Below are 46206 nucleotides of genomic sequence, written 5' to 3'. Positions count from 1 at the left end.
GTAAGCCGGTGCATTAATCCGGTGGTTACAGAAGTATTCGGTGGAGCGGTAGTTCAGTCGGTTAGAATACCTGCCTGTCACGCAGGGGGTCGCGGGTTCGAGTCCCGTCCGTTCCGCCACTTATTAAAAGCCCTGAGCTAACGCTCAGGGCTTTTTTCTTATCTGTCATTTGATTGTTGCGAAATTAGCAAAAATCCTCTGCGTTTTACGATCTTTTTCGTCATAACAACTACAGCGATAATCTTCCTCAGTTTACGAACATAACGATTGAGGAATCATATGACTATCCCTGCACTGGGTCTGGGCACTTTTCGCCTGAAAGACGATGTTGTTATTGCATCTGTTAAAACCGCACTCGAGTTGGGCTATCGTGCTATTGATACGGCGCAGATTTATGATAACGAAGCTGCCGTAGGCCAGGCCATCGAAGAGAGTGGCGTACCGCGCGACGAACTTTTCGTCACCACTAAAATCTGGATTGAGAATCTCAGCAAACACAAGCTGATCCCAAGCCTGAAGGAAAGTCTGAAAAAGCTGCGTACTGACTATGTTGATCTGACGCTGATCCACTGGCCATCTCCTGATGATGCCGTCTCTGTGGAAGAGTTTATGCAGGCGCTGCTGGAAGCAAAAGAGCAAGGCTTAACGCGTGAAATTGGCATCTCTAACTTCACCATCCCGTTGATGGAAAGGGCCATCGCCGCAGTGGGTAAAGAGAATATTGCTACCAACCAAATTGAACTCTCTCCTTACCTGCAAAACCGCAAAGTCGTGGACTGGGCGAAACAGCATAGTATTCACATCACCTCGTACATGACGCTGGCATATGGTAAGGCGCTGAAAGATGAAGTGATTGCGCGCATCGCTGAGAAACACAATGCGACAGCCGCACAGGTGATCCTGGCATGGGCGATGGGTGAGGGCTATGCCGTGATCCCGTCTTCAACCAAACGTGAAAACCTGGCAAGTAACCTGTTAGCGCGGGATCTCCAGCTTGATGATGAAGATAAAAACGCGATCGCTGCACTGGAATGCAACGATCGTCTTGTCAGCCCGGAAGGGTTAGCACCAGACTGGGATTAATAAAAACCCTCCCTCTGTACCTTTAAACCCTCACACAGCTCCTCCGGGAGCTGTTTTTATATGTTCGCTAAGGAAGTCGATAAAAGCGCGTATGCGCGTACTTACCGCTCTGTCACTGTAATACACTGCGCTAAAAGGCATCTCTACAGGTAAGCGTTTGTCAGCCATCAGTTCTACAAGCTGACCCGCAGCTATTTCCTTATCAATCATATAGTCTGATAAACAGGCGATCCCATTTCCTTCAAGACAAAGCTGTTTCAGCGTTTCTCCGCTATTAGACGAAAGTCCGCAGGTGATCTCATGAAGTTGTCCGTCATGACAGGCTACGGGCCAGGTGTTCAGCGAGACAGGTTCCGTAAAGCCCAGGCACAGGTGCTGCTTCAGCTCCTCAACGGTCTCCGGTTTGCCATGCTCTGCAATATATTGCGGTGACGCGATAATTTTGCGATAGCTGGTGAACAGAGGGCGAGCGCGTAAACTTGAATCCGTCAGGGTTCCCGCGCGGATCGCCACATCAACTTTACGCTCAATCAGGTTAATAAACGTCTCGGAGGAGACCAGGGACAGAGTCATCTCCGGATAACGCTCCCGGAATGGCTTGATTAACGGCATCAGAAAATGAAGCACAACCGGCGTCGCCGCATCAATGCGCAGCAATCCGCGCGGGGTGCTGCGCGATTCCATTATTTCCGTTTCTGCCGCCGCCATCTCCTGCAAAACGGACTGCACGCGTCGAAAATAACGTTCACCTTCTTCCGTCAGGCTGAGCTGCCGCGTTGTCCTATTAAGCAGACTCACTCCGAGCTTCATCTCCAGCTTTTTCACCGAGCGGCTGATGGCGGAGTTCGCCTGCCCGAGCTGTTCGGCCGCACGGCTGAAGCTGCCGCTTTCAACAACGGCAACGAAGATAGTCAGTTCTTCCGATGTGGCTTTCATTATTGCATCATCCGCAAAATTCTATTGAGATTCTAACCATTTTTGTTATTTAAACACTGGCGCATACTGCCTGTCATCATAATCCTGAAGAGACGGAGTATTTATGCCACTGGCGCTTCTTGCCCTGACGATCAGTGCCTTCGCAATTGGCACGACCGAATTTGTTATTGTAGGACTTGTTCCCACCATTGCTGAACAACTCGCCATTTCGCTGCCTTCTGCCGGGCTGCTGGTATCTATTTACGCGTTAGGCGTCGCTGTTGGGGCGCCTGTGCTGACCGCATTGACTGGGCGCTTTGCGCGTAAAAAACTGTTAGTTGCCCTGATGGTGCTCTTCACCGCCGGCAATATTCTGGCGTGGCAGGCTCCGGACTACACCACGCTGGTCATTGCCCGTTTGCTGACTGGCCTCGCGCACGGTGTCTTTTTCTCCATCGGTTCCACGATTGCAACCAGCCTGGTGCCAAAAGAGAAAGCGGCGTCAGCCATTGCGATTTTGTTTGGCGGCTTAACCGTTGCGCTGGTCACCGGCGTGCCGTTAGGAACGTTTATTGGGCAACATTTTGGCTGGCGAGAAACCTTCCTCGCGGTATCGCTGTTGGGCGTGATTGCTCTGGTAGCCAGCCTGCTGCTGGTACCCTCCAGTATTCCGGGGCGCGCGAGCGCCAGCCTGAGCGATCAGGTTAAGGTTCTCACACACCCGCGCCTGCTGCTGATCTATGCCGTTACGGCTCTGGGTTATGGAGGTGTGTTCACTGCGTTCACCTTCCTTGCACCGATGATGCAGGAGCTGGCTGGTTTTTCTCCGGGCGCAGTGAGCTGGATTTTACTGGGCTACGGTATCTCCGTCGCAATCGGCAATATCTGGGGCGGCAAGCTTGCAGATAAGCATGGTGCGGTACCGGCGCTAAAATTCATTTTCGCCGCGCTGGTTGTCCTGCTGATGATTTTCCAGTTCACCGCGTCGATACAATACGCCGCGCTGGTAACCGTGTTGGTTATGGGAATATTCGCGTTTGGTAACGTACCGGGATTGCAGGTCTATGTTGTACAGAAAGCCGAACGCTATACGCCCAATGCGGTGGATGTCGCATCCGGCCTGAATATCGCCGCATTCAATATCGGCATCGCACTCGGATCGGTTATCGGCGGGCAGACGGTTGAACACGTTGGATTAACCCAAACGCCATGGATTGGTGCGGTAATTGTGCTTGTCGCTTTCCTCCTTATTGGTCTGAGTGGACGGCTTGATAAACCCGCTCGTGTCGCGCTTGGGTAAGTATCAGTAAGTGCTTGCTTACAAAACTGGAAAGCGGTTTCTCAGTAATTGCGTTGAAAGTGTGACCTAAAATCCCTATAACATTAGAACCAGTCCGTTTTCCGGGCTGGTTCATGTTACAGAGGCCGTTTCCAAAAGTGCGAAAAAATACCTATGCCATGCGTTATGTTGCCGGAATGCCCGCGGAGAGGATCTTGCCTCCGGGGTCGTTTGCGAGCCTGGGTCAGGCATTACCAGCGGGTACGCCATTAAGCAGTGACGAAAAAATTCGCGTACTGGTGTGGAACATCTTTAAACAACAGCGTGCGGAGTGGTTATCCGTACTTCAAAATTTTGGTAAAGATGCGCATCTGGTTCTGTTACAGGAGGCGCAAACCACGCCTGAGCTGGTCAGGTTTGCAACGACAAACTATCTTGCAGCCGATCAGGTGCCTGCCTTTGTTCTGCCACAGCATCCTTCTGGGGTGATGACCCTTTCAGCCGCACATCCGGTCTATTGCTGCCCGCTGCGTGAACGTGAGCCGATCCTGCGTCTGGCAAAATCGGCGCTGGTCACAGTCTATCCGTTGCCCGACACCCGTCTGCTGATGGTGGTAAACATTCATGCGGTGAACTTCAGCCTCGGTGTTGATGTGTACAGTAAGCAGTTACTTCCCATTGGCGATCAGATTGCTCATCACAGTGGGCCGATCATTATGGCAGGGGACTTCAATGCCTGGAGCCGTCCGCGTATGAACGCGTTGTACCGCTTCGCGCGTGAAATGTCGCTGCGTGAAGTTCGTTTTAACGATGACCAGCGCAAGAAAGCGTTTGGTCGTCCTCTCGATTTTGTCTTCTATCGGGGTTTAAGCGTGCACGACGCCTCCGTTCTGGTGACGCGCGCCTCCGATCATAATCCTCTACTAGTTGAATTCAGTCCCGGCAAACCTGATAAATAATGGTGCGTCAGGTCTGCCGTGGGGCAGGCCTGTGCGGGTGCTGCCCTTTATTTTTTAACCCATAAAAGGACAGCAACATGACAACAACACACTCCCATCATGACAACGTCGAAAAACAGTTTGGTTCGCAGGCAAGTGCCTACCTGAGCAGCGCCGTGCACGCCTCTGGCCGCGACCTGGTGCGTCTCGGCGAGCGGCTCGCCGCGTTTCCTGACGCGCACGTGCTGGACTTAGGCTGCGGGGCAGGGCATGCCAGTTTTACCGCCGCAGAGCAGGTTGCTCAGGTGACGGCGTATGACTTATCGAGCCAGATGCTCGATGTGGTCGCTGAAGCGGCGAAAGCGAAAGGACTGAATAACGTCACGACGCGCCAGGGCTACGCTGAATCATTACCCTTTGAGGATGCATCGTTTGAGGTTGTGATTAGCCGTTACTCTGCACACCACTGGCATGATGTGGGGCAGGCATTACGGGAAGTGAAACGCGTACTCAAACCGGGCGGAATCTTCATCATCATGGACGTGATGTCTCCCGGACATCCGGTACGAAATATCTGGCTCCAGACGGTTGAAGCGCTGCGTGATACCTCGCACGTGCAAAACTACTCCAGTGGAGAGTGGCTTACGTTTATCACCGAAGCCGGCTTGATTTCACGCTCATTGATAACCGACCGTTTGCCGCTGGAGTTTGCGTCATGGATTGCGCGGATGCGCACCCCCGAGGCATTAACTCAGGCGATCCGATTGTACCAGGAGAGCGCCTCTGCTGATGTGAAGGCGTACTTTGAGCTGCATGACGATGGTTCGTTTACTAGCGACACCATTATGGCTGAAGCGCAAAAAGCAGGATAAACAAAAAAGGCACCGAGGGGAATCGGTGCCTTTTTAACAAGCGAACGTACTATCAGGAATCTGGCGTAGCGCTGTTTTTCACAAACAACGTCAGCTGGTCGCCAGGTTGCAGGTTGTCAGTATCGTTGTTCCAGCGCATCACATCTTTGATGTTTACGCCGTGACGCTTAGCAATACTGGACAGCGAGTCGCCTTTACGTACGCGATAGGTAATGCTATCGCTGTTTTTAGCGAGACGCTGTGCGCTGCTACCTGCACCTACGTTCAGCGTTTGACCCACTTTCAGACCAGATCCGCGCAGATTATTCCACTGCTGGAGATCTTTCGCATTCACGCCAAGACGTGATGCAATACCTGAAAGCGTATCACCTGAACGCACCTTATAGCTGCGGCTGCTTACAGGCGACGTATCAGCGATCAGCGTGGACTGAACGGCTGCGATTTCACCCGAAGCTAAAGACTCTCGTAACTGTTCCGCATGTTTCTGCGGAACCATCACATAGCGTGGGCCACTAGCACCCAGCGTGGAGCCTTTAACACCTGCATTAAAGGTTTTAAGCTTACTTACCGACATACCCGTCATATCGGCAACCTGTTGAATATCAACCGGGCTGCTGAGGCGGACACGCGCCAGTGCACGACTTTCGTCTGGTGTTGGCAGTTGTACACCGTAACGTTTGCTGTTCTTGAGAATGTCACTCAGTGCCAGCATTTTCGGTACGTAAATCTTTGTTTCCTGTGGCAGTGAGAGCGACCAGAAGTCTGTGGATTTTCCACGCGCTTTATTCGCTTTCATTGCCTTCAGTACACGACCTTCACCACTGTTATACGCCGCGACAGTCAATAACCAGTCGCCGTCAAACATCTTGTTCAGACGTTGCATCATGTCGAGAGCGGCTGTCGTTGAAGCGACAACATCACGACGCGCATCGTAGTTGCGGGTCTGCTTTAAACCATAATTTCGCCCTGTGCTCGGAATGATCTGCCAGATGCCTGCTGCATTGGCGCCAGACGTCGCGTGCGGGTCAAAAGCGCTCTCCACTATGGGTAGTAGTACCAGTTCCATAGGCATGTTACGTTTCTTAACTTGCCCGGCTATCCAGTACATATACGGCTCTGCCCGTAATGTTACATCGTGGAGATAGCTCTTATTTCTCAAATACTTCTGTTTCTGTTCGCGAATCCGGCTGTTTTCCGGAATTCCCATCTTTAGCTCGTCGCCAATAGAGGCCCACAAGTCTTGTTCCTGCGCGAAGGATGTCCCATCGTCCAACCATCGCGCCTGACTCGTAAACTTCCCTGCTTCCCCTTGACCAGCCGCAGAAAGGCTCTGTGCGTGCTGTTGTACGTTGCTGCCGTTTTGTGACTGGCAACCTACAAGCAGGACAGAGGCGAGTAATATCGCTTTTGCCTTCATGTGTGTGTCAATAGTTGCTTAAAAGACGAGCGATGATAACGGCGAAATTTTGAAAAGGCAACCCGCAATTATCTGAAGTTATCTTTCTTTGACCTTAACCATGCAAATCGCGCTTCAGGTTGTAACAAATTTGTTTCTTGATTAATTTTATTAATTAAATCAACATCATCAGTTCTTAAAAATAAATTAATTTGTCGTTCATTTTTCAGAATTACGGGGAGTGTTTTTTGGTTTTTTGCACGTAACTCCTTCACTTTCAGGTAATAATCCTGAATCGCCCGATCCTCAGGCAGCATGCTTGCAGCAAACTTCATATTCCCTAATGTATACTCATGTGCGCAACAAATTACGGTGTCGGCTGGAAGCGCATTAATTTTTTGTAAAGATTGATACATCTGTTCTGGCGTGCCTTCAAACAGCCTTCCACAGCCGCCAGAAAACAGCGTGTCGCCACAAAACAGATAAGGTTTGCTGTAGAAACAGAGATGACCGGAAGTGTGACCTGGCGTAGCAAATACGGAAAACTCCCACCCGAGGATGAGGATACTTTCGCCTTCTTCGACAACTTGCGTCGTACCCTTATCCTGTGTCTCTGCCGGTCCGTAGACGGGAAGATGAGGATAGCGCGCAAGGAGATCGGGAACACCGCCGACATGATCGTGATGGTGATGGGTAAGTAGGATCGCTTCAGGCTGCCAGCCGTTTTCTTTTATCGCGTGCAGGATCGGTGCGGATTCGCCTGGATCAACAATGATGCATCTGCGATCGTCGTCGACTAAAACCCAGATGTAATTGTCCTGAAAGGCGGAAATACTGATAAGATTCATGCATTACCTCTTATAGCGTGGCGGGTGTTTTGATGAAACCGGCAAGGATACCTCAGACTGTCGCACCACCGGAACGTTGGGCAGAGTTGCCCTGGGGTGAATATTATCGCGAGGCCTTAGAACTTCAGCTTAAACCCTGGCTCGCGAAAATGTATGGTTTTCACCTGCTTAAGATTGGCAATCTGAGCGCAGAAATCAATACCGAAAGCTGCGCTATCTCGCATCAGGTTGGCGTATCGCTTAATGGCTCCCCGGTTCAGGTGAAAGCGGATCCGCTGCATTTGCCGTTTGCGGAAAAATCCATTGATGCCTGTCTGCTCGCCCATACGCTGCCCTGGTGCAGCGATCCCCATCGTCTGCTGCGGGAAGCCGACCGCGTTTTGATTGATGACGGCTGGCTGATCCTGAGCGGTTTTAATCCGCTGAGTCTGATGGGGCTACGTAAACTGACGCCCGTTCTGCGCCGCACGCCGCCCTATAACAGCAGGATGTTTACCATGATGCGCCAGCTGGACTGGCTTTCACTGTTAAATTTCGAAGTGCTGAGCTATGGGGGTTTTCAGGTCATCCCCTGGACGCGTAAAGGCGGGGTTTTATTAAGCACCCATTTACCCGCGCTGGGCTGCATGCAATTTATTGTCGCGCGTAAGAGGACGATCCCCCTTACGCTAAACCCAATGAAGCAAAGCAAATCAAAAACGCGGATCCGCCAGACCGTGGGGGCCACGCGGCAATACAAAAAACCGTGATCAGGATTCAGGTTGATAACCTGCATCCTCACGGGTTGGGTTGGATGCCGCCGCGCGAGCCAGCTCGTCACAGCGTTCGTTTTCAGGATGACCGGCGTGCCCCTTTACCCACTCCCATTTGATTTCGTGCTGTCCGAGGGCGGCATCAAGACGCTTCCAGAGATCGACATTCTTGACCGGTTTTTTCTCTGCCGTTTTCCAGCCGCGTTTTTTCCAGTTGTGGATCCATTGGGTAATGCCCTGGCGGACATACTGGCTGTCGGTACTCAGCACCACGTCGCAATGTTCTTTTAACGCTTCCAGCGCCACGATGGCCGCCATCAACTCCATGCGGTTGTTGGTGGTCAGGAAATAGCCTTCACTAAAGGTTTTTTCATGCTGGCGATAGCGCATAATGGCACCATAGCCGCCGGGCCCTGGGTTACCGAGACAAGATCCATCGGTGAAAATTTCTACCTGTTTACGCATCTCTGGTAGACTTCCTGTATTTGAAACGTTCAGTAAAACGATAAGTCTGACATAAATGACCGCTATGAGCACTGCAATTACTCGCCAGATTGTTCTCGATACCGAAACCACCGGTATGAACCAGATTGGCGCCCACTACGAAGGGCATAAAATCATTGAGATTGGTGCCGTTGAAGTGGTGAACCGTCGCCTTACGGGCAACAACTTCCACGTTTACCTCAAACCCGATCGGCTGGTGGACCCGGAAGCGTTCGGCGTTCACGGAATTGCCGATGAGTTTTTGCTGGATAAGCCCACCTTTGCCGACGTCGCAGATGAATTTCTCGACTACATCAGAGGTGCGGAACTTGTCATTCATAACGCGTCGTTCGATATCGGCTTTATGGACTATGAGTTCAGCAAGCTCAACCGTGATATTCCGAAGACGAATACGTTCTGTAAAGTCACGGATAGCCTGGCGCTGGCAAGGAAGATGTTCCCCGGCAAGCGTAACAGCCTTGATGCCCTGTGCTCTCGCTATGAGATAGACAACACCAAGCGAACGCTGCACGGCGCGTTGCTCGATGCCCAGATCCTGGCCGATGTCTACCTGACCATGACCGGCGGGCAAACGTCGATGAAATTCAGTATGGAAAATGAATCCCAGCAGACGCGAGATGAAGGGGGAATTCAGCGCATTGTGCGTCAGGCGAATCGCTTACGGGTCGTTTTAGCCAGTGATGAAGAGTTGATGAATCACGAGTCTCGTCTTGATTTGGTGCAGAAGAAGGGCGGGAGCTGTCTGTGGCGCGCCTGAAAAGGTGCCGAAACGTTTGTTAATTCATCGTTTGGGTGATTTTTGCAGCAAACGATTCAAAAGTTAAGAAAAAGCGTTGACGAGTTCAGAGTCAAACCGTAATATTCGCCTCGTTCCCCACTCGGGAACAGTGGAGCGGTAGTTCAGTCGGTTAGAATACCTGCCTGTCACGCAGGGGGTCGCGGGTTCGAGTCCCGTCCGTTCCGCCACTATTCGGGCCCACGTTATTTATAACGTGGGCCTTTTTCATTTCTGCTTTTCCCTGATGTTACGCAAGGCGATAAGCCAGGTAACATCGCGGGTTGCGTTTATCCGATCGTAAACTGATCTGCATCCTGCCAGGCCGGAAACTTCTCCCGATACTCCTTTAACGCCGTTAACGAGATCTCAGCATCAATTCGTGTTGCCTGATGCGGCTCGGCGGTGGCAATAATCTCACCCTGCGGACTGATCACCCGGCTGTCACCGCGATAGTGATGCCCGTTGCCGTCCGTTCCTACGCGGTTACATCCCACAATATAAGCCTGGTTTTCAATTGCCCGCGCCGTTAATAACGCCTGCCAGTGAAGTGAACGTGGCGCAGGCCAGTTGGCAACATACAGCGCCAGGTCATAATCGTTGCGGTTGCGCGACCACACCGGGAAGCGCAGGTCATAGCAGACCAGCGGCAAAATACGCCAGCCGCGCCATTCAAATACCACGCGTTCGCTTCCGGCTTCATAATGTTGATGTTCATCCGCCATGCGGAACAGGTGGCGCTTATCGTAGAAATGCACCTTTCCCTCTGGCTCGACCAGCAGGAAGCGGTTAACCGGCCCGCGTTCGGTCTGGAGGGCGACGCTACCGGCAATCAGCGCGTTTGTCTCCTGCGCTTTGGCGTGCATCCAGGCCACAACCTCGTCCTGCGGCATCGACTGTTTTGCAGCCTCCATCGCAAAACCCGTGGTGAACATCTCCGGCAGGACAATCACATCGCGACCGCTAATCTCTTCGAGCTGGCGATCGAAATGGCGAAGGTTGGCTGGACCGTCCATCCAAACTAAAGGCTGCTGCAAAACAGAAATCTTCAAACCAGGCACGATACCGACTCCTTAAAAGATCGCTTTTTGACACTGTAGCACGTCATTACGAGAAAATGTGGCATTAAAAAACCCCGCACGGAGCGGGGTTGATGGACGCTGAACGTCTTATGCGGCTTCAGGTTTGCGGTGCTTCTCCGGCAGCTTTACCGGCTGTGTCGCCAGCTCTTCTGGTTCGAAATCATCCACGTTAATACTGCGCAGACGGCTCTCTTCGGCTTTCACCAGAATCGCAGCTTCGCTGTTGTCGATGATGCCACCCGCCAGCGCCTGTTTTGCCAGCTCATCCAGTCGTGTAAACGGCAGATTTTTGCCCAGCTGTTTGCAGATCTTCTGGTGAATCGGGTCGGCGGCCATCACGTCAAGCAGCGCCTCTTCCAGCAAACCTACCGGGTTATGCGGGGTAGGTGCCAGATATTGACCCCGACCAATACGAGAGCGGGTTGCGCTCGGTACCTGGAGGATCTTCGCTACCTTGTGATCCAGCTTGTCGGACGGCGCCAGGTGATGACGACCGGTCGGGAAGATCACGACGCGCAGGGCACCTGCCACGAAGCGGTTCGGGAAGTTCGCCAGCAGATCGTCAATTGCCTGTTCGGCCTGATACATCGCATCCTGCACGCCCCAGTGCACCAGCGGCAGATCCGCTTCCTGACGGCCTTCATCGTCGTAGCGTTTCAGCACCGCAGAGGCCAGGAAGATCTGGCTCAGCACATCACCCAGACGGGCGGAGATGCGCTCGCGACGCTTCAGGCTACCGCCCAGCACCGCCATGGAAACGTCAGACAGCAGAGCCAGGTTGGCGCTCAGACGGTTAAGGTGCTGGTAGTAACGTTTGGTCGCATCACCGGTTGGCGTCGCGCTGGTCAGCCCGCGCGTCAGGCCCAGCCAGAAGCTGCGCACCTTGTTGCTGCCGACGTGACCGATATGTTTGAACAGCAGCTTGTCGAAGGCATCCACATCATTATTCTGCGCGGCAGCCATCTCTTCCAGCACGTACGGATGGCAACGAATCGCACCCTGGCCGAAGATCATCATGCTACGGGTCAGGATGTTTGCCCCTTCCACGGTGATGGCAATCGGCGCACCCTGATAGCTGCGTGCCAGGAAGTTGCCTTCACCGAGCATGATCCCTTTACCGCCTGCGATATCCATTGCATCAATAATTGACTGCTGTGCACGGTGGGTACAGTGGTATTTCACAATTGCCGACAGCACGGCGGGTTTTTCGCCCAGCATAATTCCGTAGGTAATCAGCGAGGCTGCGGCGTCCATCACGTAGGCATTGCCCGCAATACGCGCCAGCGGCTCTTCGATACCTTCCATCTTGCCGATGGAGATTTTGAACTGACGGCGGATATGCGCGTAAGCCCCAATCCCCATCGCCACCGATTTCAGACCGCCGGTTGAGTTCGACGGCAGGGTAATGCCGCGGCCCACAGACAGACATTCTACCAGCATACGCCAGCCCTGACCGGCCATTTTCGGGCCACCGATGATGTAATCAATCGGGACAAAGATATCCTGACCGCGGGTAGGACCGTTCTGGAACGGTACGTTCAGCGGGAAGTGACGGCGACCAATCTCAACACCTGGGGTCGAGGTTGGGATCAGCGCACAGGTAATGCCCAGATCTTCTTCACCGCCCAGCAGTTTTTCCGGGTCAGAGAGTTTGAACGCCAGGCCCAGCACCGTGGCGATAGGCGCGAGGGTGATATAACGTTTGTTCCAGGTCAGGCGCATGCCCAGCACCTGCTGGCCCTGCCACTCGCCCATGCAAACCACGCCGGTATCGGGGATCGCGCCGGCATCAGAGCCCGCCTCCGGGCTGGTCAGCGCGAAGCACGGAATTTCCTGGCCACGCGCCAGACGCGGCAGGTAGTGATCTTTCTGCTCTTCTGTACCGTAATGCTGTAACAGCTCGCCCGGGCCTAAGGAGTTTGGCACGCCAACGGTAATCGCCAGGATCCCGGAGACACCCGCCAGTTTTTGCAGCACGCGAGCCTGAGCGTAAGCGGAGAATTCCAGACCGCCATACTCTTTCTTAATGATCATCGCGAAGAAGCGATGCTCTTTCAGGTATGCCCACAGCTCAGGCGGCAGGTCGGCCATTTCGTGAGTGATGGCAAAGTCGTTTGCCATGCGGCACGCTTCTTCTACCGGACCATCAATAAAGGCCTGTTCTTCGGCGGTCAGACGCGGCTGTGGATAGTTGTGAAGCTTTTTCCAGTCCGGGTTGCCCTGGAACAGATCGCCTTCCCACCAGGTCGTACCGGCGTCAATCGCTTCTTTCTCTGTACGCGACATCGGCGGCATCACTTTACGGAATCCCCTGAACACCGGCACAGAGATCATCGACTTACGCATCGGCGTCAGGTTAAACGGCAGTAAAATGATGGCCAGGGGAACAAGAACCCAGATATTCCACAGGCCAGCGACGCCAAGTGCAGCCGTCCAGGCCAGAAGAATCAGGCTACTCAGGAATAAACTGACACGGTGATAGAACAACACACCGAGCAGTACAACGGTTGCGAGAATGCTCAAAATCATCATAAAGAAAAGCTCCCTTGCTTGTAGGAGGTCTGACCACTTGTGATGATATGGTTGTAGTTGATGTCATTTCCTTTAGCAATGTGTTTACAAAATAATTACAACCTGGTTCACATTGTTCGCGTTTTAGCCGGCACAAAAAATCAAAACGCCGGACGATTCGCATGGCTTTAGCTTCTCGCTTTTACTGCTATCCGGTACACTCCACTGTGTTATTTCATCAATACTGAAGGATTATCCTCATGTACCAGGATCTTATTCGTAACGAACTGAACGAAGCGGCGGAAACGCTGGCGAACTTTCTGAAAGATGATGCCAATATTCACGCTATTCAGCGCGCGGCGGTCCTGCTTGCCGACAGCTTCAAAGCCGGCGGTAAAGTGCTCTCCTGCGGTAACGGCGGTTCCCACTGTGACGCCATGCACTTCGCCGAGGAGCTGACCGGACGCTATCGCGAAAACCGTCCGGGCTACCCGGCGATTGCGATTTCCGACGTGAGCCACATCTCCTGTGTAGGCAACGACTTTGGTTACGACCACATCTTTTCCCGCTACGTTGAAGCCGTAGGCCGTGAAGGCGATGTGCTTCTCGGTATCTCCACGTCCGGTAACTCCGCTAACGTGATCAAAGCGATCGCCGCCGCGCGTGAGAAGGGCATGAAAGTGATCACCCTGACCGGGAAAGATGGCGGTAAGATGGACGGTACAGCGGACATTGAAATCCGCGTTCCACACTTCGGTTATGCCGATCGCGTTCAGGAAATTCACATCAAAGTGATCCACATCCTGATCCAATTGATCGAAAAAGAGATGGTTAAGTAAGACTTCGCTGGGGGGCGCCGGTGCCCCCCGCTGTTGTGGAGGTGATCTATGTGCGAACTGCTCGGGATGAGCGCCAATGTGCCAACCGATATCTGCTTTAGTTTTACCGGGCTGGTTCAGCGCGGTGGAGGAACCGGGCCGCATAAAGACGGCTGGGGCATTACCTTCTACGAAGGCAAAGGATGCCGCACGTTTAAAGATCCACAGCCCAGCTTTAACTCACCCATTGCCAGACTGGTGCAGGACTATCCTATTAAATCCTGTTCGGTGATCGCCCATATCCGCCAGGCCAATCGCGGCGAAGTGGCGCTGGAAAATACCCATCCGTTTACCCGTGAACTGTGGGGCCGTAACTGGACCTATGCGCACAACGGGCAGCTCTCGGGCTATAAATCACTGGAAACCGGCAATTTTCGTCCTGTCGGTGAAACGGACAGCGAAAAAGCATTTTGCTGGCTGCTGCACAAGCTGACCGAGCGCTATCCCCGTACGCCCGGCAACATGACCGCCGTTTTTAAGTACATAGCGTCACTGGCGTCTGAGTTACGCGCGAAAGGCGTCTTTAATATGCTGCTGTCTGACGGGCGCTACGTGATGGCGTTCTGCTCGACAAATCTGTTCTGGATCACCCGACGTGCGCCGTTTGGCGTCGCCACGCTGCTCGATCAGGATGTGGAAATTGATTTTCAGAAGGAGACCACACCGAACGATGTGGTCACTGTCATTGCAACGCAGCCACTGACGGGCAACGAAACCTGGCAAAAGATCATGCCAGGCGAGTGGGCGCTATTTTGTCTCGGGGACCGCGTAATTTGACGCCAGCTGCGGCTGAACCACTTCATGGCTGAGCGGTTTACTCACCACGTAACGGCCATTGACGATGGACACCACCGGCGGCTTATGGGTCTGCTCGAAGTAGTCATAGCCCGGTTTTAGCTGTTTCCAGAAATCTGTGTAAACAGAGTACTTATGGCGTGCCATGTTCGCATCCGTCATACGGAACGGATAGATGCTGACCTGAACATTCGGCTGACCGAAGACCAGTGCGCCCGTGACAAACTGGAAGATTTCATCAATGCCGGAATCCGTCATCGCATAACAGCCGACAGACACGCAGGCGCCGTGGATCATCAGGTATTTCCCTTCGTAACCGTGCGCACGGTCGAAGGCATTGGGGAAACCGATGTTAATCGCTTTATAGAAGCGGCTGTCCGGTTTTAGCTGGTTACGCTGAACGTTGTAAAACCCTTCCGGACTTTTGAAGTCACCCTGCCGCTGTTTCGGCCCCAGCCCGCCAGAATAGTTACAGATTTTGTAGCTATCGAGCAGCTGATACGTCTCGCCCATTTTGACAAACAGATCGAGTGTGCGCTCTTCCTTGAAGATTTGAATATAAACCGGGGATCCCATCAACTGCTGTTTATACTCTTTACTGATCGGCGTCGTTGAACTATTACTGCCAAGCAGCCCGGCAAACGACATGCACGGTATCAGAAGCATCGCAATGAACAATGCGATTTTACGCATACTACTGGTTCCTTGATAAAACAATGACCAACTTGCCAGAACGGCAAAAGACACCCGAAATCAGACTAATCTGGACAGGAGCGCTCACATTAGCACCGATGGAGATTTTCGCAAGAGCCAACCTTTGCGTTTACAAATTAGTTTTACTTTATAACCCATTCACATTGTCCTGACTCCAGGAACTTTGCGCAATAGCTCGCATTTCGGCGCGCCAGACGGCGGATTTGCTGCCCCTGGCAGGGCCGAAAATGGTACACTCCGGCCTCTCTGGATTGTTGTTCATGGATACCTGCTAACCACATGTTTAGAATCAGAAAAGGACTCGATCTGCCAATCTCTGGCGTGCCTGAACAGCACGTTACCACCGGCGCCAGTATTCATCATGTCGCCATTGTAGGTGATGATTACGTGGGCATGCGTCCTGCGATGCTGGTACAGGAAGGCGATCGCGTAATAAAAGGCCAGGCACTCTTCGAGGATAAAAAAAATCCTGGCGTTATGTTTACAGCCCCAGCCAGCGGCACCGTTGTTGCCATCCATCGTGGTGAGCGTCGCGTCCTGCAATCGGTTGTTATTCAAATTGAAGGTGATGAGAAACGCGAATTTGCGCGTTTTGACGCCGCCGATCTCGCCACCCTCAGCCACGACGTGGTGCAGACGCAACTGCTGGAGTCGGGACTGTGGACGGCGCTTCGCACGCGGCCCTATAGCAAAACGCCCGTGCCAGGCACTGTGCCGGCCGCTATCTTCGTTACGGCCATCGACACCAACCCGCTCAGCGCAGATCCGCAGCCTCTTATCCTGGCGGAACGAAAAGCTTTCGATGCCGGCCTCACCGTGTTAACACGCCTGACGCCGGGCAAAGTGCATGTCTGCCAGGCCAGCGGCGGTAAGCTGGGCGGTCATCCGCAAGGGCAGGTGGCCTTTAATGAATTTGCCGGCCCGCATCCGGCGGGACTGGTGGGAACGCATATTCATTTCCTGGAGCCGGTAAGCCTGACGAAACAGGTCTGGCATCTTAATTATCAGGACGTGATCGCTATCGGTAAGCTGTTCACCACGGGTGAGCTGTGCGCAGAACGCATTATTGCCATCGGCGGCCCTCAGGCAACCCAACCGCGTCTGGTTCGCACGCTGCTTGGGGCTGACCTGACGGCGCTGTTGGCTGGCGAAACGAAAGAGGGTGAAAACCGTATTATTTCCGGTTCGGTGCTGAGCGGCAGGCACGCGACAGGCCCGATGGCCTGGCTGGGTCGTTTCCATCTTCAGGTGAGTGTGGTGCTTGAAGGACGCGATAAAGAGCTGTTCGGCTGGGTACTGCCTGGCGCAGAAAAATACTCGGTAACCCGCACCACGCTCGGCCACTTCCTGCGTCATAAGCTGTTTAACTTCTCCACCAGCACCAACGGCGGTGAGCGCGCCATGGTTCCGATTGGCAACTACGAACGCGTGATGCCGCTGGATATTCTGCCCACCGTGCTGCTGCGGGATCTCCTGGCCGGTGATACCGACGGTGCCCAGGCGCTGGGCTGTCTGGAGCTGGACGAAGAAGATCTGGCGCTGTGTACCTATGTGTGTCCAGGTAAATACGAATATGGACCCGTATTGCGCGAGGTGTTAACCCGCATTGAGCAGGAAGGATAAACATGGGCTTAAAACACCTCTTTGAAAAAATTGAGCCGCACTTTACCGAAGGGAAGCTCAAAAAGTACTACCCGCTGTATGAAGCGACAACGACCATTTTCTACACGCCGGGTCTGGTAACGAAAGGCGCGGCGCACGTTCGCGACGCCATCGACCTCAAGCGAATGATGATTCTGGTCTGGTTTGCGGTCTTCCCGGCCATGTTCTGGGGGATGTATAACGTTGGGTTGCAAACTATTCCGGCGCTGCACCATATGTATGATGCAGAGCAGCTGGCGCAGGTGATTCAGTCTGACTGGCACTATCGTCTGGCACAGTCGCTGGGGGTGAGCTTTGCGGCAGATGCCGGCTGGATCAGCATGATGACGCTGGGCGCTGTCTTCTTCCTCCCCATCTATATGACTGTCTTTATCGTGGGCGGTTTCTGGGAGGTGCTGTTCGCCATTATTCGCAAACATGAGATCAACGAGGGCTTCTTTGTTACCTCTATTCTGTTTGCGCTGATTGTTCCGCCAACGCTGCCGCTCTGGCAGGCGGCGATGGGGATCAGCTTTGGCGTGGTGATTGCCAAGGAGATCTTCGGCGGGACCGGACGCAACTTCCTCAACCCGGCGCTGGCAGGACGCGCGTTCCTGTTCTTTGCTTATCCGGCGCAAATCTCGGGCGACCTGGTGTGGACGGCAGCAGACGGATTCTCCGGCGCGACGCCACTTTCACAGTGGGCGGCAGGCGGCGGCGAAACGCTGGTCAATAATGCAACCGGACAGCCTGTCACCTGGTTTGATGCGTTTATCGGCAATATCCCAGGCTCCATCGGTGAAGTGTCTACCCTGATGATTTTGATCGGCGGAGCCATCATCCTCTTTGGCCGCGTGGCGTCCTGGCGCATTGTCGCTGGCGTCATGCTCGGGATGGTACTCACCGCCACGCTTTTCAACTTCATTGGTTCAGACACAAACCCGATGTTCTCCATGCCGTGGTACTGGCACCTTGTGCTGGGAGGCTTTGCGTTTGGCATGATGTTCATGGCCACCGATCCGGTCTCGGCTTCGTTTACCGACAGAGGTAAATGGTGTTACGGCGCGCTCATTGGGGTGATGTGTGTACTGATTCGCGTGGTCAACCCGGCTTATCCGGAAGGGATGATGTTGGCCATTCTGTTTGCCAATCTGTTTGCGCCGCTGTTCGACTACCTGGTCGTGCGCGCCAACATTAAGCGGAGGAAGGCGCGTGGCTGAGATCAAAAATAACGACAGCATCAGCAAAACGCTGCTGGTGGTGCTGGTACTGTGTCTGGTTTGTTCCATTGTCGTGGCCGGTTCTGCCGTAGGGTTGAAACCGCTACAGCAGGAGCAACGTGCGCTGGATAAACAGCGTAACATCCTGGCCGTTGCCGGGCTGATGCAGGAAGGCATGACGAAGGATGACGTCGCAGCGGTGTTTGCCGAACGTATTACCGCACGGCTGGTGGATTTAAAAACCGGGGAGTTAATGGATAAAGACCCGGCGAAATACAACCAGGCGCTGGCGCTAAAAGATCCGCAAATGAGCACCACGCTTGACGCCTCGCAGGATCCGGCAGGCATTAAGCGCCGCAGCAATGTCGCGGAGATTTACCTCGTCCGTGACGAGCAAAAACGCATTCAGAAAATCGTGTTGCCCATCTATGGCAACGGTTTATGGTCAATGATGTACGCCTTTGTGGCGCTGGATACCGACGGCCGTACGGTTAAAGGCATTACTTATTACGATCAGGGCGAAACGCCGGGGCTGGGGGGCGAAGTTGAGAACCCTAACTGGCGGGCACAGTTTGTTGGTAAAAAAGTGCTCGACGACAACGGCCAGCCTGCGCTGAAGGTGGTAAAAGGGGGCGCGCGTCCCGGCGATGAATTTGCCGTTGATGGCCTTTCCGGCGCCACGCTCACCTCAAACGGTGTGCAGCACAGCTTTGATTTCTGGATGGGTGAACTGGGCTTTGGTCCCTTCCTGAAGAATGTACGTGAAGGAGCGCTGAATAATGGCTGATACGGGTGAACTGAAAGAAGTTAAAAAGGTGCTGATTGGCCCGCTGTTAGCCAATAACCCGATAACGCTTCAGGTGCTGGGGGTGTGCTCGGCGCTGGCGGTCACCACCAAGCTGGAAACGGCGGTGGTCATGACGCTGGCGGTAACGCTGGTGACAGCTTTTTCCAGCATGTTTATCTCAATGATCCGCCACCACATACCCAACAGCGTAAGGATCATCGTGCAGATGGCGATCATCGCCTCGCTGGTGATCGTGGTCGATCAGCTCCTGCGCGCCTTCGCCTATGAAACCTCGAAGCAGCTTTCGGTGTTTGTCGGCCTGATTATCACCAACTGTATCGTGATGGGGCGTGCTGAAGCCTATGCGATGAAAATGCCGCCGCTGGCGAGCTTTATGGACGGTATCGGCAACGGCCTGGGTTACGGCGTAATCCTGTTGACGGTTGGTTTCCTGCGCGAACTTATTGGCAGCGGCAAGCTGTTTGGCATTCCGGTGCTGGATACGGTACAGAACGGCGGCTGGTATCTGCCGAACGGCCTGTTCCTGCTGGCCCCAAGCGCATTTTTCATTATCGGTTTGCTGATCTGGCTGATTCGTACGTTGAAGCCTGAACAGCAGGAAAAGGAGTAACCGACAATGGCTCATTACCTGAGTTTATTTGTGCGCGCGGTGTTTGTTGAAAACATGGCGCTCGCTTTCTTCCTGGGCATGTGTACGTTCCTTGCCGTTTCTAAAAAGGTATCGACGGCATTTGGTCTGGGCGTGGCAGTTACCGTTGTGCTGGGGCTTTCCGTTCCGATTAACAACCTGGTATTCAACTTCGTGCTGCGCGATGGCGCGCTGGTGGAGGGGGTTGATCTTAGCTTCCTGAACTTCATCACCTTTATCGGAGTGATTGCGGCGCTTGTTCAGATCCTGGAGATGATCCTCGATAAATACTTCCCGTCGCTGTACAACGCGCTGGGGATCTTCCTGCCGCTGATCGCCGTGAACTGCGCCATTTTTGGCGGTGTTTCCTTTATGGTTCAGCGTGATTACAACTTCAGTGAATCGGTTGTGTATGGCTTCGGTTCCGGTATCGGCTGGATGCTGGCGATTGTTACCATGGCGGGGATCCGTGAAAAAATGAAATATGCCAACGTACCTGCGGGGCTTCGTGGCTTAGGGATCACCTTTATCACCACCGGCCTGATGGCGTTGGGCTTTATGTCCTTCTCCGGTGTGCAGCTATAAGGGCTAACAAATGGAAATTATTCTTGGCGTGGTGATGTTCACGCTGATAGTACTGGTGCTGTCAGGGCTGATCCTGGCGGCGCGTGCGAAGCTGGTCAATTCCGGGGATGTGATCATTGATATCAATGACGATCCGCAGAATCAGATCCGTACCCCGGCAGGGGATAAGCTGCTTAACACGCTCTCCGGCAACGGGATTTTTGTCTCGTCTGCCTGTGGCGGCGGTGGCTCCTGTGGCCAGTGCCGTGTGACGGTGAAAGAGGGCGGCGGTGATATTCTGCCAACGGAACTGTCGCATATTACGAAGCGTGAAGCGAAAGAGGGATGCCGTCTGGCGTGTCAGGTCGCTGTGCGCCAGAACATGAAGATTGAGCTGCCGGAGGAGATCTTCGGCGTGAAAAAATGGGAGTGCGAAGTTATCTCTAACGATAACAAAGCCACGTTCATTAAAGAGCTCAAGCTGCGTGTCCCTGAAGGGGAGAGCGTCCCGTTCCGTGCGGGTGGGTATATCCAGATTGAATGTCCGGCACACACCGTCGCGTATGCTGACTTCGACGTGCCCGAAGAGTACCGGGCCGACTGGGATAAATTTAACCTCTTCCGCTTTGTTTCCGAGGTAAAAGAGCCCGCGCTCCGCGCCTATTCCATGGCTAACTACCCGGAAGAGAAGGGCATTATTATGCTCAACGTGCGTATCGCCACGCCGCCACCGAATGTGCCTGATGCCCCCCCTGGCGTCATGTCATCCTATATCTGGTCCCTCAAGCCTGGCGACAAAGTGACGATTTCCGGCCCGTTCGGCGAATTCTTTGCCAAAGATACTGACGCGGAGATGGTCTTTATCGGCGGCGGAGCGGGTATGGCGCCGATGCGTTCGCATATCTTTGACCAGCTCAAACGACTTGGCAGCAAGCGCAAGATCAGCTTCTGGTACGGAGCGCGTTCACTGCGCGAAATGTTCTATGACGATGAGTTTGAACAACTGGCACGTGATAACCCTAACTTTACCTTCCATGTGGCGTTATCCGATCCGCAGCCGGAAGATAACTGGACAGGCTATACGGGCTTCATCCACAACGTGCTGTATGAAAATTACCTCAAACAGCACCCGGCACCGGAAGACTGCGAGTTCTATATGTGTGGTCCACCAATGATGAACGCGGCCGTGATTAAGATGCTAAAAGATCTTGGCGTGGAAGATGAGAACATCATGCTCGATGATTTCGGAGGCTGATTATGCTGACCTTTCTGGCGACCTTTGCGGTGTTTGTGCTGGTGATCTTCGGCATGTCCTTAGGCTGGATCATCAAGCGTAAAAGCATTCAGGGCAGTTGCGGAGGCATCTCTTCCATCGGAATGGAAAAAGTGTGCGATTGTCCGGAACCGTGCGATGCGCGGAAAAAGCGGATGGCTCGCGAGCAGCAACGCATTATTTAGTCTTCCTGGTCGGGTAAGGCAACGCCGCCACCCGACAATTTCCATGCACACTTCTCAACCCTCATTTGTTTACTGTATACTTATCCAGTAACGAGTGAGGGCTTACTATGCGCAAAATAATCCACGTCGATATGGACTGCTTTTTTGCCGCAGTGGAGATGCGTGACAACCCGGCGCTGCGGGATATTCCCATTGCCATTGGCGGCAGCCGGGTACAGCGCGGTGTCATCAGCACCGCCAACTATCCTGCTCGCAAATACGGCGTGCGCAGCGCCATGCCGACAGCGATGGCGCTGAAACTGTGCCCGCATCTCACTCTTTTGCCCGGACGTTTTGATGCCTATAAAGAAGCATCGAGCCACATTCGGGAGATCTTTTCCCGCTACACCTCACTGATTGAACCGTTATCGCTGGATGAAGCCTATCTGGATGTCACCCACAGCGTGCACTGCCACGGCTCCGCCACCCTGATGGCGCAGGAGATCCGCCAGACTATTTTCAACGAGCTGAACCTGACGGCATCGGCGGGTGTCGCGCCGGTCAAATTTCTCGCCAAAATCGCCTCCGATTTAAATAAGCCCAACGGCCAGTACGTTATCACTCCGGAAGAGGTTTCGGCGTTTTTAAAGACGCTGCCGCTCAGCAAAATCCCCGGAGTGGGCAAAGTCTCCGCCGCGAAGCTGGAAAGTATGGGGCTACGCACCTGCGAAGACGTTCAGCGCAGCGATCTGGCGCTGCTGCTTAAGCGTTTTGGCAAGTTTGGCCGCGTACTGTGGGAACGCAGTCAGGGCATTGATGACCGGGATGTGAACAACGAACGGCTGCGTAAATCGGTCGGCGTTGAACGCACGCTGAGTGAAGATATCCATGACTGGACCGAATGTGAAACCATTATTACGGAACAACTCTATCCTGAACTTGAACGACGCTTACTGAAGGTCAAACCGGATCTGCTTATTGCCCGGCAGGGCATCAAACTGAAATTTAACGATTTTCAGCAAACGACGCAGGAACACGTCTGGCCACGCCTCAACAAAGAGGATCTTATCGCGACGGCAAAAAAGGCATGGGAAGAACGGCGGGGCGGGCGAGGGGTGAGGCTGGTGGGGCTGCACGTCACCTTGCTGGATCCGCAGCTGGAGCGTCAGCTGGTGTTGGGACTGTAGATTACGCTAATTGTAGGCCCGGTAAGCGTAGCGCCACCGGGCAACAGACGACGAATTACTTCGCAGGGATTGCTTTCAGCAGCTCAGTCAGCAGCGTCCAGTAGTGACCGACGCTTTCAATATGAACCTGTTCATCCGGGGAGTGTGGACCCGTGATGGTCGGCCCAATGGAGACCATGTCCATATCCGGATACGGTTTCTTGAACAGACCACACTCCAGACCCGCGTGAATAACCTGAATGTTCGGGGTGCTGTTGAACAGTCGCTGATAAGTTTCACGCACCAGTGCCATGACCGGAGAACTTGCATCCGGCTGCCAGCCCGGGTAGCTGCCTTTTGCAGACGTTTTCGCGCCCGCCAGGGTACCCAGAGATTCCAGCATGCTCACAACGTACTCTTTACCGCTGTCGATCAGGGAACGGATCAGGCAGATGATCTCTGCGCTGTCGTCACCCATGGTCACCACGCCCACGTTCAGGGAGGTTTCCACCACGCCTTTCGCCACGTCAGAGTTGCGAATAACGCCGTTTGGCGTTGCGTTCAGCTGCTGGACGAACGTGTCACGAGACTGTGCGGTCAGCGCGGCTTTATCCGTCGTAACGGACTCCAGCACCACCGTCAGGTTTTTCTCTTTTGCAGACAGTTCGTTTTTCAGGATCTCCAGATACACGCTGGAGAGGTTTTTCAGCTCGTCCGCTTTCGACGCAGGCACTGCCAAGGTAGCGAAGGCTTCGCGAGGGATCGCGTTACGCAGAGTACCGCCGTTGAAGTCCACCAGACGCAGATCCAGTTCAGCGGCATGGCCCGCCAGGAAACGCGCCAGCAGTTTGTTGGCGTTGCCCAGGCCCAGGTGAATATCACCGCCGGAGTGACCGCCTTTCAGCCCTTTCAGCGTCAGCTTAAAGGTCTCGAATCCAGCAGGGATCGCTTCGCGGGACAGCGGCAGGGTAGAGATGAAATCGATCCCGCCCGCGCAGCCCATGTAGATCTCACCTTCTTCTTCGGAGTCGGTGTTGATCAGAATGTCCGCTTGCAGCCAGTTTGCCTGGAGACCGAACGCGCCATCCATGCCCGCTTCTTCAGTCATGGTCAGCAGCACTTCCAGCGGACCGTGTTCAACGCTGTCGTCAGCCAGCACGGCCAGCGCGGAAGCCATACCAATACCGTTATCTGCGCCCAGGGTCGTGCCGCGCGCCTTCACCCACTCGCCGTCGATGTACGGCTGAATCGGGTCTTTTGTGAAGTCGTGAACGGTGTCGTTGTTTTTCTGCGGTACCATGTCCAGGTGCGCCTGCAATACCACTGGCTTACGGTTTTCCATACCTGCGGTGGCAGGTTTGCGGATAAGAATATTGCCAACCTGGTCGCGTTCAGCGTGCAGACCTTTTTCCTTTGCCCAGCCCATAATATGTTCGGCAAGCTGTTCTTCGTGATAGGAAGGGTGCGGAATGGAGCAGATTTTGGCAAAAATATCCCACAGCGGCTGTGGAGATAATTGAGACAGTTCAGACACGATAGGTCTCCTTGTCGATGCGCTGCAAAACAATGTTGCAGGTCACAGGGTTAGCAGGTTGATTATTACCACAAGTCAGGCTTGCGAGATGCAACTGAGAATACCACTTTCTCCCGTGGCTGGTAGCATTAAGCATGTAAAAACTCAGGCTCATGGCGCGTAACACTGGTTTTTAGTGCGTCAGATCTCTATAATCTCGCGCAACCTGGTTCACCCTCATTTTTTTTAAGCCGTATATAAACAGGCTGGGACACTTCACATGAGCGAAAAATACGTCGTCACCTGGGACATGTTGCAGATTCACGCACGCAAACTGGCTGCGCGTCTGATGCCTTCCGAACAGTGGAAAGGCATTATTGCCGTCAGCCGTGGCGGTCTGGTACCGGGGGCGCTGCTGGCACGTGAGCTGGGTATTCGTCATGTCGATACCGTATGTATCTCCAGCTACGATCACGACAACCAGCGCGAACTGAAAGTGCTGAAACGCGCGGAAGGCGACGGTGAAGGCTTTATCGTTATCGACGATCTGGTGGATACCGGCGGTACTGCGGTGGCTATCCGCGAAATGTATCCAAAAGCGCACTTCGTCACTATCTTCGCGAAACCAGCGGGTCGCCCACTGGTTGATGATTACGTCATTGATATCCCGCAGGATACCTGGATTGAACAGCCATGGGATATGGGCGTGGTCTTCGTACCGCCTATCTCTGGCCGTTAATTTCAGTACGTAACTTTACACGCCCGGTTATGCCGGGCGTTGTTCTTTTTACCCTGCCACGCGTTACAATGGTCTTCATATGACGTATCCATGGAGGCAACGCAATGACGCAGGCGAATCTCACCGAAACTCTCTTCAAACCCCGTTTCAAGCACCCTGAAACGTCGACGCTGGTGCGTCGGTTTAATCCAGGGACAATGCCTGCCGTTCAGTCAGCGTTAGACGGTAAAAACGTGCCCCACTGGTATCGAATGATTAACCGCCTGATGTGGATCTGGCGCGGCATCGATCCGCGTGAAATCCTCGACGTGCAGGCGCGTATCGTGATGAGCGAGTCCGAGCGTACCGACAGCGATCTCTACGATACGGTGGTGGGCTACCGTGGTGGAAACTGGATCTACGAATGGTCAAAGCAGGCCATGCTCTGGCAGCAAAAAGCGAGCCAGGAAGAAGATGCCACTCTCAGCGGCAAGCACTGGCTGCATGCGGCAAACCTTTACAGCATCGCTGCATATCCGCATCTTAAAGGCGACGAACTGGCAGAGCAGGCGCAGGCGCTGGCAAACCGGGCTTATGAAGAGGCTGCTCAGCGGTTGCCTGGCCGGATGCGTGAAATTGAGTTCGCCATTCCCGGCGGCAGCCCGGTGACCGGATTCCTGCATATGCCGGAGGGGGAAGGGCCGTTCCCGACGGTTCTGATGTGCGGTGGACTGGACTCGTTACAAATTGACTATTACAGCCTGTATGAGCGCTACTTTGCCCCAAACGGAATCGCCATGCTGACGCTTGATATGCCTTCCATTGGTTTTTCATCCAAATGGAAACTTACGCAAGACTCCAGCCTGCTGCACCAGCATGCATTAAAAGCGCTGGAGAATATCCCCTGGGTTGATCACACCCGGGTTGGCGCGTTTGGCTTCCGCTTCGGCGCTAACGTCGCGGTACGGCTTGCCTACCTTGAATCTTCACGCCTGAAGGCCGTCGCCTGTCTTGGTCCGGTGGTGCATGCTCTGTTAAGCGATCCTGCGCGTCAGGGTAGCGTTCCTGAGATGTATCTGGACGTACTGGCGAGCCGACTTGGCATGCATGATGCTTCAGACGAAGCGTTGCGCATTGAACTTAATCGTTATTCATTAAAAACGCAGGGCTTACTCGGCCGCCGCTGCCCAACCCCGATGATGTCCGGTTTCTGGAAGAACGATCCGTTTAGCCCGGAAGAGGAGTCACGCTTAATCACGTCGTCATCTTCTGATGGTAAATTGCTGGAGGTGCCCTTCAGCCCGGTGTACCAGAATTTTGACAAAGCGCTGAAAGAGATCACACGCTGGATCACGCAGAGATTGTGTTAATAGTTTGCTAAATTTCGTTGGTTTGGTAAAACAGTGCTTCACAAAAGGAGATCGCAATGACGTTACCGAGTGGACACCCGAAAAGTAGACTGATTAAGAAGTTCATGGCTCTTGGCCCGTATATTCGAGAAGAGCAGTGTGAAGAGAATCGCTTTTTTTTCGACTGCCTGGCTGTTTGCGTCAACGTGAAGCCTGCACCCGAAAAACGTGAGTTCTGGGGCTGGTGGATGGAAATGGAAGCACAGGAAAACCGTTTTACCTATACCTATCAGTTTGGCCTGTTTAATAAAGACGGGCACTGGCAGGCGACGAGCATCAAAGATCAGGAAGTGATCGATCGCCTGGAGCATACGCTAAAAGAATTTCACGGCAGAGCTCGCGACCTGCTGGCAACATTGGATCTGAAGCTGGAGCCTGCGGACGATTTTTCCAGCGAAGCGGTGAAACTGAGAGCCTGATGATGTCCCAGCGCCGGGTGGCGGCTACGCCTTACCCGGTCTGAAAAATGTACTATCCCGTACGCCCGGTAAGCACAGCGTCACCGGGCACAAAAAAACCGGCTCAGCGCCGGTTTTTTTATTACCACAACATCAGAACTGGTAGGTCATGCCCAGCGCAACGATATCATCGCTGCTTACGCCCAGTTTATTATCGTCATCAATCTGGTTGATTTTATAATCAACAAACGCAGACATATTTTTGTTGAAATAATATGTCGCACCTACGTCGATGTATTTCACGATATCTTCATCGCCGATACCTTCGATATCTTTGCCTTTAGACTGCACGTAACCCAGAGATGGACGCAGACCAAAGTCAAACTGATATTGCGCGACCACTTCGAAGTTTTGCGCTTTATTTGCAAAGCCACCGGAAATAGGGGCCATATTGCGGGTTTCGGAATAGATAGTGGCCAGATAAATATCATTGGCATCATATTTCAAACCGGTTGCCCAGCCTTCTGCTTTTTTACCTTCGCCGCGTGCCTGAAGGTTTTGCTCGTTGGTGCGGTCGGAGCTGGCATACGCACCAATCACAGAAAAATCGCTGCCGCCGAAGTCATAGCTCAGTGAGGTACCGAAGCCGTCACCGTTTTGCTTCTTCACGTCGCGGTTTTCATTTTTGCCCTGGTATTGCAGGGTCATATTCAGGCCGTCAACCAGGCCAAAGAAATCGGTATTACGGTATGTGGCCAGACCGGAGGCGCGTTTCGTCATGAAGTTATCGGTCTGTGCCAGGCCGTCACCGCCAAACTCCGGGAACATATCGGTGTATGCGGCGACGTCATACAGCGCGCCCAGGTTACGGCCATAATCCAGTGAGCCGAAGTCTTTCAGTTTCAGCCCGGCAAATGCCAGACGTGTTTTTTGAGAAGAGTCGCTTTCAGCTTTGTTACCCGCGAACTCAGCTTCCCAACGTCCGTAGCCCGTCAGCTGATCGTTAATCTGCGTTTCACCCTTAAAGCCGAAACGAACATAAGTCTGGTCACCATCCTTAGCGTCATCATCACTGATGTAGTGCATTGCTTTTACTTTGCCGTACACGTCCAGTTTATTCCCGTTTTTATTATAAACTTCTGCTGCCTGAACAGATGCGGAAGCAACTACGCCCATTACCACTAATGCCAGAGTGCTCTTTTTCATTTTCAATCCTGATTTTATAAAAACGCGCTAATATTCGCTGAGTAATAAGATTCGGCTTATTACCCCGTGAAAAACAGGAAGGGTTTTATCGTTCGTGGGTGAAAGTTTTATGACAAAGTAAGAATATGTCTAAAAAAGTATGTTTTAATTTTTCGGTAATAAAATTGTCAAAATGTGCCGCTACGCTTCCTGATCCCGCGCAACAAAGTGACGGGTCATGCGCTAAGGCAGTTGGCAACGGGGCTGACACCTGTTAAAACGTCTGACTGACATCATTTTCCCTTATTGTTGAACGGCAGAGAATCATGAGTGACAGCCAGACGCTGGTGGTAAAACTCGGTACCAGTGTGTTAACAGGCGGATCGCGCCGCCTGAATCGTGCCCATATCGTTGAGCTTGTACGTCAGTGCGCTCAGTTGCATGCCGCAGGGCATCGTATTGTAATTGTGACATCCGGGGCGATTGCCGCCGGGCGTGAACACCTGGGCTACCCCGAACTCCCCGCGACGATCGCTTCCAAACAGCTGCTGGCCGCCGTGGGACAAAGCCGACTCATACAGCTCTGGGAACAACTGTTCTCCATCTACGGCATTCACGTCGGGCAGATGCTGCTGACGCGTGCGGATATGGAAGACAGAGAACGTTTCCTGAATGCCCGCGATACGCTGCGTGCGCTGCTGGATAATCATATCGTTCCGGTCATTAACGAAAACGACGCTGTTGCCACCGCTGAAATCAAAGTGGGCGACAACGATAACCTCTCTGCGCTGGCGGCGATCCTGGCAGGGGCTGATAAGCTGCTGCTTCTGACCGATCAGCAGGGGCTGTTTACCGCTGATCCGCGCTCTAATCCACAGGCTGAACTGATCAAAGACGTTCACGGCATTGACGATGCGCTGCGCGCCATCGCGGGTGACAGCGTTTCTGGTCTGGGGACCGGCGGTATGGGCACCAAGCTCCAGGCCGCGGACGTGGCGTGCCGGGCCGGCATCGACACCATCATCGCCGCAGGCAGCCGTCCGGGCGTGATAGGTGATGTGATGGAAGGCATCTCTGTAGGCACTCGCTTCCACGCCCAGGCGTCCCCGCTGGAAAACCGCAAACGCTGGATCTTTGGCGCGCCCCCGGCTGGCGAACTGACCGTGGATGAAGGCGCGACCGCCGCTATTCTGGAAAGAGGAAGCTCGTTACTTCCAAAAGGAATTAAAAGCGTGACAGGCAACTTCTCGCGTGGTGAAGTGATCCGAATCCGTAACATTGAAGGTCGCGACATCGCTCATGGCGTAAGTCGTTATAACAGCGACGCGCTGCGTCGGATTGCTGGTCACCATTCCCAGCAGATCGACGCCATCCTGGGCTATGAATATGGCCCGGTTGCCGTGCATCGTGACGACATGATTATTCGTTAAGGAGCCAGAACATGCTGGAACAAATGGGCGCAGCCGCGAAAGCCGCCTCTTATAAACTGGCGCTCCTTTCCAGCCGCGAGAAAAATCGCGTGCTGGAAAAAATCGCTGATTATCTGGAATCTCAGTCGCAGGAAATTTTGCTCGCCAACGAGCAGGATCTGCTGGAAGCGCGTCGCAACGGCTTGAGTGAAGCGATGCTCGATCGTCTGGCGCTGACCCCGGCGCGTCTGAAAGGTATTGCCGACGACGTCCGTCAGGTGTGCAACCTCGCCGACCCGGTAGGGCAGGTGATTGACGGTGGGGTGCTCGACAGCGGGTTACGCCTTGAACGTCGTCGCGTGCCGCTTGGCGTCATTGGGGTGATTTACGAAGCGCGTCCAAACGTGACGGTGGATGTCGCCTCCCTGTGCCTGAAGACCGGTAACGCCGCGATCCTGCGTGGCGGGAAAGAGACCTGGCGCACCAACGCCGCGACGGTAAACGTCATCCAGCAGGCGCTGGAGGAGTGTGGTTTACCGGCGGGTGCCGTGCAGGCGATTGAAAGCCCCGACCGTGCTCTGGTTAACGAGATGCTGCGCATGGACAAATACATCGACATGCTCATCCCACGCGGCGGTGCGGGCCTGCACAAGCTGTGCCGCGAGCAATCTACCATTCCGGTGATCACCGGTGGTATTGGCGTATGCCATATCGTGGTGGATGACACCGCGGAGGTAGAACCTGCGCTGAAGATTATCGTCAACGCTAAAACCCAGCGTCCAAGCACCTGTAATACGGTAGAAACGCTGCTGGTGCATCAGGGCATCGCCAGTACCTTCCTGCCAGCGCTGAGCAAGCAGATGGCGGAAAGTGGCGTCACGCTGCATGCGGACGAGAAGGCTTTCGCCCTGCTGAAAGACGGTCCGGCGAAGGTCGTTCCGGTTAACGCGGAGCAGTACGACGATGAGTATTTGTCGCTGGATCTGAACGTGAAGGTAGTTGCGGATCTCGATGACGCTATTGCGCACATTCGTGAACACGGAACCCAGCATTCTGACGCGATCCTGACGCGCACCCTGCGCAATGCCGATCGGTTTGTGAATGAAGTGGATTCGTCTGCGGTTTACGTCAATGCCTCGACGCGCTTTACCGATGGCGGCCAGTTTGGTCTGGGCGCGGAGGTGGCGGTGAGCACACAGAAGCTGCACGCCCGTGGTCCGATGGGGCTGGAAGCACTGACCACCTACAAGTGGATCGGCTTTGGTGATGATACCATTCGTGCGTAAATAATCGCGGGTGATGCAAAAATAGCCGTTTGATTCAAAAGGGCATTGACGCATCACCCGGTTAGATCTACTCTTTTGCCCCGTGGTTACGCTCGTAACCGGCCTTTCAGGGCCGATATAGCTCAGTTGGTAGAGCAGCGCATTCGTAATGCGAAGGTCGTAGGTTCGACTCCTATTATCGGCACCATCTAAGAAAATCAATCACTTATCGTCAAAAGCCTAAAGGATTGTATCTTTCATTATCATCCTTGATAACACTTGGTAAACGCCTTTGCGTTGTATCGGCTCAAGGATTGTACAACGTACTGGCGGGTAGTTACCAGGCTCAAGCCCGAACAGCATTAGAAATTTTGCCATCCCTTGAAGCTGAAAGAGTTGCCGGACTCTCTAAACACATCACTTGAACCATTAGCGATACGTTCCGCGCTTCGTGCGGCGCTCAATGATGCTACACCTTGTGAAAGGTCACAGAGAATAAACAGGCGTAATGTTGGGAAGACTAACCTGATCGGGAAAGAATCCGGCTCTGCCACGGTTTCGATCACCGGAGTATAACGATCACCTGATAAGAGAACGTGCTAAGGCTTTATCCTCCCTGCGAAGGGATTACACCCTGCGGTAGCGCTATGCGCCGCCTTTTCTTATGTGCCCAACACGGCACGTAATGATCATCTATTATCTGCACCATTGTAACTTTCGTTGTACTGTCTCTCTACTGTACGTTGAACGCTGGCAGATTCAGCGGAGGGGATACCATGTCAAAAGCCACGAATACAGCAGCCACTAAGCGCAACAACCGTAAGATTCACGCCCGTAAATTCCTGGCAACACCAGAGGGGAAAGCCTGGCTTGCTAAGAAGCAGGAAGAGCGAGAGGAAATCAAGTTGGCGCGAGCGGCTAACAACATGTTTTAAACTACCGAACACGCCGCTAATTGGCTTCTATTGTCCAAAATCTGTTAGTTGCGCATTTCCTGCTCTCTGGATACCCTGATATAAATCATACAAGGAGGACAGTTTATGAGCGCACAGGCAGAGGAAGGAACATTACGCCGGATGACCTTAGGCGAGATTGCAATGGCTCGCAGAGTGTTCGGTGATTCGATAGTGTATAGCCGTGTCTGGATTCATTGCGACAGCTATTTACCGTTCGGCCTCTAGAAACAGAACTACGCGATGACTCCCAACGGGGAGTTGTGGTACAGAAAACAGATGTACAGGGAAGACTTTTCCGCAAACTCAGTTTTCGTTGAAGATAAATATGTTTTCATCCATGAATTGGGGCATGTGTGGCAACACCAGCACGGGCAATGGGTGAGAATGCGGGGTGCGTTTAGCTGGGCTGCTGAATATACCTACAGGCTGGATAAAGAAAAGCTCACTGATTACTCTCTTGAGCAGCAAGCCTCTATTTTAGCTGATTACTGGTTACTGCTGGTTTATGGGATCAGTAAGTGGTCTTACTATCAGAGACCAGGGCGCATGGGGATGTACAGGGGCGTAGACAAATTGCAGGATGTCCCTTCGCTTTACCAGAAAATCGTAACAGGGAAGGGGCGTTAAACATGAAAAACAAAATGTTGCTGGGTGTTGTATTCCTCTTAACGGGATGCCCTGGGCCTGGTGATCGAATGGTAGATCGTGAATCTACAACGGCATTTATCAAAGATAATCAAGTTTGTGTGGTGTCACCACTGGAGCCACAGGAACGGATCACTGCTATCCAAATCAACAGTGATAATAGCGACTCTCTTCACAATATTTTTGATGACAAGCCTGTTTATGTACCGAAGGGTGAGTGTCTTCCTGTATTCGGATTTAAGTTTACACCTGGAGAGCGGTATAACTTCGCGTATGACGTCCAATCTGCTAAATCAGGGGCGTATTTAGTCACTGCTGAATTTTCTTATCCCAAAGAATAAGGGGGCATTCTGCCCCCAAATCTTATTTCTTCAAGTCACCAGTACATTGATATTCCATTGTGACCATTGTTTCCATACATCCGCTTGAGGATGGTTGAGAACAAACAGAAGTTGAACCACCGAAAGGCTCAGCACCAGAATAGCCCCATGCAGCGCAACGCTGTGTGAAGTGGTTTACTGAATTTGGCCACCTGAACAGAGGTGATATGCTCATCTCAGAACAATACAGGTGTCCCAATGAAAAAAGAAATTTCAGCGCAGAGTTTAAACGCGAATCCGCTCAACTGGTCCTTGATCAGAACTACACCGTTGCAGCTGCGGCCAGTGCTATGGACGTGGGGCTTTCTACCATGACGCGATGGGTAAAGCAGTTACGGGATGAACGACAGGGTAAAATACCTAAAGCCTCCCCTATAACCCCGGAACAGATTGAAATACGTGAGCTAAAGAAAAAGCTACAACGCATTGAAATGGAAAACGACATATTAAAAAAGGCTACCGCGCTTTTGATGTCAGACTCCCTGAACAGTTCTCGTTAATCGAAAAACTCAGAGCGCAGTATCCTGTGGTCACACTCTGCCAGGTGTTCGGGGGTTCAACGCAGCAGCTACAAATACTGGGTGAAAAGCCCCGAAAAGCCAGACGGCAAGCGGGCTATATTACGTAGCCAGGTTCTGGAGCTGCATAACATTAGCCATGGCTCTGCTGGCGCGAGGAGTATCGCCATTATGGCAACCCTGAGAGGTTTCAGAATGGGACGCTGGCTTGCCGGCAGACTCATGAAAGAACTGGGACTGGTTAGTTGTCAGCAACCCACCCACCGGTATAAACGTGGTGGCCATGAACACATTGCTATCCCAAACCACCTTGAGCGACAGTTCGCAGTGACAGAGCCTAATCAGGTGTGGTGCGGCGATGTGACGTATATCTGGACAGGCAGGCGCTGGGCTTACCTCGCCATTGTTCTCGATTTGTTCGCCAGGAAACCGGTAGGCTGGGCAATGTCATTCTCACCGGACAGCAAGCTAACCATCAAAGCGCTGGAAATGGCGTGGGAAACCCGAGGTAAACCAGCGGGAGTGATGTTCCCCAGTGACCAGGGTAGCCACTACACAAGCAGGCAGATCCGGCAGTTATTGTGGCGTTACCGGATCAGGCAAAGTATGAGCCGACGCGGAAACTGCTGGGATAACAGCCCGATGGAACGCTTCTTCAGAAGTCTGAAAAACGAGTGGGTGCCAGTGACAGGCTATATAAACTTTAGCGAAGCAGCTCATGCGATCACAGACTATATCGTCGGGTATTACAGGTCGGTAAGGCCGCATGACTATAACGGTGGGTTACCCCCAAACGAATCGGAAAACCGATACTGGAAAAACTCTAAAGCCGTGGCCAGTTTTGGTTGACCACTTCAAACAACTCAACCCATCTATGCTGCACTTTCTGGCTGAATGCTTAACCCTGTCTGTTGAACTGCGGCATAACCCTAAAGGCTATACCGCCAGCGTTATGTTATCGCGCCATTAACGCAAACACTCCCCAGCCAAAGTACTCCCGCGTGTACGTCACATGACGTTCAGGCGCTATCGTCAGCTCCGCCCGAACCTCCTGCGCGAAGTCATCGTCTGGGTTTTCCTCCAGCCAGCGCCGCATGGTCATCCATTTTGCGGCTTCGTACCTGTCCCAGCCTTCCTGGTCAGCCAGCACCATTTCAACCAGGTCATAGCCCTGTTGATCGAAAGACGCAACCAGACCGGGCAGAGTGAGAAAGTCTGCAATCGACGAGATGCCGCAGGCCTGAGCTATCTCTGCCGTCGCGGGTACCTGACGCCAGTACGGTTCGCCGATGAGCATTATTCTCCCAGGCTTGAGGCTTTTTGCCAGCAGATCCATCGTCCCGGCTACGCCCCCCGCAATCCAGGTTGCGCCAACGCAGGCCGCCACGTCACATTTTTCATTCGCGACGTAGCCGGCCGCGTCGTTATGAATGAAATGGACGCGTTCGCTGACGCCGAGTTCCTCTGCGCGCCGCGTGGCCTGCGCGGTGAAGAGCGGGCTCATATCGATACCGATACCGGTAATGGCGTGATCCCTAGCCCAGGTACAAAGCATCTCTCCCGAGCCGCTGCCGAGATCGAGAATGCGAGTGCCTGGCTTCATGCGTAACACGCGGCCCAGCGTCGCGTACTTCTCTGGTGTAAAGGGGTTATGAATGCGGTGTTCGCTTTCGCTAACAGTAAAAATACGTGGGATATCCATCATCCTCTCCTTAACGATTATCAGGCTGAGCGCGAACGTTGTTCAGCCCGGTGGTGTTAATGCGGTAGGGCTGACCGTTAACGGATTTGATCAGCTTTTTGGTTTTGAGCTTTTTGAAAACGGCGAGCGTGCAGTCAGCCAGCAGTAGCCCTTCGCGGCTATAGCATTCAACGGCGGTGACGCGGCCGGAGGTATCGCGGACGTGCACAATACGGCCACCTTTGGCGAGAACGTGTAAGGTACGTTGTTCCTGACGGGATAAATTCATACTGGAAAACCTGTTTAATCATCATGTGCAAAACGTGCAAACACACAGCGGTGTCCGCATACGATTTCGGCGCATTGATAATCAGTCCGGCCTGGAAAGGTCGGGAAGCTGATTATCGGATGATTACATTCTCCAGCATCAAAGCCTCGGTTTGAGTTGATAGGTATTTACGGGGTGAATGATAACACCTGGTTATTGTCAGTGAATACCCAGGGGTGAAAAATGTGATCCCGGTTGGTATCGGGCTGAGGAGAGGGGATCATTCCTGGCCGCTCTTAATTTTGCTGTCGACCTGAGGCTGTGGTTTGCTGAAAAGATATCCCTGCACAAGCTCGCAACCCAGAGCCTGAAGCCGCTCAAGCTGCTCTTCGGTCTCAACGCCCTCAGCTATGACGCCCATATTAAGGCTTTTAGCCATACCGGTAATCAGCTTCACAATATTAAGCGCATCTTCCTGCGTAGATATCGGATTGACAAAAGATTTATCGATCTTGATTTTATCAAAATTCAGTTCGCTGAGTCTGGAGAGCGACGAATAGCCCGTGCCAAAATCATCAATGGAGATTCTTACGCCCAGTGCGCGGAGTTTTTTCAGAATCGCAATGGGGTTATTTCTGTCACTGAAGAGGGATGACTCCGTGACCTCTAACTCAAGACGGTTAGCCGGGAGCCCGGTTTCAGCCAGAACGGACTGCACCGTATTAATAAATGATTTGCTGCCCAATTGAACAGGCGAGACGTTGACGGAGATCCTGGCCGGAACAGTCCAGGAGACCGCTTCCCTACAGGCCAGTTTAAGTACGGTTTTACCTATCTCGTTGATCATGCCTGTTTTTTCAGCGGCGAAAATAAAGCTATCTGGGGAGAGCACTCCCTTTACAGGATGCATCCAGCGAATCAGCGCTTCATAGCCGTAAATTTCCTTGCTGACGGAATTCACAATAGGCTGGTAATAAACAACAAATTCATCATTCTCTATTGCTCTTGCCATATCATTTTCAAGGGTTCTGCTTTCCTGCAACTTCTGTAGCATTCGCTGGCGGAAGACTTTGATTTGCTGAGAACCTTCTTTCTTGGCTTCATAGAGCGCCAGATCGGCAAATTTATAAAGGTAATCTGAACGTCGTTCGTTATCCGATAAAACAATACCTACACAGGTGGCTATTTTTATGAGTTGATTATTGATTGTATAGGGCTTGCTGATGCTATCACTGATTTCTCGCGCGCGTGAGACGGCTGCGGTTTCGGTTAAGCCACTGGAGAGAAACGCAAATTCGTCGCCGCCCAAACGATAAAATGTCTCTGAAAAGCGGCCCAAAGCATTAAGGCGCGTGGATACCTCACGTAACAGTAAATCCCCGGTATCATGACCGTAGGTATCATTCACCTCTTTGAACCGGTCTAAATCGAATAACATCACCGTGACCGAAATATGTTTTTTCTCAGCCTGTAGATTAAGTTTATTGAGATCATCCCAAAAGAAAAGACGGTTTTTCATGCCGGTAAGGGAGTCATGATAAACATCGTATTCCAGTTTTGTATTCTGGATTTGCAGGGTTTCTTTGGATAGCTGAAGTTCTTCAGCCAGCGTTTTCACCTGCATATGGGCTTTCAGGATATTTTTATTTTGATAGATAATCAAAAAGCCCAGTATGAAGCTTAAAATAACCAGCAACAGCGAAAGTGCCGAATAAATATAATACAGAACCTGTATTTTAAGGTTGGTTTCATTGATTGTATTAACATCTTTTGTTAAAGCCGTGGATGAAAGCTGGCTTAGCGGGGCATCCAGTGAATGCATATTTTTCAGATAGAGCTTTAACTCTGAACGGCTCATTTTCTCAAGATGACCATCCAGATAGTTCAGTATATTTTCCAGGCGTAAGGCGAGCGCCTGATGCGCTTTTTCGCTGTTTATATAACGACCCAGGCCGCCCTCTTTCAATAAATCATTCTGGCTCAGCATGATTTCCAGGCGCATGCGAACCTGGTCTACCGTAACGTCATCAGTCTCGGTTGCGTACAGTCCAATCCATGATTCAAATCGGTAATATTCAGATACCAGTTGGGCTACAGACCAGGACTCAGTGTAGTGAGTCAATTTTTGCAACTCTTGCTGACGATCGTAAACAAGAAATGCTATATATCCCGTAGTGATAAAAAGAGAAAAAATGATACCAACCAGTATCCTGTTCATTATGTTCTCCTGAACTACTATTCAATCTTCATTTTGCTGACCTGCCATGCCGATCGCGAGTAATAAATCTGATTATTGAGTTCAGGAAGACTGTCATAAGGGTAGACGATGAATGACGGACCTTTATCGCGGATGCGCATATATTCGCCATTGACCTTTAAAGCCAGGATGGCGTTGTATTTCTGGAAGTCGCTGAGAGGGATGACGGTAGTGTAATCATTGAGTGCAATCACATTCAGGACAGAACCCTTTGCACCCACATACTCCATGAGTTTGCGCATCGGTATACCCTCAAACTTCGTGCGGCCATTATACCAGGGAGAGGTCGTCTGGAAACTCACCATGCCCAGTTTTTCAAGGCTGGCAATATCAAAAACGGCATTTCCATTTTCGTTCGTATTTTCTATATTACCGCTAATGGTTAAGATGGGTTTGCCCACAGGCTTTGGCAGTTCGCCAGCCCAGCTTAAACTTTGTACCAAAAAGCAGCACAGCATTAGGATTATTCGCATATTGGCCTCCTCTTTTTAACAGAAGTATAAGAATTATAAGTTATTTATCCTATAAGTTTGTCTATTTTGTTGAACGCCACGCCTTTTTGCAAACGCTACTTGATTAAAATCATTAAAATCATAAAAATCAAAATGATAGCTGTATTTTTCCCCGTGATTGCAGACCGCTGGCTGAAGCTTACGTTTTTTAAAACATAAAAACTTAGTGTAATAAACCACCCGAGTTTAAAAAATGATCGCTTTGATTTATTGATATATTTACGCACCCCCATTTTTTTATCAATGGTGGCATCGTTAAGATGAATTTATTTGTACAAAGAATGATAACGCACCCTCAATGTGAGGGAATAAGAGAGTGCGCGTACCTCTGACGTCGTTGGCACTGAGTTTCGCTTAACCCGCCTCCAGCATACTGAAACTGACGATCCGCGAGCGCCCCAGCTCTTTCGCCCGGTAGAGCGCCACGTCTGCCGCGCGCAGCAGGTCGTCGCTTTGGGCGTGCTGCGGGTAACTGGCGATCCCGATCGACACATCTACCGGGCCAATCTCAGCAAGCCCATAACGTAGCGACAGCGTATGGACGCCGTTATAAATCTCCGTTGCGCAGGCGTGAGCCGCGTCCTCATCCGCACCCGTAAGTAGCACCAGAAACTCTTCACCACCAAAGCGGAAGGCCAGGCCGGCATCGTGCACGGCACGCTGAACAATTGTCGCCACGCTCTTAATCACATGATCGCCAGCCTCATGGCCGAAGCGATCGTTAATGCTTTTAAAGTGATCGATGTCGATCATCATGCAGCTCACCGGTTCATCATTGCGCATCGCCTGAGCTATCTGAGTGCGCAGGGTATCTTCAAGGTGGTGGCGGTTACGCAAGCCGGTGAGCGGGTCGAATAGCGCTTTTTCCAGCAGGGCATCGCGCAGACGCTGGTTGGCCAGCGCCAGACCCAGGGCTTCCGCCATTAATTCGAGATAGGCGCGGGACGGTGCCGTTTCAGGCGTGATGTTCTGAAACGACAGCAAACCAATGGCTTCCCCCTGCGCAATGAGCGGCACGCAGAATGAACTGTCTTTTTGTGATTCAGGCAGATGCTGGCAACCGATATCCGGCTCGCCGTTGACCGGTGGGTGGCTCTGACCACGGCGTATGGCCCAGCATTGATCGGGGTGGAAAGCATTTTTTTCTCCCTGGGGAGATAACCATTCCGCCGCACAGCGCATCTCCCACGGGTTTCGATCCAGAATATACAGACGCCCGGCGACACCCGGCGCAATGTTGGGAGCAAACAGCTCTGCCACCTCAATCACGTCGCTAACGTTCTCGCAGCCCTGCAAGCGCTGGGTCATTCGCGCGAGCAGCTCGCGGATGGCCCAGTCTGCGTCGCGTTCTTTTTCAAGCCGCTGCCTTGCCAGCCCGTTCTCGCGGAAAATGCGAATGGCCTGCGCCATATCGCCTATCTCATCGACCTGGTTGAAATTTGGCGTTTCGACGGCGTAATCCTGTGAGGCCAGCCGGTGAACCACATCACTGAGGCGCACCACCGGGCGCAGCACGCGGTGCTTGAGAATAAAACCCATCACGAATAAGAAGAGCAGGGCGGTCAGACCGACCATCATTTCAGAGGCGGTACGCAGGGTTTTTGACGTGTTGGTCGCTGCCTGGACATCGGCGATAATGCGCTTATCCAGAAGCACACGAAAATGGTCAATCTTGCTTTGGGCGCGTTCCATTTCAAGTTCGTAGATTTTGCCGAAGAGTAACGCAATGGCCTGTTGTTCCTCACCCCGGGCGACGCTGGCAATTGCTGCCTGCTGTTCATCCTGTAGGTCATCGACAATCTTCAGCCCTTCGTACAGCAGCGCCAGCTCTTCGCCCGTTGCGCCCGTATCTTTTAACTGGCCCAGCTTGCGCTCGATATTCTTCAGTTCGCCTTCTTTCGCCTGGTACGTTTTCAGCACATCGGGCTCTTTTTTGATGGCGTAAAGGCGCGCTAAGTCGGAGAGCATCCAGGTTTCTGCTTCAATCTCTTCCGTAAGCTGGTCAAAAATTTGTCGTTGCTTAACAGCCTGACGTTCTACGTTGTCGGCATGGGAAGCCATCAGCATGACGATACCGGAGGCAATGGTCAGGCACACCGTGACACCATAAGCCCAGTTTGTGATCGTGGCGATTCGCACCTGTTGGATCCTTCTACGACAAATGTGGAAGAGCGTTCATTAAAGATTATAGAAAACCCCTGATTTATCGCGAAAAAAAAGGCGGCACCGGGCCGCCTGTCAAAACGCGTTTAGTTATAGGTCCGGAGGATTTTTTCCTTCTTCGATAAAATCTGCGTCCAGCTCCTCGGCGTTGCCTGCGTGGTCGCGGCCGGAGAAGAGGTTCCAGCAGGCGATAAACAGGGCGGCAATCAGCGGCCCAATCACAAAGCCGTTAATGCCGTACAGCTCCATACCGCCGAGCGTGGTGATCAGTATCAGGTAGTCCGGCATTTTGGTGTCTTTGCCCACCAGCAGCGGACGTAAAAGGTTGTCCACCAGCCCGACGATAATGACAAAGAAGCCCACAATGAACAGACCCTGCCACAGCTGGTGAGTGGCAAACAGGAAGATGGCGGCGGGAACCCAGACGATAGCCGAGCCGACGGCGGGCACCAGGGAGAGGAACGCCATCAGCGCTCCCCACAGTACGCTACCGTCAATACCGACGATGGCAAAGGCGATACCGCCAAGCGTACCCTGAACCACCGCCACGACCGCCGTACCTTTTACCGTAGCTCGCGAGACGCCGACAAACTTCGCGAACAGGTGCTGTTTGACGAAGTCAGACAGCGGCAGCGAGTCGAGGATCTGGCGCACCAGATAGGGCCCGTCTTTGAGCAGGAAAAACAGCAGGTACAGCATAATGCCGAAGCTAATAGCAAAGCCGAACGTCCCTTTACCAATCAGGAACGCGCTACCCGCCAGATACTGTCCGCCCTGTAACGCGACATCGGAAAGCTTTTTCTGGATCTGCGCGGCGTTGGTCAGGTTGTGATCCGCCAGGAAGCCGCTGGCCCAGTCCGGCAGGCGGTTGAAGATACCGGCGATGACTTCCGGGAACTGCGTGTTGTTCTGTTGCAGCTTGGTGTAAACCATGTTCAGTTCCACCGCGAGCGAGGAAAGGATCACCATCAACGGAATAAACACGATCAGGCAGATAATGCCGAGTGTGAGGAGGGAAGCCAGCCCGTTGCGATCGCCCAGCGCGGTACGCAGTTTGTTTTTCACCGGGTTGAAAATGATGGTCAGGATCGCGGCCCACAGAATCGCCGAGAAATAGGGTGACAGCACGTCAAAGAAAGCCCAGGTTACAAGGGCCAGGATGAGAATAAAGAAACCTTTGGTCAGTCCGTTAAATCGCATAGTGAGTCCTGGTGAAGAAGAAACTGTGTCGACTATAGAACTGATTTAAGGATTTACCAATAATTGCGCCGAAGTCGTGCCGGGTGGCTTTTTGTTAACAATCGCGGTATAACACCCTTCTTTGGATGTTTAGATGTCCATACGTTTAGAAGGTAATATGCAAACAGAACAACAAAACGGGCAGCTTAAGCGCACCATGAAAACCCGCCACCTGATTATGCTCTCGCTGGGTGGCGTTATCGGCACAGGGTTATTCTTCAATACCGGATACATCATTTCGACAACTGGCGCGGCGGGCACGCTGCTGGCGTATCTTATCGGTGCGCTGGTGGTCTGGCTGGTTATGCAGTGTCTGGGCGAGCTCTCCGTGGCGATGCCGGAAACCGGGGCGTTCCACGTCTACGCCGCTCGTTATCTCGGCCCGGCGACAGGGTATACCGTGGCGTGGCTGTACTGGCTTACGTGGACAGTGGCGCTGGGATCGAGCTTTACCGCAGCCGGGTTCTGTATGCAGTACTGGTTCCCGCAGGTTCCCGTCTGGACGTGGTGCGTCGTCTTTTGCGTGGTGATTTTTGCTCTTAATGTGATTTCCACGCGTTTCTTCGCCGAAGGGGAATTCTGGTTCTCGCTGGTGAAAGTCATCACCATCATCGCCTTCATTATTCTCGGCGGAGCGGCGATCTTCGGTTTTATCCCGATGCAGGATGGTTCACCGGCGCCGGGCTTGAGCAACATTACTGCCGAAGGCTGGTTCCCGCACGGCGGTCTGCCGATCCTGATGACCATGGTGGCGGTCAACTTTGCCTTCTCAGGTACAGAGCTTATCGGCATCGCGGCAGGGGAAACGGAAAACCCACACAAGGTTATTCCGGTTGCTATTCGCACCACCATCGCCCGGCTCATCATCTTCTTTATTGGCACCGTGTTTGTGCTGGCGGCGCTGATCCCCATGCAGCAGGCTGGCGTGGAGAAAAGTCCGTTTGTGCTGGTGTTTGAAAAGGTCGGCATTCCGTATGCGGCGGATATCTTTAACTTCGTGATCCTGACGGCGATCCTCTCGGCGGCGAACTCGGGCCTGTACGCCTCTGGCCGTATGCTGTGGTCTCTGTCTAACGAGAAAACGCTGCCGCGCTGCTTTGCCCGCGTCAACAAAAACGGCGTGCCGCTGACGGCGCTCTCCGTTTCCATGCTGGGCGGCGTGCTGGCGCTGTTCTCCAGCGTGGTCGCGCCGGATACGGTGTTTGTGGCGCTGTCAGCCATTTCCGGTTTTGCGGTGGTGGCAGTGTGGATCAGCATCTGCGCGTCGCACTTTGTGTTTCGTCGCCGTCACGTGCAGTCCGGGCAACCGCTTTCGGCGTTGCAGTATCGCGCGCCATGGTATCCGCTGGTGCCCGTGCTTGGCTTTATCCTCTGCCTGGTGGCCTGCGTCGGCCTGTGGTTTGACCCCAGCCAGCGTATTGCCCTTTATTGCGGGCTTCCGTTTGTCGCCCTGTGTTATGGTGCGTACTACCTGACCCGAAACCTGACCACGCAGGAGCCTGAACATGTCGCAGAATAATCCGCTTACCGCCCTCCTTGAAAACCAGCCGTTTGTCGTGCTGGATGGGGCAATGGCAACGGAGCTGGAAGCGCGCGGTTGTAACCTTGCCGACAGCCTCTGGTCGGCTAAAGTGCTGATGGAAAACCCGGAGCTGATCCGTGACGTACACCTCGACTACTACCGCGCGGGGGCACAGGTGGCGATCACCGCCAGCTATCAGGCGACACCCGCGGGCTTTGCCGCTCGCGGGCTGGACGAGTCGCAATCCCGGGCGTTGATTGGCAAAAGCGTAGAGCTGGCACGCAAAGCGCGGGAAGTGTACCTGGCTGAGAACGCAAATGCAGGCACGCTGCTGGTGGCGGGATCTGTGGGCCCTTACGGCGCGTATCTGGCCGATGGTTCCGAGTATCGCGGCGATTACGTGCGTAGCGCTGAAGAATTCACCGCCTTCCACCGCCCGCGTGTAGAGGCGCTATTGGATGCGGGCGCGGATTTGCTGGCCTGTGAAACGCTGCCTTCGTTCACTGAGATTAAGGCGCTGGCGGCGTTGCTGACGGCGTATCCCCGCGCCCGGGCATGGTTCTCATTTACCCTGCGTGACAGCGAGCACCTGAGTGACGGAACGCCGCTGCGGGATGTCGTTTCTGCGCTGGAAAACTACCCGCAGGTTGTCGCGCTGGGGATCAACTGTATCGCGCTGGAAAACACCACCTCGGCGCTGACGCATCTGCACAGCCTGACATCGCTGCCGCTGGTGGTCTATCCGAACTCCGGCGAGCATTATGATGCGGTGAGCAAAACCTGGCATCACCACGGTGAAGCGTGCGAGACGCTGGCGGGGTATTTACCGCAGTGGCTGGCGGCTGGCGCTAAATTAATCGGGGGATGTTGCCGGACCACGCCGAAAGATATTGCTGCGCTGACGGTTCAGCGCTGAGGTCTTTGCCGGGTGGCGGCTGCGCCTTACCCGGCGAAACAACCGCACAAAATTCACTATCCTTTCCCGCTTTTTTTCTAAAAACGAATCGTCATTAGCGATTCTTTTTTATTCCTTTATCAAAATTCTCGCGCCGGAAATACTGCTCTCATAACAACAAGGGAGCAGACATTATGGCAATTTCATCGCGGATCACACTTCTCGGCGCACTGGCGCTGTGGGCATTTCAGGCGCAGGCGGTGGACGTCACCGTCGCGTATCAGACTTCCGCTGAGCCGGCGAAAGTCGCGCAGGCGGATAACACCTTCGCCAAAGCGAGCGGGGCGAACGTCGACTGGCGCAAGTTCGACAGCGGCGCCAGCGTGGTACGCGCCCTGGCCTCCGGCGATGTGCAGATCGGTAATATTGGCTCCAGCCCGCTGGCGGTGGCCGCCAGCCAGCAGGTGCCGATTGAAGTTTTCCTGCTGGCGTCGCAGCTCGGAAATTCCGAAGCGCTGGTGGTGAAGAAAAGCATCACGAAACCCGAAGATTTGATCGGCAAACGCATCGCGGTGCCGTTTATCTCCACCACGCATTACAGCCTGCTGGCAGCGCTGAAACACTGGGGCATTAAGCCCGGCCAGGTGCAGATCATCAACCTGCAACCTCCGGCCATTATTGCCGCCTGGCAGCGTGGCGACATCGACGGAGCATACGTCTGGGCGCCCGCCGTCAACGAACTGGAAAAAGAGGGCACCGTGCTGACCGACTCCGAAAAAGTGGGGCAGTGGGGCGCGCCAACCCTTGATGTCTGGGTGGTACGTAAGGACTTTGCCGAGAAACACCCTGAAGTGGTGAAAGCCTTCGCCAAAAGCGCCATCGACGCACAGCAGCCATACATCAGCAACCCGGATGAATGGCTGAAACAGCCCACCAACCTGGAGAAACTCTCACGTCTGAGCGGCGTGCCGGAAGCTGACGTGCCGGGGCTGGTAAAAGGCAACACCTATCTGACGCCTGCTCAGCAGGTCCAGCAGCTGAACGGGCCGGTAAGCAAAGCGATTGTTGACACTGCGACGTTCCTGAAAGAGCAGGGCAAAGTGCCTGCGGTGGCGGCGGATTACAGCCAGTTCGTGACCGATCGCTTTGTGAAATAAGGGGGCTGCAATGCTGAACATTACAAACCTGTCTGCCGATTACGGCGGCAAACCCGCCCTGGAAGCGATCAACCTGACGCTGGACAGCGGTGAACTGCTGGTGGTGCTGGGACCGTCCGGCTGCGGGAAAACGACGCTGCTGAACCTGATCGCCGGGTTTGTACCGTATCAGCACGGCTCGATCCAACTGGAAGGGAAACGGGTCACGGGGCCGGGCGCAGAGCGCGGCGTGGTTTTCCAGAACGAAGGGTTACTCCCGTGGCGAAACGTTCAGGAAAACGTTGCGTTTGGTCTGCAACTGGCCGGTGTAGCACGTGAACAGCGCCTGAATACGGCGCGCGATATGCTGAAAAAGGTCGGGCTGGAGGGGGCTGAAAAACGCTTTATCTGGCAGCTTTCAGGCGGGCAGCGTCAGCGCGTCGGGATCGCCCGTGCGCTGGCGGCTAACCCACAGCTGCTGTTGCTGGACGAACCTTTCGGGGCGCTGGATGCCTTCACCCGCGAGCAGATGCAAACCCTGCTGCTGCGCCTGTGGCACGAAACCGGCAAGCAGGTGCTGTTAATCACCCACGATATCGAAGAGGCCGTGTTTATGGCGACGGAGCTGGTGCTGCTCTCACCGGGGCCGGGACGCGTGCTGGAGCGCCTGCCGCTTGAGTTTGCCCGGCGCTATGTGGCGGGAGAGCCAGTACGCAGCATCAAATCCGATCCGCTGTTTATTGAACAGCGTGAATACGTCTTAAGCCGCGTGTTTGAGCAACGGGAGGCGTTCTCATGAGCATTGTTTTCAGTGAAAAAACGCGGCGGACGCGCCTTGCCTTACGCTGGCCGTTCTCTCGCCAGATCACTTTAAGCGTCAGCACGCTGGTGGTGTTGCTGGCGGTATGGTGGGCGGTTGCCGCGCAGCAGTGGGTAAGCCCGCTGTTTCTGCCCCCGCCAGGCCAGGTTCTGGAAAAACTGATTACTATCGCCGGGCCGCAGGGCTTTATGGATGCCACTCTCTGGCAGCATTTAGGCGCCAGTCTGACGCGTATTCTGGTGGCGCTGCTGGCGGCGGTCATTATTGGCGTTCCGGTGGGGATCGCGATGGGACTGAGCCCGACGGTACGCGGCATTCTCGACCCGCTGATAGAGCTTTACCGTCCCGTCCCGCCGCTGGCTTACTTGCCCCTGATGGTGATCTGGTTTGGCATCGGGGAGACGTCAAAGATCTTACTGATATACCTGGCGATTTTTGCGCCGGTCGCGATGTCGGCCCTGGCTGGCGTAAAGAGTGCGCAGCAGGTACGCATACGTGCGGCGCAGTCGCT

The 46206-nt window shown here is 53.4% G+C and carries 44 protein-coding genes, 3 tRNA genes and 2 pseudogenes; 33 read left to right on the top strand and 16 right to left on the bottom strand.

All coding sequences use genetic code 11. The features are described 5' to 3' along the window. Positions 1-42: 42 nt before the first annotated feature. Both DD606_RS13280 and dkgB read left to right on the top strand, forming a co-directional pair. Positions 43-119 (top strand) — tRNA-Asp (locus tag DD606_RS13280). A gap of 160 nt (positions 120-279) precedes the next feature. Continuing rightward, on the top strand, positions 280-1083 hold the full coding sequence (dkgB, locus tag DD606_RS13275) for a 2,5-didehydrogluconate reductase DkgB (RefSeq protein ID WP_045351169.1): 804 nt from the start codon (positions 280-282) through the stop codon (positions 1081-1083). A 30-nt stretch (positions 1084-1113) separates the two neighbouring features. Here dkgB and yafC read toward each other — a convergent pair whose 3' ends face one another. Then, complete coding sequence (gene yafC, locus DD606_RS13270) at positions 1114-2019, bottom strand: DNA-binding transcriptional regulator YafC (RefSeq protein ID WP_015571393.1); 906 nt, start codon at positions 2017-2019, stop codon at positions 1114-1116. 103 nt (positions 2020-2122) lie between these two features. Here yafC and DD606_RS13265 point away from each other — a divergent pair, with 103 nt between their 5' ends. The 3 genes from DD606_RS13265 (at position 2123) to DD606_RS13255 (ending at position 5087) form a co-directional block, all read left to right on the top strand. Beyond that, positions 2123-3298: an MFS transporter gene (locus DD606_RS13265; protein ID WP_059294541.1), complete on the top strand. Its 1176-nt coding sequence runs from the start codon at positions 2123-2125 to the stop codon at positions 3296-3298. 137 nt (positions 3299-3435) lie between these two features. After that, a complete protein-coding gene (locus DD606_RS13260) occupies positions 3436-4236 on the top strand; it encodes an endonuclease/exonuclease/phosphatase family protein (RefSeq protein WP_003863247.1) in 801 nt (266 codons plus the stop codon). Between the two features lie 77 nt (positions 4237-4313). Continuing rightward, positions 4314-5087, top strand: coding sequence for a class I SAM-dependent methyltransferase (locus DD606_RS13255; RefSeq protein ID WP_003863245.1), 774 nt, complete (start codon positions 4314-4316; stop codon positions 5085-5087). A gap of 52 nt (positions 5088-5139) precedes the next feature. Here the strand turns inward: DD606_RS13255 and mltD are convergent, their stop codons facing one another. Both mltD and gloB read right to left on the bottom strand, forming a co-directional pair. Next, positions 5140-6504: a murein transglycosylase D gene (mltD, locus tag DD606_RS13250; RefSeq protein ID WP_022650424.1), complete on the bottom strand. Its 1365-nt coding sequence runs from the start codon at positions 6502-6504 to the stop codon at positions 5140-5142. A gap of 68 nt (positions 6505-6572) precedes the next feature. After that, positions 6573-7331: a hydroxyacylglutathione hydrolase gene (gene gloB / locus DD606_RS13245; protein WP_049126596.1), complete on the bottom strand. Its 759-nt coding sequence runs from the start codon at positions 7329-7331 to the stop codon at positions 6573-6575. A gap of 32 nt (positions 7332-7363) precedes the next feature. On the opposite strand from gloB, the gene DD606_RS13240 reads away from it, so the two are divergent. After that, positions 7364-8080: a class I SAM-dependent methyltransferase gene (locus DD606_RS13240; protein ID WP_129258752.1), complete on the top strand. Its 717-nt coding sequence runs from the start codon at positions 7364-7366 to the stop codon at positions 8078-8080. Here the strand turns inward: DD606_RS13240 and rnhA are convergent, their stop codons facing one another. Further along, a complete protein-coding gene (gene rnhA / locus DD606_RS13235) occupies positions 8081-8659 on the bottom strand; it encodes a ribonuclease HI (RefSeq protein ID WP_162184627.1) in 579 nt (192 codons plus the stop codon). Here rnhA and dnaQ point away from each other — a divergent pair. After that, positions 8613-9344, top strand: coding sequence for a DNA polymerase III subunit epsilon (dnaQ, locus tag DD606_RS13230; RefSeq protein ID WP_057979995.1), 732 nt, complete (start codon positions 8613-8615; stop codon positions 9342-9344). The genes rnhA and dnaQ overlap by 47 nt on opposite strands. A 132-nt stretch (positions 9345-9476) precedes the next feature. Further along, positions 9477-9553: transfer RNA gene (locus DD606_RS13225), tRNA-Asp, on the top strand. A gap of 99 nt (positions 9554-9652) precedes the next feature. On the opposite strand, the gene DD606_RS13220 is transcribed toward DD606_RS13225, so the two are convergent. Further along, the gene (locus DD606_RS13220; RefSeq protein WP_129258751.1) at positions 9653-10423 is read right to left on the bottom strand and encodes an amidohydrolase; all 771 of its coding nucleotides are present in this window, start codon (positions 10421-10423) and stop codon (positions 9653-9655) included. Between the two features lie 108 nt (positions 10424-10531). Further along, on the bottom strand, positions 10532-12976 hold the full coding sequence (gene fadE / locus DD606_RS13215) for an acyl-CoA dehydrogenase FadE (protein ID WP_023315472.1): 2445 nt from the start codon (positions 12974-12976) through the stop codon (positions 10532-10534). 239 nt (positions 12977-13215) lie between these two features. Between fadE and lpcA the strand changes: the two genes are divergently transcribed. Both lpcA and DD606_RS13205 read left to right on the top strand, forming a co-directional pair. Next, the gene (gene lpcA, locus DD606_RS13210) at positions 13216-13794 is read left to right on the top strand and encodes a D-sedoheptulose 7-phosphate isomerase (RefSeq protein ID WP_003863232.1); all 579 of its coding nucleotides are present in this window, start codon (positions 13216-13218) and stop codon (positions 13792-13794) included. Positions 13795-13842: 48 nt separating this feature from the next. After that, the gene (locus tag DD606_RS13205) at positions 13843-14610 is read left to right on the top strand and encodes a class II glutamine amidotransferase (RefSeq protein WP_003863229.1); all 768 of its coding nucleotides are present in this window, start codon (positions 13843-13845) and stop codon (positions 14608-14610) included. On the opposite strand, the gene dpaA is transcribed toward DD606_RS13205, so the two are convergent. Next, complete coding sequence (gene dpaA / locus DD606_RS13200; RefSeq protein WP_023315473.1) at positions 14581-15321, bottom strand: peptidoglycan meso-diaminopimelic acid protein amidase; 741 nt, start codon at positions 15319-15321, stop codon at positions 14581-14583. The two genes, DD606_RS13205 and dpaA, sit on opposite strands and share 30 nt — an antisense overlap. A 300-nt stretch (positions 15322-15621) precedes the next feature. Between dpaA and DD606_RS13195 the strand changes: the two genes are divergently transcribed. The 8 genes from DD606_RS13195 to dinB all read left to right on the top strand — a co-directional run bounded on the left by DD606_RS13195 (position 15622) and on the right by dinB (position 22827). Then, positions 15622-16965, top strand: coding sequence for a Na(+)-translocating NADH-quinone reductase subunit A (locus DD606_RS13195; RefSeq protein ID WP_023315474.1), 1344 nt, complete (start codon positions 15622-15624; stop codon positions 16963-16965). A 2-nt stretch (positions 16966-16967) separates the two neighbouring features. Beyond that, positions 16968-18203 (top strand): NADH:ubiquinone reductase (Na(+)-transporting) subunit B, encoded by a 1236-nt coding sequence (locus tag DD606_RS13190; protein ID WP_022647143.1) that lies wholly within the window; start codon positions 16968-16970, stop codon positions 18201-18203. After that, positions 18196-18990: a Na(+)-translocating NADH-quinone reductase subunit C gene (locus DD606_RS13185; RefSeq protein ID WP_003863221.1), complete on the top strand. Its 795-nt coding sequence runs from the start codon at positions 18196-18198 to the stop codon at positions 18988-18990. The genes DD606_RS13190 and DD606_RS13185 overlap by 8 nt, the downstream gene beginning before the upstream one ends. Beyond that, entirely contained in the window at positions 18983-19621 is a 639-nt protein-coding gene (locus DD606_RS13180) for an NADH:ubiquinone reductase (Na(+)-transporting) subunit D (protein ID WP_003863219.1), read from the top strand. The genes DD606_RS13185 and DD606_RS13180 overlap by 8 nt, the downstream gene beginning before the upstream one ends. 6 nt (positions 19622-19627) lie before the next feature. Next, positions 19628-20224 carry an NADH:ubiquinone reductase (Na(+)-transporting) subunit E gene (gene nqrE / locus DD606_RS13175; protein WP_003863217.1) on the top strand — a complete coding sequence of 199 codons (597 nt, stop codon included), beginning with the start codon at positions 19628-19630 and terminating at the stop codon, positions 20222-20224. A gap of 10 nt (positions 20225-20234) precedes the next feature. Then, entirely contained in the window at positions 20235-21458 is a 1224-nt protein-coding gene (gene nqrF, locus DD606_RS13170; protein WP_023315477.1) for an NADH:ubiquinone reductase (Na(+)-transporting) subunit F, read from the top strand. A gap of 2 nt (positions 21459-21460) precedes the next feature. Beyond that, the gene (gene nqrM, locus DD606_RS13165; RefSeq protein ID WP_003863212.1) at positions 21461-21661 is read left to right on the top strand and encodes a (Na+)-NQR maturation NqrM; all 201 of its coding nucleotides are present in this window, start codon (positions 21461-21463) and stop codon (positions 21659-21661) included. A gap of 107 nt (positions 21662-21768) precedes the next feature. Beyond that, complete coding sequence (gene dinB / locus DD606_RS13160; RefSeq protein WP_003863209.1) at positions 21769-22827, top strand: DNA polymerase IV; 1059 nt, start codon at positions 21769-21771, stop codon at positions 22825-22827. A 55-nt stretch (positions 22828-22882) separates the two neighbouring features. Here dinB and pepD read toward each other — a convergent pair whose 3' ends face one another. Beyond that, positions 22883-24340 carry a cytosol nonspecific dipeptidase gene (gene pepD, locus DD606_RS13155; protein WP_063855848.1) on the bottom strand — a complete coding sequence of 486 codons (1458 nt, stop codon included), beginning with the start codon at positions 24338-24340 and terminating at the stop codon, positions 22883-22885. A gap of 259 nt (positions 24341-24599) precedes the next feature. Here pepD and gpt point away from each other — a divergent pair, with 259 nt between their 5' ends. The 3 genes from gpt (at position 24600) to crl (ending at position 26865) form a co-directional block, all read left to right on the top strand. After that, on the top strand, positions 24600-25058 hold the full coding sequence (gene gpt / locus DD606_RS13150; RefSeq protein WP_003863205.1) for a xanthine phosphoribosyltransferase: 459 nt from the start codon (positions 24600-24602) through the stop codon (positions 25056-25058). 104 nt (positions 25059-25162) lie between these two features. Beyond that, positions 25163-26407 (top strand): esterase FrsA, encoded by a 1245-nt coding sequence (gene frsA, locus DD606_RS13145; RefSeq protein WP_023295967.1) that lies wholly within the window; start codon positions 25163-25165, stop codon positions 26405-26407. Positions 26408-26463: 56 nt separating this feature from the next. Then, positions 26464-26865 (top strand): sigma factor-binding protein Crl, encoded by a 402-nt coding sequence (gene crl, locus DD606_RS13140; protein WP_003863201.1) that lies wholly within the window; start codon positions 26464-26466, stop codon positions 26863-26865. A 132-nt stretch (positions 26866-26997) separates the two neighbouring features. Here the strand turns inward: crl and phoE are convergent, their stop codons facing one another. Then, complete coding sequence (phoE, locus tag DD606_RS13135) at positions 26998-28050, bottom strand: phosphoporin PhoE (protein WP_003863199.1); 1053 nt, start codon at positions 28048-28050, stop codon at positions 26998-27000. Between the two features lie 305 nt (positions 28051-28355). Between phoE and proB the strand changes: the two genes are divergently transcribed. The 6 genes and pseudogenes from proB (at position 28356) to DD606_RS13105 (ending at position 32645) form a co-directional block, all read left to right on the top strand. Then, on the top strand, positions 28356-29459 hold the full coding sequence (gene proB, locus DD606_RS13130) for a glutamate 5-kinase (protein WP_032652660.1): 1104 nt from the start codon (positions 28356-28358) through the stop codon (positions 29457-29459). Between the two features lie 11 nt (positions 29460-29470). Next, on the top strand, positions 29471-30724 hold the full coding sequence (proA, locus tag DD606_RS13125) for a glutamate-5-semialdehyde dehydrogenase (RefSeq protein WP_023315480.1): 1254 nt from the start codon (positions 29471-29473) through the stop codon (positions 30722-30724). Positions 30725-30835: 111 nt separating this feature from the next. After that, positions 30836-30911, top strand: a tRNA-Thr gene (locus DD606_RS13120). A 568-nt stretch (positions 30912-31479) separates the two neighbouring features. After that, a complete protein-coding gene (locus DD606_RS25950; RefSeq protein WP_023315491.1) occupies positions 31480-31638 on the top strand; it encodes a hypothetical protein in 159 nt (52 codons plus the stop codon). A gap of 105 nt (positions 31639-31743) precedes the next feature. Continuing rightward, a pseudogene (locus DD606_RS13110) lies at positions 31744-32286 on the top strand (type IV secretion protein Rhs). 2 nt (positions 32287-32288) lie between these two features. Next, entirely contained in the window at positions 32289-32645 is a 357-nt protein-coding gene (locus tag DD606_RS13105; protein WP_032608610.1) for a putative T6SS immunity periplasmic lipoprotein, read from the top strand. Between the two features lie 22 nt (positions 32646-32667). Here DD606_RS13105 and yecR read toward each other — a convergent pair whose 3' ends face one another. Next, positions 32668-32859 (bottom strand): YecR family lipoprotein, encoded by a 192-nt coding sequence (yecR, locus tag DD606_RS13100; RefSeq protein ID WP_071785715.1) that lies wholly within the window; start codon positions 32857-32859, stop codon positions 32668-32670. Here yecR and DD606_RS13095 point away from each other — a divergent pair. After that, a pseudogene (locus DD606_RS13095) lies at positions 32852-34051 on the top strand (IS3 family transposase). The gene yecR and the pseudogene DD606_RS13095 overlap by 8 nt on opposite strands. Positions 34052-34157: 106 nt before the next feature. On the opposite strand, the gene DD606_RS13090 reads toward DD606_RS13095, so the two are convergent. The 6 genes from DD606_RS13090 to DD606_RS13065 all read right to left on the bottom strand — a co-directional run bounded on the left by DD606_RS13090 (position 34158) and on the right by DD606_RS13065 (position 41283). Beyond that, on the bottom strand, positions 34158-34904 hold the full coding sequence (locus DD606_RS13090) for a cyclopropane-fatty-acyl-phospholipid synthase family protein (RefSeq protein ID WP_032608613.1): 747 nt from the start codon (positions 34902-34904) through the stop codon (positions 34158-34160). 10 nt (positions 34905-34914) lie between these two features. Next, entirely contained in the window at positions 34915-35172 is a 258-nt protein-coding gene (locus DD606_RS13085) for a YjhX family toxin (RefSeq protein ID WP_003863178.1), read from the bottom strand. Positions 35173-35431: 259 nt separating this feature from the next. Continuing rightward, complete coding sequence (locus DD606_RS13080) at positions 35432-37369, bottom strand: bifunctional diguanylate cyclase/phosphodiesterase (RefSeq protein WP_058659178.1); 1938 nt, start codon at positions 37367-37369, stop codon at positions 35432-35434. Positions 37370-37386: 17 nt separating this feature from the next. Next, positions 37387-37881, bottom strand: coding sequence for a molybdopterin-dependent oxidoreductase (locus DD606_RS13075; RefSeq protein ID WP_023324209.1), 495 nt, complete (start codon positions 37879-37881; stop codon positions 37387-37389). 393 nt (positions 37882-38274) lie between these two features. Beyond that, positions 38275-40059: a diguanylate cyclase gene (locus tag DD606_RS13070; protein ID WP_059294403.1), complete on the bottom strand. Its 1785-nt coding sequence runs from the start codon at positions 40057-40059 to the stop codon at positions 38275-38277. 114 nt (positions 40060-40173) lie between these two features. Then, the gene (locus DD606_RS13065) at positions 40174-41283 is read right to left on the bottom strand and encodes an AI-2E family transporter (RefSeq protein ID WP_003863175.1); all 1110 of its coding nucleotides are present in this window, start codon (positions 41281-41283) and stop codon (positions 40174-40176) included. 157 nt (positions 41284-41440) lie between these two features. Here DD606_RS13065 and mmuP point away from each other — a divergent pair, with 157 nt between their 5' ends. From mmuP to DD606_RS13040, 5 genes are all read left to right on the top strand, one after another. Next, positions 41441-42841: an S-methylmethionine permease gene (gene mmuP / locus DD606_RS13060; RefSeq protein ID WP_017383140.1), complete on the top strand. Its 1401-nt coding sequence runs from the start codon at positions 41441-41443 to the stop codon at positions 42839-42841. Next, positions 42828-43760 carry a homocysteine S-methyltransferase gene (gene mmuM / locus DD606_RS13055; protein WP_048241325.1) on the top strand — a complete coding sequence of 311 codons (933 nt, stop codon included), beginning with the start codon at positions 42828-42830 and terminating at the stop codon, positions 43758-43760. The genes mmuP and mmuM overlap by 14 nt, the downstream gene beginning before the upstream one ends. Before the next feature lie 173 nt (positions 43761-43933). Then, a complete protein-coding gene (tauA, locus tag DD606_RS13050; protein ID WP_129258749.1) occupies positions 43934-44896 on the top strand; it encodes a taurine ABC transporter substrate-binding protein in 963 nt (320 codons plus the stop codon). A gap of 10 nt (positions 44897-44906) precedes the next feature. Continuing rightward, the gene (gene tauB / locus DD606_RS13045) at positions 44907-45674 is read left to right on the top strand and encodes a taurine ABC transporter ATP-binding subunit (protein WP_003863171.1); all 768 of its coding nucleotides are present in this window, start codon (positions 44907-44909) and stop codon (positions 45672-45674) included. After that, positions 45671-46206 (top strand): ABC transporter permease subunit (locus DD606_RS13040; protein WP_129258747.1); only part of this gene is annotated, 536 nt, incomplete at its 3' end. The genes tauB and DD606_RS13040, both read left to right, overlap by 4 nt.

The sequence above is a fragment of the Enterobacter cloacae complex sp. GF14B genome, assembly GCF_004136805.1.
Classification (GTDB): domain Bacteria; phylum Pseudomonadota; class Gammaproteobacteria; order Enterobacterales; family Enterobacteriaceae; genus Enterobacter; species Enterobacter hormaechei_C.
The sequence above is the reverse complement of the archived record's forward strand: the minus strand, read 5'-3'. Positions and strand labels throughout refer to the sequence as shown.

What these genes read in the sequence shown, in the direction of transcription:
- nqrE (WP_003863217.1), top strand. Translation starts at nt 19,628, where the DNA reads ATGGCTCATTACCTGAGTTTATTTGTGCGCGCGGTGTTTGTTGAAAAC.
- yecR (WP_071785715.1), bottom strand. Translation starts at nt 32,859, where the DNA reads ATGAGCATATCACCTCTGTTCAGGTGGCCAAATTCAGTAAACCACTTC.
- gpt (WP_003863205.1), top strand. Translation starts at nt 24,600, where the DNA reads ATGAGCGAAAAATACGTCGTCACCTGGGACATGTTGCAGATTCACGCA.
- DD606_RS13085 (WP_003863178.1), bottom strand. Translation starts at nt 35,172, where the DNA reads ATGAATTTATCCCGTCAGGAACAACGTACCTTACACGTTCTCGCCAAA.
- phoE (WP_003863199.1), bottom strand. Translation starts at nt 28,050, where the DNA reads ATGAAAAAGAGCACTCTGGCATTAGTGGTAATGGGCGTAGTTGCTTCC.
- DD606_RS13105 (WP_032608610.1), top strand. Translation starts at nt 32,289, where the DNA reads ATGAAAAACAAAATGTTGCTGGGTGTTGTATTCCTCTTAACGGGATGC.
- DD606_RS13090 (WP_032608613.1), bottom strand. Translation starts at nt 34,904, where the DNA reads ATGGATATCCCACGTATTTTTACTGTTAGCGAAAGCGAACACCGCATT.
- tauB (WP_003863171.1), top strand. Translation starts at nt 44,907, where the DNA reads ATGCTGAACATTACAAACCTGTCTGCCGATTACGGCGGCAAACCCGCC.
- DD606_RS13065 (WP_003863175.1), bottom strand. Translation starts at nt 41,283, where the DNA reads ATGCGATTTAACGGACTGACCAAAGGTTTCTTTATTCTCATCCTGGCC.
- gloB (WP_049126596.1), bottom strand. Translation starts at nt 7,331, where the DNA reads ATGAATCTTATCAGTATTTCCGCCTTTCAGGACAATTACATCTGGGTT.
- DD606_RS13265 (WP_059294541.1), top strand. Translation starts at nt 2,123, where the DNA reads ATGCCACTGGCGCTTCTTGCCCTGACGATCAGTGCCTTCGCAATTGGC.
- DD606_RS13195 (WP_023315474.1), top strand. Translation starts at nt 15,622, where the DNA reads ATGTTTAGAATCAGAAAAGGACTCGATCTGCCAATCTCTGGCGTGCCT.
- DD606_RS13080 (WP_058659178.1), bottom strand. Translation starts at nt 37,369, where the DNA reads ATGAACAGGATACTGGTTGGTATCATTTTTTCTCTTTTTATCACTACG.
- proB (WP_032652660.1), top strand. Translation starts at nt 28,356, where the DNA reads ATGAGTGACAGCCAGACGCTGGTGGTAAAACTCGGTACCAGTGTGTTA.
- frsA (WP_023295967.1), top strand. Translation starts at nt 25,163, where the DNA reads ATGACGCAGGCGAATCTCACCGAAACTCTCTTCAAACCCCGTTTCAAG.
- crl (WP_003863201.1), top strand. Translation starts at nt 26,464, where the DNA reads ATGACGTTACCGAGTGGACACCCGAAAAGTAGACTGATTAAGAAGTTC.
- DD606_RS25950 (WP_023315491.1), top strand. Translation starts at nt 31,480, where the DNA reads ATGTCAAAAGCCACGAATACAGCAGCCACTAAGCGCAACAACCGTAAG.
- tauA (WP_129258749.1), top strand. Translation starts at nt 43,934, where the DNA reads ATGGCAATTTCATCGCGGATCACACTTCTCGGCGCACTGGCGCTGTGG.
- lpcA (WP_003863232.1), top strand. Translation starts at nt 13,216, where the DNA reads ATGTACCAGGATCTTATTCGTAACGAACTGAACGAAGCGGCGGAAACG.
- mmuM (WP_048241325.1), top strand. Translation starts at nt 42,828, where the DNA reads ATGTCGCAGAATAATCCGCTTACCGCCCTCCTTGAAAACCAGCCGTTT.
- nqrF (WP_023315477.1), top strand. Translation starts at nt 20,235, where the DNA reads ATGGAAATTATTCTTGGCGTGGTGATGTTCACGCTGATAGTACTGGTG.
- DD606_RS13075 (WP_023324209.1), bottom strand. Translation starts at nt 37,881, where the DNA reads ATGCGAATAATCCTAATGCTGTGCTGCTTTTTGGTACAAAGTTTAAGC.
- nqrM (WP_003863212.1), top strand. Translation starts at nt 21,461, where the DNA reads ATGCTGACCTTTCTGGCGACCTTTGCGGTGTTTGTGCTGGTGATCTTC.
- yafC (WP_015571393.1), bottom strand. Translation starts at nt 2,019, where the DNA reads ATGAAAGCCACATCGGAAGAACTGACTATCTTCGTTGCCGTTGTTGAA.
- fadE (WP_023315472.1), bottom strand. Translation starts at nt 12,976, where the DNA reads ATGATGATTTTGAGCATTCTCGCAACCGTTGTACTGCTCGGTGTGTTG.
- proA (WP_023315480.1), top strand. Translation starts at nt 29,471, where the DNA reads ATGCTGGAACAAATGGGCGCAGCCGCGAAAGCCGCCTCTTATAAACTG.
- dpaA (WP_023315473.1), bottom strand. Translation starts at nt 15,321, where the DNA reads ATGCGTAAAATCGCATTGTTCATTGCGATGCTTCTGATACCGTGCATG.
- dkgB (WP_045351169.1), top strand. Translation starts at nt 280, where the DNA reads ATGACTATCCCTGCACTGGGTCTGGGCACTTTTCGCCTGAAAGACGAT.
- mltD (WP_022650424.1), bottom strand. Translation starts at nt 6,504, where the DNA reads ATGAAGGCAAAAGCGATATTACTCGCCTCTGTCCTGCTTGTAGGTTGC.
- DD606_RS13180 (WP_003863219.1), top strand. Translation starts at nt 18,983, where the DNA reads ATGGCTGATACGGGTGAACTGAAAGAAGTTAAAAAGGTGCTGATTGGC.
- DD606_RS13190 (WP_022647143.1), top strand. Translation starts at nt 16,968, where the DNA reads ATGGGCTTAAAACACCTCTTTGAAAAAATTGAGCCGCACTTTACCGAA.
- DD606_RS13255 (WP_003863245.1), top strand. Translation starts at nt 4,314, where the DNA reads ATGACAACAACACACTCCCATCATGACAACGTCGAAAAACAGTTTGGT.
- dnaQ (WP_057979995.1), top strand. Translation starts at nt 8,613, where the DNA reads ATGAGCACTGCAATTACTCGCCAGATTGTTCTCGATACCGAAACCACC.
- DD606_RS13205 (WP_003863229.1), top strand. Translation starts at nt 13,843, where the DNA reads ATGTGCGAACTGCTCGGGATGAGCGCCAATGTGCCAACCGATATCTGC.
- mmuP (WP_017383140.1), top strand. Translation starts at nt 41,441, where the DNA reads ATGCAAACAGAACAACAAAACGGGCAGCTTAAGCGCACCATGAAAACC.
- dinB (WP_003863209.1), top strand. Translation starts at nt 21,769, where the DNA reads ATGCGCAAAATAATCCACGTCGATATGGACTGCTTTTTTGCCGCAGTG.
- DD606_RS13240 (WP_129258752.1), top strand. Translation starts at nt 7,364, where the DNA reads ATGAAACCGGCAAGGATACCTCAGACTGTCGCACCACCGGAACGTTGG.